Source organism: Pseudomonas sp. Q1, from assembly GCF_009935975.1.
Lineage (GTDB): Bacteria > Pseudomonadota > Gammaproteobacteria > Pseudomonadales > Pseudomonadaceae > Aquipseudomonas > Aquipseudomonas palleroniana.
The window spans coordinates 1-55,965 of record NZ_QODI01000006.1 but is presented as its reverse complement, the minus strand read 5'-3'; the positions used below and the strand labels follow the sequence as shown (position 1 = coordinate 55,965).

General features: G+C 60.9%; 55 protein-coding genes and 1 pseudogene (1 of these 56 only partly in view). 17 read left to right on the top strand and 39 right to left on the bottom strand.

Features of this window, described 5'->3' with window-relative positions:
* Positions 1-248: the 3' portion of a DUF2868 domain-containing protein gene (locus tag DK870_RS11015; RefSeq protein ID WP_161548640.1), read on the top strand. 1,132 nt of this gene lie to the left of the window's left edge; the window shows 248 of its 1,380 coding nt (coding positions 1,133-1,380); its start codon lies off the left edge, out of view; its stop codon occupies positions 246-248.
* Positions 241-1,608, top strand: coding sequence for a DUF3482 domain-containing protein (locus tag DK870_RS11010; protein WP_090368175.1), 1,368 nt, complete (start codon positions 241-243; stop codon positions 1,606-1,608). The genes DK870_RS11015 and DK870_RS11010 overlap by 8 nt, the downstream gene beginning before the upstream one ends.
* On the opposite strand, the gene DK870_RS11005 is transcribed toward DK870_RS11010, so the two are convergent.
* The 7 genes from DK870_RS11005 to DK870_RS10970 form a co-directional block, all read right to left on the bottom strand.
* Positions 1,605-2,159 (bottom strand): phosphonate degradation HD-domain oxygenase, encoded by a 555-nt coding sequence (locus DK870_RS11005; RefSeq protein ID WP_090368173.1) that lies wholly within the window; start codon positions 2,157-2,159, stop codon positions 1,605-1,607. The genes DK870_RS11010 and DK870_RS11005 overlap by 4 nt on opposite strands.
* Positions 2,156-3,286 carry a TIGR03364 family FAD-dependent oxidoreductase gene (locus tag DK870_RS11000; protein WP_161548639.1) on the bottom strand — a complete coding sequence of 377 codons (1,131 nt, stop codon included), beginning with the start codon at positions 3,284-3,286 and terminating at the stop codon, positions 2,156-2,158. The genes DK870_RS11005 and DK870_RS11000 overlap by 4 nt, the downstream gene beginning before the upstream one ends.
* Positions 3,287-3,408: 122 nt before the next feature.
* On the bottom strand, positions 3,409-4,422 hold the full coding sequence (locus tag DK870_RS10990) for a putative 2-aminoethylphosphonate ABC transporter substrate-binding protein (RefSeq protein WP_161548637.1): 1,014 nt from the start codon (positions 4,420-4,422) through the stop codon (positions 3,409-3,411).
* Between the two features lie 21 nt (positions 4,423-4,443).
* Positions 4,444-6,156: a putative 2-aminoethylphosphonate ABC transporter permease subunit gene (locus tag DK870_RS10985; protein WP_161548636.1), complete on the bottom strand. Its 1,713-nt coding sequence runs from the start codon at positions 6,154-6,156 to the stop codon at positions 4,444-4,446.
* 1 nt (position 6,157) lies between these two features.
* Positions 6,158-7,222, bottom strand: a complete 1,065-nt coding sequence (locus DK870_RS10980) for a putative 2-aminoethylphosphonate ABC transporter ATP-binding protein (RefSeq protein ID WP_104994952.1) — start codon at positions 7,220-7,222, stop codon at positions 6,158-6,160.
* 233 nt (positions 7,223-7,455) lie between these two features.
* Positions 7,456-8,319 carry a LysR family transcriptional regulator gene (locus DK870_RS10975; protein ID WP_090368163.1) on the bottom strand — a complete coding sequence of 288 codons (864 nt, stop codon included), beginning with the start codon at positions 8,317-8,319 and terminating at the stop codon, positions 7,456-7,458.
* A gap of 16 nt (positions 8,320-8,335) precedes the next feature.
* A complete protein-coding gene (locus DK870_RS10970) occupies positions 8,336-10,636 on the bottom strand; it encodes a heavy metal translocating P-type ATPase (protein WP_161548635.1) in 2,301 nt (766 codons plus the stop codon).
* A gap of 85 nt (positions 10,637-10,721) precedes the next feature.
* Between DK870_RS10970 and cadR the strand changes: the two genes are divergently transcribed.
* Complete coding sequence (gene cadR / locus DK870_RS10965; RefSeq protein WP_060753506.1) at positions 10,722-11,171, top strand: Cd(II)/Pb(II)-responsive transcriptional regulator; 450 nt, start codon at positions 10,722-10,724, stop codon at positions 11,169-11,171.
* A gap of 42 nt (positions 11,172-11,213) precedes the next feature.
* On the opposite strand, the gene DK870_RS10960 is transcribed toward cadR, so the two are convergent.
* On the bottom strand, positions 11,214-12,047 hold the full coding sequence (locus DK870_RS10960) for a thymidylate synthase (RefSeq protein ID WP_060753507.1): 834 nt from the start codon (positions 12,045-12,047) through the stop codon (positions 11,214-11,216).
* A 52-nt stretch (positions 12,048-12,099) separates the two neighbouring features.
* Positions 12,100-12,912 carry a prolipoprotein diacylglyceryl transferase gene (gene lgt / locus DK870_RS10955; protein WP_060753508.1) on the bottom strand — a complete coding sequence of 271 codons (813 nt, stop codon included), beginning with the start codon at positions 12,910-12,912 and terminating at the stop codon, positions 12,100-12,102.
* A gap of 215 nt (positions 12,913-13,127) precedes the next feature.
* Between lgt and DK870_RS10950 the strand changes: the two genes are divergently transcribed.
* Positions 13,128-13,874: an NRDE family protein gene (locus DK870_RS10950; protein ID WP_161548634.1), complete on the top strand. Its 747-nt coding sequence runs from the start codon at positions 13,128-13,130 to the stop codon at positions 13,872-13,874.
* A 66-nt stretch (positions 13,875-13,940) separates the two neighbouring features.
* Here DK870_RS10950 and ptsP read toward each other — a convergent pair whose 3' ends face one another.
* Positions 13,941-16,220, bottom strand: coding sequence for a phosphoenolpyruvate--protein phosphotransferase (ptsP, locus tag DK870_RS10945; protein WP_161548633.1), 2,280 nt, complete (start codon positions 16,218-16,220; stop codon positions 13,941-13,943).
* A 22-nt stretch (positions 16,221-16,242) separates the two neighbouring features.
* A complete protein-coding gene (locus DK870_RS10940) occupies positions 16,243-16,722 on the bottom strand; it encodes an RNA pyrophosphohydrolase (RefSeq protein ID WP_003176750.1) in 480 nt (159 codons plus the stop codon).
* Between the two features lie 143 nt (positions 16,723-16,865).
* Between DK870_RS10940 and DK870_RS10935 the strand changes: the two genes are divergently transcribed.
* The gene (locus DK870_RS10935) at positions 16,866-17,522 is read left to right on the top strand and encodes an HAD family phosphatase (RefSeq protein ID WP_161548632.1); all 657 of its coding nucleotides are present in this window, start codon (positions 16,866-16,868) and stop codon (positions 17,520-17,522) included.
* A gap of 102 nt (positions 17,523-17,624) precedes the next feature.
* Here DK870_RS10935 and DK870_RS10930 read toward each other — a convergent pair whose 3' ends face one another.
* Together DK870_RS10930 and ilvA are read right to left on the bottom strand one after the other, a co-directional pair.
* Entirely contained in the window at positions 17,625-18,038 is a 414-nt protein-coding gene (locus tag DK870_RS10930) for a DUF2269 family protein (protein WP_090368149.1), read from the bottom strand.
* A 40-nt stretch (positions 18,039-18,078) separates the two neighbouring features.
* On the bottom strand, positions 18,079-19,593 hold the full coding sequence (ilvA, locus tag DK870_RS10925; RefSeq protein WP_090368147.1) for a threonine ammonia-lyase, biosynthetic: 1,515 nt from the start codon (positions 19,591-19,593) through the stop codon (positions 18,079-18,081).
* 138 nt (positions 19,594-19,731) lie between these two features.
* Between ilvA and rpiA the strand changes: the two genes are divergently transcribed.
* Positions 19,732-20,403 (top strand): ribose-5-phosphate isomerase RpiA, encoded by a 672-nt coding sequence (rpiA, locus tag DK870_RS10920; protein ID WP_060753514.1) that lies wholly within the window; start codon positions 19,732-19,734, stop codon positions 20,401-20,403.
* A gap of 182 nt (positions 20,404-20,585) precedes the next feature.
* Here rpiA and DK870_RS10915 read toward each other — a convergent pair whose 3' ends face one another.
* From DK870_RS10915 to DK870_RS10900, 4 genes are all read right to left on the bottom strand, one after another.
* Positions 20,586-21,494: an SdiA-regulated domain-containing protein gene (locus DK870_RS10915; RefSeq protein ID WP_161548631.1), complete on the bottom strand. Its 909-nt coding sequence runs from the start codon at positions 21,492-21,494 to the stop codon at positions 20,586-20,588.
* Between the two features lie 8 nt (positions 21,495-21,502).
* Entirely contained in the window at positions 21,503-22,426 is a 924-nt protein-coding gene (locus DK870_RS10910; protein WP_104994958.1) for an SdiA-regulated domain-containing protein, read from the bottom strand.
* Between the two features lie 185 nt (positions 22,427-22,611).
* Complete coding sequence (locus DK870_RS10905; RefSeq protein ID WP_090368141.1) at positions 22,612-23,277, bottom strand: fumarylacetoacetate hydrolase family protein; 666 nt, start codon at positions 23,275-23,277, stop codon at positions 22,612-22,614.
* A 21-nt stretch (positions 23,278-23,298) separates the two neighbouring features.
* Complete coding sequence (locus tag DK870_RS10900) at positions 23,299-24,693, bottom strand: FAD-binding oxidoreductase (RefSeq protein WP_090368139.1); 1,395 nt, start codon at positions 24,691-24,693, stop codon at positions 23,299-23,301.
* 204 nt (positions 24,694-24,897) lie between these two features.
* On the opposite strand from DK870_RS10900, the gene serA reads away from it, so the two are divergent.
* Positions 24,898-26,127, top strand: a complete 1,230-nt coding sequence (serA, locus tag DK870_RS10895) for a phosphoglycerate dehydrogenase (protein ID WP_060753519.1) — start codon at positions 24,898-24,900, stop codon at positions 26,125-26,127.
* Positions 26,128-26,194: 67 nt separating this feature from the next.
* On the opposite strand, the gene DK870_RS10890 is transcribed toward serA, so the two are convergent.
* Positions 26,195-26,650, bottom strand: a complete 456-nt coding sequence (locus DK870_RS10890; protein WP_060753520.1) for a DUF4399 domain-containing protein — start codon at positions 26,648-26,650, stop codon at positions 26,195-26,197.
* Between the two features lie 134 nt (positions 26,651-26,784).
* Here DK870_RS10890 and DK870_RS10885 point away from each other — a divergent pair, with 134 nt between their 5' ends.
* Positions 26,785-27,309: a transporter substrate-binding domain-containing protein gene (locus tag DK870_RS10885; protein ID WP_060753521.1), complete on the top strand. Its 525-nt coding sequence runs from the start codon at positions 26,785-26,787 to the stop codon at positions 27,307-27,309.
* On the opposite strand, the gene DK870_RS10880 is transcribed toward DK870_RS10885, so the two are convergent.
* Both DK870_RS10880 and DK870_RS10875 read right to left on the bottom strand, forming a co-directional pair.
* Positions 27,245-27,742 (bottom strand): DUF523 domain-containing protein, encoded by a 498-nt coding sequence (locus DK870_RS10880; protein ID WP_161548630.1) that lies wholly within the window; start codon positions 27,740-27,742, stop codon positions 27,245-27,247. The genes DK870_RS10885 and DK870_RS10880 overlap by 65 nt on opposite strands.
* A gap of 2 nt (positions 27,743-27,744) precedes the next feature.
* A complete protein-coding gene (locus DK870_RS10875) occupies positions 27,745-28,377 on the bottom strand; it encodes a 2OG-Fe(II) oxygenase (protein WP_161548629.1) in 633 nt (210 codons plus the stop codon).
* A 131-nt stretch (positions 28,378-28,508) separates the two neighbouring features.
* Between DK870_RS10875 and DK870_RS10870 the strand changes: the two genes are divergently transcribed.
* On the top strand, positions 28,509-29,261 hold the full coding sequence (locus tag DK870_RS10870) for a DUF2059 domain-containing protein (RefSeq protein ID WP_090368135.1): 753 nt from the start codon (positions 28,509-28,511) through the stop codon (positions 29,259-29,261).
* Between the two features lie 43 nt (positions 29,262-29,304).
* On the opposite strand, the gene DK870_RS10865 is transcribed toward DK870_RS10870, so the two are convergent.
* Positions 29,305-30,246: an alpha/beta hydrolase gene (locus tag DK870_RS10865; RefSeq protein WP_104994961.1), complete on the bottom strand. Its 942-nt coding sequence runs from the start codon at positions 30,244-30,246 to the stop codon at positions 29,305-29,307.
* A gap of 99 nt (positions 30,247-30,345) precedes the next feature.
* Here DK870_RS10865 and DK870_RS10860 point away from each other — a divergent pair, with 99 nt between their 5' ends.
* From DK870_RS10860 to DK870_RS10845, 4 genes are all read left to right on the top strand, one after another.
* Entirely contained in the window at positions 30,346-30,924 is a 579-nt protein-coding gene (locus tag DK870_RS10860; RefSeq protein ID WP_104994962.1) for a DUF6436 domain-containing protein, read from the top strand.
* A gap of 90 nt (positions 30,925-31,014) precedes the next feature.
* The gene (locus DK870_RS10855) at positions 31,015-31,371 is read left to right on the top strand and encodes an EamA family transporter (RefSeq protein WP_060753527.1); all 357 of its coding nucleotides are present in this window, start codon (positions 31,015-31,017) and stop codon (positions 31,369-31,371) included.
* Entirely contained in the window at positions 31,371-31,781 is a 411-nt protein-coding gene (locus DK870_RS10850; RefSeq protein WP_090368126.1) for a multidrug efflux SMR transporter, read from the top strand. The genes DK870_RS10855 and DK870_RS10850 overlap by 1 nt, the downstream gene beginning before the upstream one ends.
* Positions 31,781-33,001 (top strand): DegT/DnrJ/EryC1/StrS family aminotransferase, encoded by a 1,221-nt coding sequence (locus DK870_RS10845; RefSeq protein WP_161548628.1) that lies wholly within the window; start codon positions 31,781-31,783, stop codon positions 32,999-33,001. The genes DK870_RS10850 and DK870_RS10845 overlap by 1 nt, the downstream gene beginning before the upstream one ends.
* On the opposite strand, the gene DK870_RS10840 is transcribed toward DK870_RS10845, so the two are convergent.
* Complete coding sequence (locus DK870_RS10840; RefSeq protein WP_161548627.1) at positions 32,979-33,857, bottom strand: hypothetical protein; 879 nt, start codon at positions 33,855-33,857, stop codon at positions 32,979-32,981. The genes DK870_RS10845 and DK870_RS10840 overlap by 23 nt on opposite strands.
* Positions 33,854-34,960, bottom strand: a complete 1,107-nt coding sequence (locus DK870_RS10835; RefSeq protein WP_161548626.1) for a GNAT family N-acetyltransferase — start codon at positions 34,958-34,960, stop codon at positions 33,854-33,856. The genes DK870_RS10840 and DK870_RS10835 overlap by 4 nt, the downstream gene beginning before the upstream one ends.
* Positions 34,961-35,118: 158 nt before the next feature.
* On the opposite strand from DK870_RS10835, the gene DK870_RS10830 reads away from it, so the two are divergent.
* Entirely contained in the window at positions 35,119-37,473 is a 2,355-nt protein-coding gene (locus tag DK870_RS10830; RefSeq protein WP_161548625.1) for a penicillin acylase family protein, read from the top strand.
* A gap of 122 nt (positions 37,474-37,595) precedes the next feature.
* Here DK870_RS10830 and DK870_RS10825 read toward each other — a convergent pair.
* Both DK870_RS10825 and DK870_RS10820 read right to left on the bottom strand, forming a co-directional pair.
* A pseudogene (locus tag DK870_RS10825) lies at positions 37,596-37,802 on the bottom strand (helix-turn-helix domain-containing protein); the annotation flags it as partial.
* Positions 37,774-38,739 carry a GlxA family transcriptional regulator gene (locus tag DK870_RS10820; RefSeq protein WP_161548624.1) on the bottom strand — a complete coding sequence of 322 codons (966 nt, stop codon included), beginning with the start codon at positions 38,737-38,739 and terminating at the stop codon, positions 37,774-37,776. The gene DK870_RS10820 and the pseudogene DK870_RS10825, both read right to left, overlap by 29 nt.
* 225 nt (positions 38,740-38,964) lie before the next feature.
* Between DK870_RS10820 and DK870_RS10815 the strand changes: the two genes are divergently transcribed.
* Positions 38,965-39,603 (top strand): HD domain-containing protein, encoded by a 639-nt coding sequence (locus tag DK870_RS10815; RefSeq protein ID WP_161548623.1) that lies wholly within the window; start codon positions 38,965-38,967, stop codon positions 39,601-39,603.
* Between the two features lie 70 nt (positions 39,604-39,673).
* Here the strand turns inward: DK870_RS10815 and DK870_RS10810 are convergent, their stop codons facing one another.
* From DK870_RS10810 to DK870_RS10775, 8 genes are all read right to left on the bottom strand, one after another.
* Positions 39,674-40,558 (bottom strand): ABC transporter permease subunit, encoded by an 885-nt coding sequence (locus DK870_RS10810; RefSeq protein ID WP_090368110.1) that lies wholly within the window; start codon positions 40,556-40,558, stop codon positions 39,674-39,676.
* Positions 40,555-41,475, bottom strand: a complete 921-nt coding sequence (locus DK870_RS10805; protein WP_060753535.1) for an ABC transporter permease subunit — start codon at positions 41,473-41,475, stop codon at positions 40,555-40,557. Before DK870_RS10805 ends, DK870_RS10810 begins: the two co-directional genes overlap by 4 nt.
* The gene (locus DK870_RS10800) at positions 41,472-42,614 is read right to left on the bottom strand and encodes an ABC transporter ATP-binding protein (protein ID WP_028618367.1); all 1,143 of its coding nucleotides are present in this window, start codon (positions 42,612-42,614) and stop codon (positions 41,472-41,474) included. The genes DK870_RS10805 and DK870_RS10800 overlap by 4 nt, the downstream gene beginning before the upstream one ends.
* A 65-nt stretch (positions 42,615-42,679) precedes the next feature.
* Complete coding sequence (locus DK870_RS10795; RefSeq protein WP_060753537.1) at positions 42,680-43,774, bottom strand: polyamine ABC transporter substrate-binding protein; 1,095 nt, start codon at positions 43,772-43,774, stop codon at positions 42,680-42,682.
* Positions 43,775-44,007: 233 nt separating this feature from the next.
* A complete protein-coding gene (locus tag DK870_RS10790; protein ID WP_161548734.1) occupies positions 44,008-45,102 on the bottom strand; it encodes a polyamine ABC transporter substrate-binding protein in 1,095 nt (364 codons plus the stop codon).
* A 181-nt stretch (positions 45,103-45,283) separates the two neighbouring features.
* Positions 45,284-46,648, bottom strand: a complete 1,365-nt coding sequence (locus DK870_RS10785) for an aspartate aminotransferase family protein (RefSeq protein WP_090368105.1) — start codon at positions 46,646-46,648, stop codon at positions 45,284-45,286.
* A gap of 58 nt (positions 46,649-46,706) precedes the next feature.
* Complete coding sequence (locus DK870_RS10780) at positions 46,707-48,065, bottom strand: glutamine synthetase family protein (RefSeq protein WP_060753539.1); 1,359 nt, start codon at positions 48,063-48,065, stop codon at positions 46,707-46,709.
* 79 nt (positions 48,066-48,144) lie between these two features.
* Complete coding sequence (locus tag DK870_RS10775) at positions 48,145-48,384, bottom strand: hypothetical protein (RefSeq protein ID WP_090368103.1); 240 nt, start codon at positions 48,382-48,384, stop codon at positions 48,145-48,147.
* Between the two features lie 278 nt (positions 48,385-48,662).
* On the opposite strand from DK870_RS10775, the gene DK870_RS10770 reads away from it, so the two are divergent.
* Together DK870_RS10770 and DK870_RS10765 are read left to right on the top strand one after the other, a co-directional pair.
* Entirely contained in the window at positions 48,663-50,039 is a 1,377-nt protein-coding gene (locus DK870_RS10770) for a glutamine synthetase family protein (protein WP_010207341.1), read from the top strand.
* Positions 50,040-50,261: 222 nt separating this feature from the next.
* The gene (locus DK870_RS10765) at positions 50,262-50,891 is read left to right on the top strand and encodes a TetR/AcrR family transcriptional regulator (protein WP_161548622.1); all 630 of its coding nucleotides are present in this window, start codon (positions 50,262-50,264) and stop codon (positions 50,889-50,891) included.
* Between the two features lie 112 nt (positions 50,892-51,003).
* Here the strand turns inward: DK870_RS10765 and DK870_RS10760 are convergent, their stop codons facing one another.
* The 6 genes from DK870_RS10760 to ssuE all read right to left on the bottom strand — a co-directional run bounded on the left by DK870_RS10760 (position 51,004) and on the right by ssuE (position 55,677).
* Positions 51,004-51,219: a molybdopterin-binding protein gene (locus DK870_RS10760; protein WP_003213899.1), complete on the bottom strand. Its 216-nt coding sequence runs from the start codon at positions 51,217-51,219 to the stop codon at positions 51,004-51,006.
* Between the two features lie 28 nt (positions 51,220-51,247).
* Positions 51,248-52,054, bottom strand: a complete 807-nt coding sequence (gene ssuB, locus DK870_RS10755) for an aliphatic sulfonates ABC transporter ATP-binding protein (RefSeq protein WP_060753543.1) — start codon at positions 52,052-52,054, stop codon at positions 51,248-51,250.
* Positions 52,051-52,839, bottom strand: a complete 789-nt coding sequence (gene ssuC, locus DK870_RS10750) for an aliphatic sulfonate ABC transporter permease SsuC (protein ID WP_060753544.1) — start codon at positions 52,837-52,839, stop codon at positions 52,051-52,053. Before ssuC ends, ssuB begins: the two co-directional genes overlap by 4 nt.
* 9 nt (positions 52,840-52,848) lie before the next feature.
* A complete protein-coding gene (ssuD, locus tag DK870_RS10745) occupies positions 52,849-53,997 on the bottom strand; it encodes an FMNH2-dependent alkanesulfonate monooxygenase (RefSeq protein ID WP_060753545.1) in 1,149 nt (382 codons plus the stop codon).
* Between the two features lie 25 nt (positions 53,998-54,022).
* Positions 54,023-54,991, bottom strand: coding sequence for a sulfonate ABC transporter substrate-binding protein (locus tag DK870_RS10740; protein ID WP_161548621.1), 969 nt, complete (start codon positions 54,989-54,991; stop codon positions 54,023-54,025).
* Between the two features lie 92 nt (positions 54,992-55,083).
* Positions 55,084-55,677, bottom strand: coding sequence for an NADPH-dependent FMN reductase (gene ssuE / locus DK870_RS10735; RefSeq protein WP_060753547.1), 594 nt, complete (start codon positions 55,675-55,677; stop codon positions 55,084-55,086).
* Positions 55,678-55,965 lie beyond the last annotated feature (288 nt).

The window sequence follows — 55,965 nt, the reverse complement described above, 5'->3', positions numbered from 1 at the left end:
GCCGCTTCCCGCCGGCACGCCTGGCCATCGCCTGCGACCCACGCCGCTCACCCGACCGTGGCAGCCTGGCATTGATCGCAGAACTTGCGCGCAGCGCCGCCGCCACCCGCGTCTGGCTGCTGCAAGCGCCTCCCGGCCAAGCCCTGGATGCCGAACGCCTGGGTGACTGGCACGCCGCACTGCAACAACTGGAGCTGCCTTTCGCCGACTGCGCACCGCTGAACTGGCTGGAGACCGGTCATGACTAAACCGCTGAAACTCGCTGTGGTCGGCCACACCAATGTCGGCAAGACCTCACTGCTGCGCACGCTGACCCGGGATGTGGGCTTCGGTGAAGTCTCCCATCGCCCCAGCACCACACGGCATGTCGAAGGTGCGCGGTTGTCGGTGGACGGCGAAGCCTTGCTGGAGCTGTACGACACACCTGGCCTGGAAGATGCCATCGCCCTGCTCGACTACCTGGAGCGCCTGGATCGCCCCGGCGAACGCCTCGATGGCCCGGCGCGCCTGGCGCGCTTCCTGGACGGCAGCGAAGCGCGCCAACGTTTCGAACAGGAAGCCAAGGTGCTGCGCCAATTGTTGGCCTCGGACGCCGGCCTGTATGTGATCGATGCCCGCGAGCCGGTGCTGGCCAAGTATCGCGATGAGCTGCAAGTGCTGGCCAGTTGCGGCAAGCCGTTGCTGCCGGTGCTCAACTTCGTCAGCAGCAGCGACCACCGCGAGCCGGACTGGCGCGAAGCCCTGGCCCGCCTGGGCCTGCATGCACTGGTGCGCTTCGACAGCGTAGCGCCACCGGAAGACGGCGAGCGGCGCTTGTATGAAAGCCTGGCACTGCTACTGGAAAACGCCCGGCCGCAACTGGAACGGTTGATCCTCGACCAGCAAGCCCAGCGCCAGGCCCGCCAGCAAAGTGCCGCACGCTTGATCGCCGAGCTGTTGATCGACTGCGCCGCTTGCCGTCGCAGCGTGGTTACCGAAGATGAGCAGCAAGCCATCAGCGATTTGCGCAAGGCCGTGCGCCAGCGCGAACAGAAATGTGTGGAAGCCCTGCTCAAGCAGTTCGGCTTCCGCGCGCAGGATGCCGCCGCCAGTGACCTGCCACTGCTGGACGGCCGCTGGGGCGACGACCTGTTCAACCCGGAGACGCTCAAGCAATTGGGCGTGCGCGTCGGGGGCGGGATCGCCGCGGGGGCGGCGGCCGGTGCCGGTGTCGACCTGCTGGTCGGCGGCCTGACCCTGGGCGCCGCCGCCCTGGCCGGTGCGATTGCCGGTGGCGCACTGCAGACCGCGCGCAGTTATGGCAGCCGCCTGCTGGGCAAGATCAAAGGCCAGCGCGAACTGACTGTGGACGACAGCGTGTTGCGCCTGCTCGCCCTGCGCCAGCGCCAGTTGCTCAAAGCCCTCAACCTGCGCGGTCATGCGGCCATGCACAGCATCAAGGTCGATACGCCGCAGGACAAAACCTGGCGCGAAGGCAAGTTGCCGGACGCACTGCATAAAGCCCGCGCCCATCCGCAATGGTCGTCCCTCAACCCCCACGCCAAGCTCAGCCAGGCTGAGCGCCAGGAGCAAGTTGAAGCGCTGGCTCTGCGCCTCGACGAAACCTAAGTCGCCAATGCCTGCCGGGCCTTGCCCTTGAGCACCTCGAGGTCGAGCACCGGCACGTGCATCTGCTTGGCCTGCTCGTCCCAATAGCGCAGGCGCAGGCTGACCTGGCAGAGCGGGTCTTGCTCGAAAGCCCGCGCTTCTTCTGCCGTCATCACGCCCCCTTGGTACTCCAGGGTACGGCGGCTGGCTTCGCTCAGGCGGGTGTAATAGTCGGGCTGGCTGAAGGTCAGGTAGCGCTTGGCTTGCACGTGATATTCCACCAGCCTGGCCATGCGTTCGCTGAACCCGGCCCGGCGCAAATAATCCGCGCCCAGCCGCTCATGGCTGACCACACCATAACCGCCCATATTTTCACCACCCTGGCCGCACAGATGCCCGATGTCGTGAAAAAACGCCGCCAGCACCACTTCATCGTCAAAACCCTCAGCCATTGCCCACTGCGCGGCCTGGGACATGTGCTCGATCTGCGACACCGGTTCGCCGATGTAATCCGCCGCGCCATGCCTTTCGTATAAACCGAAGACGTCGGCAATCACCTGCTCCGCGGTCATGACGCCGCGCCCCACAACGCACTGATATTGCGTTCGGCCAGCGCCGGCCCCACGCTCATGCCCACGCCGGTATGCATCAGCGCTGCGCTCACCCCCGGCGCCACGCGCAGGAATGAGAACGGCCCGGGACCGCGTGAGCCGTAGACACCTTGCCAGCGCTCCACCACCTGGATCTTGCACCCCAAGGTCTGCTCAGCCAGTTCGATCATCCAGTCATCGACCTGTTCGGCGTTGAACGGCGATGCATCGCGGCCGTAGTCGTGGGAATCGCCGATGATCAGTTCGCCATGGGGCGTCGGGCTGATCAGCAAGTGAATACCCTGTGCCGCCAGGTGAGGCGCTTCACGCAGGATCTGCGCCCGCACCGATGCAGCTTGCGGCAAGTCGGCGAAGGCGCCGTAGTGCACACAGCTGAGGCCGGTGAGCAACGCATGTTGCAGGTTCAGATTGACCGCCGGTCGCGCCCGCAGCATTTGCAAGCGGCAGATCTGCGGGTTGAGTTCGGCCATCGCCTCGGCCAGCAGCGTCTGGTAGTCATGGCCGGAGCACACGATGACCTGCTCGCCACGAAAGCTGCCTGCCGTGGTGTGCACATGGCCCGGTTCGACGTCGCGTACCAAGGTGGAAAAGTGAAACTCGACCTTGAGCGTTTGGGCCAGATAGGCGATCAGTGCCGGAATCGCTTCGCGGGAATATAACTGCTGATCGTCCTTGCCGTGCAGCGCGGCGCGATGATGGCGGAACTGGCCGCCGTACAGATCCTTCATCGCCGAGCCTTGCAGCAGCTCGACGTTGTAGCCGTGTTCCCGCGCGCGGCCGGCACAGAAGGCTTCGAGCAGATGCTCTTCGGCTTCGGTGCGAGCGAACAAGTATGAGCCGTTGCGCTTGAGTTGCAGGCCCGCTACTTGGGCCCAATGGCCCCAGATGTCACGGCTTTGCCGCGCCAGGTCGAGCATCGGCCCTGGCGGCTGGCCGGTGACCAGCGCCTGGCCGAAGTTGCGCACCGAGGCGCCGAGCGGTGTGGCGCTACGCTCGAAGACCGTGACCTTGAGCCCGCGCCTGGCAGCGGCGTAGGCGTGGGACAGGCCGAGGATGCCGGCGCCAACAATCAACAGATCACTACTCATGCATTCCTCTCGTTCCCACGCTCCGCGTGGGAATGCATCCTGTGACGCTCTGCGTCACAAATTCGGGAACGGACGCGGAACGTCCAGGGTGGCGTTCCCACGCAGAGCGTGGGAACGATCGGTTATTGTTTTTCGGACTTGCCGTCATAGCGCTTGCGCCATTCGCTGAGGATGCTGTCGCGATTCTTCGAGGCCCAGGCAAAGTCGTTCTTGATCAGGCGCTGCTCGTAGTCGGCCGGCAGCTCGGTCTGCGGCTTGGCGATGCCCGGCTGGGCGAGGACAGCGAAATTGTCCTTGTACAGCTCCATCGCGGCGGGGCTGGCGGAGAAGTCGGCAAGTTTTTTCGCCGCATCGGCGTGAGCAGTACCCTTCATCACGGCCGTTGCTTCAATGTCCCAACCCAGACCCTCTTTCGGCAGGATGATGTCCAATGGCGCCCCCTGGCGCTTGAGCTGCACCGCCGGGTACTCGAACGAAATACCAATCGGGAACTCCCCCGAGGCGGCCAGCTTGCACGGCTTGGAACCGGAGTGGACGTACTGGCCGATGTTCTGATGCAGTTCGTCCATGTACTGCCAACCCTGCTTTTCACCGAAGGTCTGCAACCAGGCGCTCACATCGAGGAAGCCGGTGCCGGACGACGCCGGGTTGGGCATCACGATCTTGCCCTTGTACTCAGGCTTGGTCAGGTCCTGCCAGCTCACCGGCTTGGTCAGGCCCTGTTTCTCGGCCTCGACGGTGTTGAAGCAGAGGGTCGCCGCCCATACGTCCATGCCGACCCAGGCCGGTGGGTTGGCGGGGTCGCGGTAATTTTTGCCGATCTTGCCCAGGTCCTTGGGCGCGTAGTTCTCCAGCATGCCCTGCTGGTCGAGGATCGCCAGGCTCGAAGCTGCCAGGCCCCACACTGCATCGGCTTGCGGGCGATCTTTCTCGGCCAGCAGCTTGGCCGTGATGATGCCGGTGGAGTCGCGCACCCACTTGATCTCAACGTCAGGGTTGGCCTTTTCGAAAGCCTGCTTGTAGGTCTTCAACTGCTCGGCTTCGAGCGCCGTGTACACCGTCAGTTCGGTCTTGGCGAAGGCATTCAGGCTGAATGCCGTGAGTACCGCAGCGACCAGCGCCAGGGGCTTGAACATGGAGCACCTCCTTCAGGGTTGTCATTGGCCGGGAGCGGACTGGCGCCAGGCTTGGGAGCGACGCAGCGCGCCACGTGAGGCCCACGCCAGCAGCAGCGAAACGCCGGCCGAAGTGAACAGGATCAGGCTCGACATGGCCGCCGCACCGCCCACGTTGCCGGCGTCGTCCATGTTCAACACGGCGACGGCGGCGAGGATAGTGTCGGGGCTGTAGAGAAAAATCGCGGCGGACACGGTGGTCATCGCCGATACAAACAGGTAGCGCACGATGTCCAGCAGCGCCGGCAGGCAGATCGGCACCGTGACGCGCAGGTAGTGGCGGTACAGCGGCGCCTTGAGCGACAGCGCGGCGGCTTCGAACTCGGCATCCAACTGGCGCAGGGCGGTGGTCGCGGTCATTTGTGCGGTGGTCAGATAGTGGGCAATGGTGCACACCACCAGCAACGTCATGCTCCCGTAGAACACATGCAACGGGTTGCCGTTGAGGTTGAAAAAGAACACGTAGCCCAGGCCCAGCACCAGGCCCGGCACCGCCATCGGTACGAAGCTGAGCATGCGCAGGGCCAGGTTCAGGCCTTTCTGGCTTTGGGTTTTTTCCATCAGGTAGGCACCGGTGAAGATCAGCACACTGCCGAGCAATGCCGTGCACAGGGCCATGGTCAAGCTGTTGCGATAGGCCAGCCAGCCACCGCCCGCCGTGTCTTCGAACTGGTAGTGGTTGAGCGACAACGACAGGTTGTAGGGCCAGAACTTCACCAGCGAGGAATACACCGCCATGCCGAACACCAGCAGCAATGCCGTGCAGATCAGCACTACGATGGCCAGGTAACAGCCGTCTCTTGCGCGCGATGGCGCGGGTCGAAATACCTGCGCGCGACCGCTCATGGCGTCGCCATGCCGCCGGCGCAACCAGGCATCCACGCCAAAACTGAACAGCGCCGGCAGCAGCAACACCATGCCGATCAATGCGCCACGACCAAACTGTTGCTGGCCGACCACCGCCTTGTAGGCTTCCAGCGCCAGCACCTGATAATCCCCTCCCACCACCACGGGCACCCCGAAGTCGGTAATGGTCAGGGTAAACACCAGGCAGGACGCAGCAAATACGGCCTGGCGCGTGGCCGGCCAGGTGATGCTGCGAAACGCCCGGGCCGGGCTCGCACCCATGCTGGAAGCGGCATCGAACAAACGCGCATCCGCCAGGGACAGCGCTGACAGCAGAATCATCAAGGCGTGTGGGAAGGTGTAGATCACCTCACCCAACACGATGCCCCAGAAGCCGTAAATGTTCTCAGACAGCAAACCGCGCAACAGGCCCTGGTTACCGAACAGGTACACCAGCGCAATCCCCGGCAACATCGACGGGGCCATTAATGGCAGCAATGACAGGCCGCGCCAAACGGCCTTGCCGGGAATCAATGTGCGTTGCAGGCCGTAGGCAAACAGGTAAGCCAGCGGTACGACAATGGCAGCCACACTGACTGACACTTTCAGGCTGTTACCCAGCAGCCAGTGAAAATTGTCGCTGGCTACCAGCTCTCGCGCCGCGATCCACCCGCCGCCCTGCCCGGCTTCGCTACTGAAACCTCGCCAGAAGATCGCCAGCAGTGGCAGCAGCACCGCGATAACCAGCAAAAACAGCCACAGCAGTTTGCCGCCGAGCACAAAAATACGATCGCCCATTTGTGTACGGGACACCTGGCGGGCTATCGGCAGCGCCATCACCGCAGCCATCTCAGGCAAACACCTGCAGGCTGCGCGGCGGCAGCGCCACCCAGATGTCCTGGGCACCCAGGCGCGGCATGGCTTCCGGCGCCAGCTCGGCAAGCAGTGGATAACCGGGCAATTGCGCCAGCTCAAAGCTCATGCGGCAGCGGTTGCCGAGAAAGGTGATCTCGCGGACCTTGGCCGGGAACAGGTTTTCTTCATGCACCGGCGGGTTGACGCTGATGGCTTCCGGGCGGCAGAACAAACGCCCGGACTGGGCCACGCCGGCATCATCGGCCAGGCGCAGGTTCATACCGCCAACCTGAGCGTGGCTGACACTGTTGCGGCTGAACGGCAACCAGTTGCCCTGGCCGACAAACTCCGCCACAAACGGTGTGGCCGGACGGTCGTAGATCGCCTGGGGCGTCGCGTATTGCTCGACCTTGCCGTTGTTCATCACGGCAATGCGGTCGGCCATCAACATGGCCTCGTCCTGATTGTGGGTGACCATCAAGGTGGTGATGCCCAGGCGTCGTTGCAACTGGCGCAACTCGGTGCACAGGTGCTCGCGGACACGGGCGTCGAGGGCCGACATCGGTTCATCCAGCAACAGCAGCGAAGGGGCCGGTGCCAGCGCTCGCGCCAGGGCGACACGTTGCTGCTGGCCGCCGGACAACTGGCCGGGGTACTTCTTTTCGCTGCCCACCAGGCCCACCAGTTCCAGCATCTGGCCGACGCGCTTGCGCACCTCATCGCGGCCGCTGCCGGTGAGACCGTAGCCGATATTGGCTTCGACGGTCAGGTTGGGAAACAGCGCGTAGGACTGGAACAAAATCCCGTAGTCCCGCGCCTGAGGCGGAAGCAGGGAAACGTCGCGATGGCCCAGGCGCAGTTCACCGCTATCCTGGCGTTCCAGGCCGGCGATGCAGCGCAACAAGGTGGTCTTGCCGCAACCGGACGGGCCCAGCAGGCACACCAGCTCGCCGGCGGCGACGTCCAGGGACACATTATCTAGCGCGGTAAACGCACCAAAGCGTTTCTGGATGCCCCGCACCGTCATGGGCGCACCGGGGTGGGTCAGGGCTGTGTTCATGCAAGGCACCTCATCGAACGGATGAAGGCCATGCTAGGCGGGCAATGCGTCGCTCATGTGGCAGGAAGGCAAAACGCGGTGATAGTGGTATTGGTGGATTTGGGTGTGGCTCATGGAGGTGCGGTGGCTGGACTGCCGCTATCGGGAGCAAGCCCCCTCCCACAGTTTGATCTGTGAATACATTCAGATGTGGGGGCTTGCTCCCGATGAGGCCCTCAAAGCCGCCTACCTACTCAGAGGGGCGACATTTCCTGCGCCAACCCCAGAAACGCCGCCGGCAACCGTGCGCCCTTGCGCTCCTTGAGGCAGTACAGATACTCGGCAATCTGCGGCGCATTTTCGATGGTCAACACGCGTAATTGCGGGTCGTGGGGCACTTCCTGGCGGGCAATGATGCTGATGCCGATGTTGCGCAGCACCGCCTCGCGGATCGATTCGCGGCTGCCGATTTCCAGCAGCGGGCCATGGCTCACGCCAGCGCCTTGCAACAGGTCCTCCGTCAGGCGCCGTGTGGTCGAGCCCGCTTCGCGCATCAACAAGGTATGCCCGGCCAGCGCCGTCAGCGGCACATGCTCCAGCGCTGCCAGCGGGTGATTGCGATGGACCGCCAACACCAACGGGTCGGTGCCGAGCACACGGCGGATCAGCCGCGGGTCTTCGAGCAATTGCGAGGATGCTGCGACGTCAACGCGGTAATCATCCAGCGCTTCAAGCACCTGTTGGGAGTTGCCGATTTCCACCGACACCTCCACCTGGGGCAGGCGCTCACGAAAGGCTTTGACCAGGTCGAGGATGTAATACGGCGCCGTCGCGGCGATGCGCAGAGCGCCCTGGACCTGACCGTTGTTGCGCAAGAAGAACTCGATGTCCGCTTCCTGCTGCAACAGCGCCTTGACCATCGGCAGCAGGCGCGCACCTTCGTCGCTGACGGTGAGGCGGCGCCCGCCACGGTAAAACAGCTCGACCCCGTACTGGCTTTCCAGGTTGCGGATCTGGGTGGTGACGGTGGGCTGGCTCAGGCCGAGCTTCTTCGCCGCCTGGGTAATGCTGCCCAGGCGGGCGACCATGAAAAACGCCTTCAATTCGGCACTCAGCACACCACCCTCTCATCCTCTATTTGCGCAACAGGCGCAGGCCATTGAACACTACCAGCAGGCTTACGCCCATATCGGCGAACACCGCCATCCACATGGTGGCCATGCCCAGGAAAGTCACGGCAAGAAAGATCGCCTTGATCACCAGCGCCAGGACGATGTTCTGCTTGAGGATACTCGACGTTTGCCGCGATAAACGAATGAATGCCGGGATCTTGCGCAAATCATCGTCCATCAAGGCCACGTCGGCGGTCTCGATCGCCGTGTCGGTGCCGGCGGCGGCCATGGCAAACCCGATCTCGGCGCGGGCCAGGGCCGGCGCGTCGTTGATGCCGTCGCCGACCATGCCGACACGGTGGCCTTGGCCATAGAGGGTTTCGATGGCTTGCAGCTTGTCGGTGGGCAGCAGGTCGCCTTGGGCTTGATCGATACCGACCTGGGCGCCAATGGCTTGGGCGGTGTGAGTATTGTCGCCGGTGAGCATCAGGGTCTTGATACCCAGGTCGTGCAGTTGCTGGATGGCTTCACGGCTGCTGTCTTTGACAGTGTCGGCGACGGCGAACAACGCCAAGGGGCCGGACTTGTCGAGCAACAACACCACGGACTTGCCTTGTTTCTCCAGGGCGAACAGCTTTTCTTCCAGTGCCGGCGAGCACAGGCCCAGGTCTTCCACCAGCCGGTGGTTGCCCAAGTGATAGGTTTCGCCGTTGATATCACCGCGCACGCCTCGACCGGCCAGGGCCGCGAAGTTATCCACAGCGTGTAGGGGCAGCTTTTTATCCACAGCAGCATTGGCAATCGCCAGCGACACCGGGTGGTCGGAGCGCCCGGCCAGGCTGGCAGCCAGGGCGGGCGCGCTGTCCGCGACATTGGGGAACAACGCCAGGTAGTCGGTTTGCACCGGCTTGCCGTGGGTAATGGTGCCGGTCTTGTCGAGCGCCAGGTAGTCGAGTTTGTAGCCACCCTCCAGGTACACGCCGCCCTTGATCAGGATGCCTTTGCGCGCCGCCGCCGCCAGGCCGCTGACGATGGTCACGGGCGTCGAGATCACCAAGGCGCAAGGGCAAGCCACCACCAGCAACACCAGGGCACGGTAGATCCAGTCGAACCAGGCGCCAGCCATGAACAACGGCGGGATGATCGCCACACCCAGCGCGAACAGGAACACCGCCGGGGTATAGACCTTCGAGAAGCTGTCCACAAAACGCTGGGTTGGTGCCCGCGCGCCTTGGGCTTGTTCCACCGCATGAATGATGCGCGCCAGCGTAGAGTTGTTCGCCGCGGCGGTGACCTTGTACTCCAGGGAGCCGGCCTGGTTGATGGTGCCGGCGAAGACTTTATCGCCCACGGTCTTTTCAATCGGCAGGCTTTCACCGGTAATCGGCGCCTGGTCGATAGTGGACTGGCCCGCAGTAACTTCGCCGTCGAGGCCGATGCGCTCACCGGGTTTTACCCGAACGATCGCGCCCAGTTCAATGCTTTTGACCTCCTGTTCCACCCATGAACCGTCGGCTTGCCGCACCGTGGCCTGTTCCGGCGTCATTTGCATCAAGCCGCTAATGGCGTTACGGGCACGATCCAGGGATTTGGCTTCGATCAACTCGGCCACGGTGAACAGGAACATCACCATCGCCGCTTCGGGCCACTGGCCAATCAGCACGGCACCGGTAACAGCGATGCTCATCAGCGCATTGATGTTCAGGTTCAGGTTCTTGAGCGCGATCCAGCCCTTCTTATAGGTTGTCAGCCCGCCGCTGAGGATCGACACCAACGCCACCAAGGCGATCACCCAGGTCGGCGCGACGCCGGTGAAGTGCAGCACTTCGGCGCCCAACGCTCCTACGCCAGACACAGCCAAAGGCCACCAGTGTTTCTTGGCGGGAGGCTCGGCGGCAGGGGCACCCTCTTCAATCGGGTCGGCCTGCATGCCCAAGGATTTGATGGCATCGATGATCGGCGCGGTGCTCGGCAGGTCATGGGTCACGCCGAGGATGCGGTTGATCAGGTTGAATTCCAGCCGCTGCACGCCGGCGAGCTTGCCCAGTTTGTTCTGGATCAGCGTCTGCTCGGTGGGGCAGTCCATGGCTTCGATGCGAAAAGTGCTCAAGCGCGAGCCCGCCGTCGGCGCTTGGCTGAGCGTCACCACGGCAGGCGCAGCCTTGCTCGAACAGCAAGAGCCCGCATGGCTGGCATGATCATGCGGCTTGACCGGCGTCAGTTTGGCGCCGTGGTCGTGGCTATGTGCATGATCGTGGTCATGATCGTGGTCATGATCGTGTTTGTGATCATGCTTATTCGGGGTGTGGATGGAATCGCTCATTCGGTCGCGTCCGTGAAGGTGCCTGTTGCCAAGTAAAGACCCTGTAGCCACTATAGGGTCAAGCACCCATTTGGAGATTGCAGCAATGAAGATCGGCGAACTGGCCAAACTGACCGACTGCCAAGTGGAAACTATCCGTTATTACGAGAAAGAAGGCCTGCTGCCGCCCCCGGCGCGCACCGACGCCAACTACCGCGTATACACCCAGGCCCATACCGAACGGCTGATCTTCATCCGCAATTGCCGCAGCCTGGACATGACCCTGGAAGAAATCCGCAGCCTGCTCGGGCTACGCGACAGCCCCCAGGACCAATGCGAAAGCGTGAATGCCTTGATCGACGAGCATATCCAACACGTGAAAGCGCGGATCGATGGGCTGTTGGTGCTACAGGAACAACTGCTGGACCTGCGCCAACGCTGCGGCGGTGGGGCGGGCCTGGATCAGTGCGGGATTTTGCAGCGCCTGGAAGTCAGTGGCAGCGTGGCGGCCAGCGAGGCTGAGCCTTCGCATGTGGGCAGAAGCCATGGTCACTGATTCTAGTGACCACAGCCCCTCCCACAATGACCGGTGCAGGCCTCAGATGGCCACGTCGGCCTTGATGCTTGGATCGGCGTCATAGCCGACAATTTCGAAGTCTTCGAACTTGTAGTCATAGATCGACGCAGGTTTGCGCTTGATCACCAACTCCGGCAGCTTTTTCGGCGTACGCGCCAGCTGGGTGCGGATCTGTTCCATGTGGTTGCTGTAGGCATGGGTGTCGCCGGTGGTGACGATGATCTCGTGCGGGATCAGGTCGCACTGCTGGGCCAGCATGTGGGTGAGCAACGCCAGCGCGGCGGTGTTGTACGGCAGGCCCAGGAATACATCGGAGCTGCGGATATACAACTGCATCGACAGATGACCGTCATGCACGAACGCCTGGTACAGCAGGTGGCACGGCGGCAAAGCCTGCTTGCCGTTGCGCGCGTTTTCCTGGGGGCTCTTGGTTTCGTCCGGCAGGTACTCGACGTTCCAGCCGTGGAACAGGATGCGGCGGCTGTTCGGGTTGGTCTTGAGCGTGTGGACCATGTAGTCGATCTGGTTGATCTTGCCGCCATCCTTGGTCGGCCAGGCGGTCCACTGCTCGCCGTACACCGGGCCCAGGTCGCCGTCTTCGGTGGCCCATTCATCCCAGATGCGTACGCCGTTTTCGTTCAGCCACTTGATGTTGGTGTTGCCGCTCAACATCCAGATCAATTCGTTGGCGATGCTTTTGAAATGAAGCTTCTTGGTGGTCAGCAGCGGGAAGCCGTCGGCCAAGTTATGCCGATACTGACGGGCAAACACGGCCTTGGTGCCGGTGCCGGTGCGATCGCCCTTGGTCAATCCATTGGTCACGACGTCGTTCAGTAGTTCGAGATATTGCTTCATGTGAGTACCCGTATCGTTGAAGCCGAGGCCGGCAAAAGCCTCGGCGTCGAATTTAAAGCGCTGTGTTCTTGATGCCTTGCGGGCGATTGTAAGCCCACCACAACAGGCCCAGACCCGCGATGATCATCGGCAGGCTGAGAATCTGCCCCATGGTCAACCAGCCCCACGCCAGGTAGCCCAGCTGTGCATCCGGCACCCGCACGAACTCGACGATGAAACGGAAGATCCCGTAGAACAGCGCGAACATGCCGGAAACCGCCATGGTCGGACGCGGCTTGCGCGAGAAGATGTACAGAATCAGGAACAGTGCCACACCTTCCAGGGCGAATTGGTAGAGCTGCGACGGGTGGCGCGGCAATTGCGCCGGGTCGCTGAACGGCGGGAACACCATGGCCCACGGCACGTCAGTCGGCTTGCCCCACAATTCGGCGTTGATGAAGTTACCGATGCGCCCGGCGCCCAGGCCGATCGGCACGAACGGTGCGACGAAGTCCATCAGTTGGAAGAACGACTTGCCATTGCGCCGGCCGAACCACCACGCGGCGATCATCACGCCGACAAACCCGCCGTGGAACGCCATGCCGCCCTTCCACACTTCGAAGATCAGCGTCGGATGGGCGATATAGGCCGGCAGATCATAGAACAACACATACCCCAGGCGCCCGCCGACGATCACCCCCATCGACATCCAGAACACCATGTCGGAGAGCTTCTCCTTGGTCCAGGTCGGGTCGAAACGGTTCAGGCGCCGGGAAGCCAGCAGCCAGGCACCGCCGATGCCGATCAGGTACATCAACCCGTACCAGTGGATTTGCAGCGGACCGATGGCCACGGCCACCGGGTTGATCTGCGGGTAAGGCAGCATTGCGACTCCTCGTTAAATCATTAGTCATGGCGCACCGGACCATGCCGGTGTGCGATTAAGCCTGCGTTACAGCCGCTATTTCAAATTAAGAAGTTCACACGTACCGAACCGCCAGGCATGTTAACGGATGGAAGGCGTGCGACCCAACTTCGATGCGATGGAACACCCGCCGCGGTGTGAGTAGAGTGGCAAAAAACCCAAAAGGGATTTGCCTGATGTGCCTGATAGTTTTCGCCTGGCGGCCGGGCCACGCCCAACCGCTGATCGTCGCGGCCAACCGTGATGAGTTCTACGCCCGCCCCAGCCTGCCGCTGGCCCAGTGGCCGGATGCGCCCCAGGTATATGCCGGTCGCGATCAGGAAGCGGGCGGCACCTGGTTGGGCGTGAGCGCCGATGGGCGTTTTGCCGCCCTGACCAACATCCGTGACCCGCACCAGCCGCCGGCACGCAAGTCCCGGGGAGAGCTGGTGGCGCGCTTTCTCAGCGGAACATTAGCGATTGACGACTATTTAACCGACGTTAACGGACGATCGATCGAATATGCCGGCTTTAACCTGCTGGTGGGCACGCCCGATGAGCTGTGGCATTACAACGCCAAGCACACCGCGCCTACACGGCTGGAGCCTGGGGTTTATGGGCTCTCCAATGCCGGGCTGGATACGCCATGGCCCAAATTGCTCAAGGCCAAGGCGGCGTTGCGCGAACGGCTCGAAGATCCACAGCCGCAAGCCTTGCTGGACATGTTGAGCGACCCACAAACCGCACCGTTTGCCGACTTGCCGGATACCGGCGTGGGATTGGCCACAGAGAGTTTATTGTCGAGCGTGTTCATTGCCAGCCCCAGCTATGGGACGCGGGCGAGTACGGCGCTGATCGTGAATGCCGACGGGACGCGGCGGATGGTGGAACGCAGTTTCGGCCCACTGGGAGGCAGGTTGGGCGAAGTAGAACTCAGCCTCTGAGCAACACCACAAAACTACTGTGGGAGGGGGCTTGCCCCCTCCCACATTTTTGATGTGCACCAAGCTTTAGAGAGTTTTGGCGGAGGCCGGGTTGATCATCCGCGTCAGCCCCAGGTTCTTCAGCGCCAGCTGCAGCGAGCTGTGGATAACTTGCGGGTTGTCGATGGTCATCAACTCGGCCAGCAGGTCCTTGGCCATGCTCAGTTCGACCTGGCGCAGCATCCACTTCACCTTCGGCAAGTTGGTGGCGTTCATCGACAAGCTGTCAAAGCCCATCGCCATCAGCAGCACCGCCGCTGCCGGGTCGCCGGCCATTTCACCACAGATGCTCACCGGCTTGCCTTCGGCATGGGCTTCACGCACCACATGTTGCAGGGCTTGCAGCACGGCCGGGTGCAGGTAGTCGTAAAGGTCGGCCACCCGTGGGTTATTGCGGTCCACGGCCAGCAGATATTGGGTGAGGTCGTTGGAACCCACCGACAGGAAGTCCACCTGCCGCGCCAACTCCTTGGCCTGGTACACCGCAGCCGGAATTTCGATCATCACGCCAATCGGCGGCATCGGCACGTCGGCACCTTCGTCGCGGACTTCGCCCCAGGCACGATGGATCAGGTGCAGCGCCTCTTCCAGCTCATGGGTACCGGAAATCATCGGCAGCAGGATGCGCAGGTTGTTCAAGCCCTCGCTGGCCTTGAGCATGGCGCGGGTCTGCACGAGGAAAATCTCAGGGTGGTCGAGCGTCACGCGAATGCCGCGCCAGCCGAGGAATGGGTTGTCTTCCTTGATCGGGAAATACGACAGTGACTTGTCGCCGCCGATATCCAGGCTGCGCATGGTCACCGGCAGCGGGTGGAAGGCTTGCAGTTGCTCGCGATAGATCGCCAACTGCTCCTTCTCGCTCGGGAACCGCTGGTTGATCATGAACGGCACTTCGGTACGGTACAGGCCGACCCCTTCGGCGCCACGCTGCTGCGCGCGAGCTACATCAGCCAGCAGGCCGGTGTTGACCAGCAACGGCATACGGCGCCCATCCAGGGTGACACACGGCAGTTCGCGCAATGAGTCCAGGCCCAGCGCCAGTTGTTTCTCTTCCTGCACCACTTCGGTGTACTGCTTGCGCAGCACTACGCTGGGGTTGGTGTAGACCTCGCCGCGATGACCATCGACGATCATGTCGATGCCATCGACCTTGGAATACGGCAGGTCCACCAGGCCCATTACCGTCGGGATGCCCATGGCCCGGGCCAGGATTGCGACGTGGGAGTTGCCCGAGCCGAGTACCGAGACCAGACCCACCAGTTTTCCCTGAGGCACTTCGCCGAGCATGGTGGCGGTCAGTTCTTGACTGACGAGGATGGTGTTATCGGGATAAACCAGGTTGTTGGTGCGATCTTCCTGCAGGTAAGCCAGCAGGCGACGGCCCAGGTCGCGCACATCCGAGGCGCGCTCCCGCAGGTAGGCGTCGTCCATCAGTTCAAAACGGTTGACGTGATCAGTGACCACCTGGCGCAACGCGCCCTGGGCCCACTGGCCGGTCTTGATCACGTTCTTGACTTCGCTGCCCAGGGACGCGTCGTCAAGCATCATCTGGTACACATCGAACAACGCCCGTTCTTCGGGACGTAGCTGGGTGGCCAGCTTGGTCGACAGGTTGCGCATGTCGGCGCGCACGCCTTCCAGTGCGGTCTTGAACAGTTTGATTTCTGCGTCGATGTCATCGACGGTCTTGTCCGGCACCACGTCGAGGTCGGCTGGCGGCAGCATGACCACTGCCGTACCCACCGCCGCACCCGGCGAGCCCGGAACACCGACGAACTTGGCTTCCTGGATGCCCTTGCCCTGGCGGCCCAGGCCGCGAATCGAACCCGTCGCCTCGGCGTGAGCAATAACCCCGGCAAGCTGTGCGCTCATGGTCACGAGGAAGGCTTCTTCACCCTCGTCGAACTGGCGGCGCTCTTTCTGCTGGATGACCAACACGCCGACGACGCGGCGGTGGTGAATGATCGGGGCACCGAGGAACGAGGCATAGCGCTCTTCGCCGGTTTCGGCAAAGTAGCGATAACGCGGGTGATCGGCCGCGTTTTCAAGGTTCAGGGGTTCTTCACGCGTCCCCACCAGGCCAACCAGACCTTCATTGGGCGCCATGCTGACCTTGCCAATGGAGCGCTTGTTCAAGCCCTCGGTGGCCATCAGCACAAAACGGTTGGTCTCTGGGTCCAGCAGGTAAACCGAGCAGACCTGGCTGCCCATGGCTTCCTTGACGCGCAACACAATAATCCCCAACGCCGCCTTGAGATCCTTGGCGGAGTTAACTTCCTGGACGATCTTGCGCAGCGTATTGAGCATGGCTCGGGGTCGAACTCCGTCGTCAGTCGCGCGCTAAAAGGCGCGGGGCAAGCTCTTTAAGAGCGCGACGATAAACCTCGCGCTTGAATGTCACCACCTGGCCCAACGGGTACCAATAGCTGACCCAACGCCAGCCATCGAACTCCGGTTTACCGGTCAAATCCATCCGCACCCGCTGCTCATTGGAGATCAGGCGCAGGAGAAACCATTTCTGTTTCTGGCCGATGCACAGCGGTTGGCTGTGGGTACGCACCAGGCGTTGCGGCAAACGATAGCGCAACCAGCCACGGGTGCAGGCCAGAATTTGCACATCTTCACGCTCAAGGCCGACTTCTTCATTCAACTCACGGTACAAGGCGTCTTCAGGGGTTTCGTCGGGGTTGATCCCACCTTGAGGAAACTGCCAGGCATCTTGGTTGATTCGGCGAGCCCATAGCACCTGTCCGGCATCATTCGTAAGAATAATCCCGACATTAGGACGGAAACCATCGGGGTCGATCACGGCAACAACCTCGCAAACGCATGTCGCCGCATTGTTCCACAAAGGTTGATGAAGCGGCAACGAGGCTTCTTACCTTATGTGCACTCTTGTGAAAAGACCGTATTCTGGACGCCTTTTTACAGACTTTTCAGCGAGTAACTGCAATGCGCCTGGCTTTATTCGACTTGGACAACACCCTTCTCGGCGGTGACAGCGATCACGCGTGGGGCGATTACCTGTGCGCCCGTGGGATTCTCGACCCGGTGGCCTACAAGGCCCGCAACGACGCGTTCTACCAGGACTACCTGGCCGGCAAGCTGGACAATGCCGCCTACCTGAACTTCAGCCTGGAAATCCTCGGCCGTACCGAAATGGCCCAGCTGGAGCAGTGGCACCAAGACTTTATGCGCGACTGCATCGACCCGCTGATGCTGCCGCTGGCCGAGGAACTGCTGGCCAAACACCGCGCCGCCGGCGACAAGCTGGTGATCATCACCGCCACCAACCGTTTCGTCACCGCGCCGATTGCCGCACGCCTGGGCGTTGAAACCCTGATCGCCACCGAGTGCGAGATCGACAATGGCCGCTACACCGGGCGCAGCACCGACGTGCCGTGCTTTCGTGAAGGCAAGGTGACGCGCTTGAACCGTTGGCTGGAAGAAACCGGATATAGCCTGCAAGACAGCTACTTCTACAGCGACTCGATGAATGATTTGCCGCTGCTGGAGCAAGTGACCCATCCGGTGGCGGTGGACCCGGACCCGAATCTTCGTGCCGAGGCCGAGAAGCGCGGCTGGCCAGTAATCACACTCCGCAGCTGAGAATGCTATCGGGGGCAAGCCCCCTCCCACATTTGGACCGTGTTCACAAATCAAGGGTGGGAGGGGGCTTGCTCCCGATGCAGGCAGCTCGGTCTAAAAGCCCTAAATGGGTTTGGCGCCCATCAGCCCGGCAATCGCCACAAACCCCACCAGGCTGATCACCGCCAGCACCAGGGTGAAATTCAGGCTGCCGCCCTCGCCTTTGCGCAGACGATTAAGCCGCGCCACCAGCCAGAACCAGGCCAGCGCCGCCACGGTATAGAGGATGCTGGAGCCCAGAATCCAGGTCTGCCCCAACGGCCAGCCGATCAGGTGCACCAGCCACCAGCCGCTGAACGGCATGCTCACCAGGCAAATCCCCATCAGCAGCCAGACAAACGCCCACGGGCGTTGCACGGTCACCGCCGGGCCGGCGCTGCGCTTGCGCCAGGCCAATACCGCCAACCCGAGGCCGCTGAGCAGCAGCAACACGGTAGCGGTGATGTGGATAACCTTGAGAGTGGTCAGCGTTTCCATGGTCTCGATTCCTTAAAGGCCGCTCTGTCAGCGTAGTCGCTCAACCGAGGAACAGTTGGTAGGCCGGGTTTTCGCTTTCATCCCAGTACGGATAACCGATCTCAGCCAACGCCGCAGGCACCAGGTGGCGCTCATCCGCCGGCACTTGCAGGCCGGCGACCACGCGGCCGTCAGCCGCGCCGTGGTTGCGGTAGTGGAACATCGAGATATTCCAGCGCCCGCCCAGCTTGTTGAGAAAGTTGAACAACGCTCCCGGACGCTCCGGGAACTCGAAGCGAAACACCAGCTCATCGCTGACTTTGGCGGCGTGCCCGCCGACCATGTGGCGTATGTGCAACTTGGCCAGTTCGTTTTCAGTCAGGTCCAGCACCGGGAAACCCTGCTCGGTGAGGCTGGCGATCAACGCGCTGCGCGGGTCGTTGTCCGGGTGGGTCTGCACACCGACGAAGATGTGCGCCTCGCTGCCGGAATGGTAGCGGTAGTTGAATTCGGTGATCTGGCGCTTGCCCACGGCTTCGCAGAACGCCTTGAAGCTGCCCGGTTGCTCGGGAATGGTCACGGCGATGATGGCTTCGCGGCCTTCACCCAGTTCGGCGCGCTCGGCCACATGGCGCAGGCGGTCGAAGTTGACGTTGGCGCCGGAGTCGATGGCCACCAGGGTCTGCCCGCTGACACCTCGGGTTTCCACATATTTCTTGATGCCCGCCACGCCCAATGCGCCCGCCGGCTCGGTAATGGAGCGAGTGTCGTCGTAGATATCCTTGATCGCCGCGCAGATTTCATCGGTGCTGACGGTGATCACTTCATCCACATAGTCTTTGCAGATATCGAAGGTGTGCTGGCCGATCTGCGCCACCGCCACGCCATCGGCAAAGATGCCGACGGTTGGCAGCACCACGCGCTCCCCTGCGGCCATGGCCGCCTGCAGGCAGTTTGAATCGTCCGGCTCGACGCCGATGATCTTGATTTCGGGGCGCAGGTATTTCACGTACGCCGCGATACCCGCGATCAACCCGCCGCCGCCCACCGGGACGAAAATCGCATCCAAAGGCCCCGGGTGCTGGCGCAGGATCTCCATCGCCACGGTGCCCTGCCCGGCAATGGTGTGGGGATCATCATAGGGGTGAATGTAGACGTAGCCTTTTTCGTCGACCAGCTTGAGCGAATAAGCCAGCGCTTCCGGGAAGGAGTCACCATGCAGCACCACCTTGCCGCCACGGGAGCGCACGCCTTCGACCTTGATCTCCGGGGTGGTCTTGGGCATCACGATGGTGGCCTTGACCCCCAGCACCTTGGCCGCCAGCGCCAGGCCCTGGGCGTGGTTGCCGGCAGACGCGGTGACTACGCCACGCGCACGCTCCTCGGCCGATAGCTGGGTCAGCTTGTTGTAGGCGCCGCGAATCTTGAACGAGAACACCGGCTGCAAGTCTTCACGCTTGAGCCAGACCTTGTTGCCCAACCGCTCGGAGAGCTGGCGGGCGGTCTGCAAGGGGGTTTCTACGGCAACGTCGTAAACGCGCGAGGTGAGAATTTTTTTGACGTAGTGTTCAAGCATCGGCGGGTATCTACTTCGCGAATTGGGCAGGGTCAAGGAGTCTAACCCAGCGTTTGGCCGGGCGACCACACGAATACCGAGGTTTTGTTGGGTTATACTCGCGCCCCTCGATAACTCCCCGCCCGTTCCGGAGCCCGCATGACCCAGGATCAACTCAAACAGGCAGTGGCCCAGGCCGCCGTCGATTTAATCCTTCCTAAACTCGACGATAAAAGCATCGTCGGTGTCGGCACCGGCTCCACTGCCAACTGCTTCATCGACGCGCTGGCCCTGCACAAGGGCGCGTTCGACGGCGCCGTCGCCAGCTCCGAAGCCACCGCCGCGCGCCTCAAGGGCCATGGCATTCCGGTGTACGAGCTCAACACCGTGAGCGACCTGGAGTTCTATGTCGACGGTGCCGATGAAAGCGACGCACACCTGAACCTGATCAAGGGCGGCGGCGCAGCCCTGACCCGCGAGAAGATCGTCGCGGCCGTGGCCAAGACCTTTATCTGCATCGCCGACGCCAGCAAGCTGGTACCGGTACTCGGCGCGTTCCCGCTGCCGGTGGAAGTGATTCCGATGGCGCGCAGCCACGTGGCTCGCGAGCTGGTGAAGCTGGGCGGCGACCCGGTGTACCGTGAAGGTGTGTTGACCGACAACGGCAATATCATCCTCGACGTGTTCAACCTGCAGATCACCAACCCGGTGGAGCTTGAGACTCAGATCAACGCCATCGTCGGCGTAGTCACCAACGGCCTGTTCGCTGCGCGCCCGGCGGACGTGCTGCTGCTGGGCACTGCCGAAGGCGTCCAGACCCTCAAGGCCTGACAACACCGCAACTCCAATGTGGGAGGGGGCTTGCTCCCGATAGCGGTGGGTCAGTCGATAAACTGCTGACTGGCACACCCTCATCGGGAGCAAGCCCCCTCCCACAAGTTATTCATCGTCCGTTCTATCGCTTAACTGACTGGCATTAGGGCTTGCCCCCCTCCCACATGGAGTGTCAGAAGTTAGGTTTTTTTGAACACGTAGAACAGGTTCGGCTCGCTGACCAGGTACAACGTACCCGTGTCATCCATGGCGATCCCTTCGGCCTGCGGCACCCGCTTTGTCAGGCCATGGCGCCCGCTGAGCAATGACAGACTGCTCAACGGGCGACCGTCGATATCCAGCTCCAACACCAGGAACGACTCATCCGACAGCGCCAGCAGATGGCCGCTGCGCTCGTCGTATTGCAGGCTCGACAGGTCGCGCACAAACATCCCCGCATCACGCTTGGGGTTATTGATCACGTGTACCGAGTAGGTTTTTTCCGGTTGAAAATGGGGAAAGCCGCGCACCTCGTAGATCAGCATCGGGTCGCGCTCTTTGGCCACGAACAGGCGCTTGCCCACCGAATCGTAGGCCAGCCCTTCAAACCCTTTGTTACTGCCGCTGTGCACGCCCAACGTCATCTGCTCCGCATCGGCGGCGTCGAGAAACTGGGTGTCGTCGTTCACATGTACTTTGATCAGCCGCTGTTGGCGCTCATCGCTGATCACGTAGATGTTGTCGCTGATGAACTCCACCGCCTCGGCATCGCCAAATCCGATCAGCGGGATACGCCGCACAATCACGCCGTCCAGGGACAGTTCGATCAACTCGGGGTTTTTATTGGTCACCGTGAACAGGCTTTTACGCACCGGATCATAGGTGAGCGCCGAGACATCATCATCGAGCCCTTCGATGACCTTGGCCTCAAGGGTGACGCGGTAATCGGCCAGGCCAATGGAGCGCTCGTCAGCCGGATGACGCCACGTCTGGAGGTTGAACCAGGCCCGCTCTAACAAGCGAAAGTGCTGCGCGACCAGCCCGGTACAAACCAGGCCGGCCAGCAAGAGCAAGAACAACGCGGGTCTGGGACGGGCAAGTCGACGCATCAGGGAGTCTATTTCTGCTTTTCGAAGCGATAGAACAGGTTCGGCTCACTGACGATATACACCGTACCGTCCTCATCCATCGTGACACCTTCCGCACGCGGGATGGTGTGCTTGAGGCCGTTGAAGCCACCGAGCAGGGTCATGAAGCTGACTTGTTTGCCCTTTTCATCCAACTCCAGGAGCAGGTGGGAGTCCGCCGACAGCACCAGCATGTGGCCGGTACGCGGGTCAATCGCCAGGGCGGACAGGTTGCGCATGTCCAACTCGGTGCTGGCAAGCTTTTGCTTGTCGCCCGTCAAGGTGTTGCCATCGGATTTCCAGGTAAACAACGCCGGTGGGCGCTCTTCGCCGAGTACGATCTGCTGGTTGCGCTTGTCCCAGGTGACACCCTCAAAGGCTTTGTTCTGATCCTTGGACGGCCCCAGGTCATAGCTGGTGAAATCTGCTTTGTTCAGTTGGGTGGTGACGGCATCGACCTTGACGACGGTCAGGCTGTGGTCGCGTTCGTCAACCACCGCCATCAGGCCATTTTCCATCACCGTCACGCCTTCCGGGTTGCTCCAGCCATTGAGCGGCATCTTGCGCAGCACATCGCCCTGCAGGCTTAACTCGACGAGGAAGGCGTTCTTGCCCATGACCGAGAACAGGGTTTTGGTCTGCGGATTGTAGGAGACATCCGAAGCCTCATCTTTTTCCATGCCGGGCAGCAACTTGGCGTCAATCACCGCACGGTAGTCAGGCAGCCATACGCTGGCCTGACGCTCGAACGGCGTCTCGAAGCGTTCGGCAACCCACAACACGCCCCGATCATCCCAATGCATCGCCCAGGCGACGCCATAGATGATCGTGCCGGCCAAAAACAGCCAGGAATACCAGCGCAGGGCAAAGCGTGAGCGAAGCTTGGGTTTCGACGAGGGGAGAGACACGGCCATTGAGCGCTTTCCAGAAAGACAGCTAAAGGGGATAGCACAGGATCAGAAAACCCGCGCGCAGGAAGCTACGGATTATCCGGATGGCGTGTGAAAAAAATGCAAAACCTTTACTGCTGCGGCGAGTGAGAGGGCCGGATGTGTCGCCAAGAAGCGAGCTCGCTCCTTGGCGGCACATCCGCAGGCAATCAGCGAACGCTGCTTTCGAACTGGCTCACGCCCGGCAACTCCAGCACCAACTCATCACCCACGTTCAGTGGCCCCACGCCGGCCGGGGTGCCGGTGAGGATCACGTCGCCGGCCTGCAGCGAGAAACAGCCGGCCATGTGCTGGATCATCGGAATGATCGGGTTGAGCATTTGCGAACTGTTGCCGTCCTGACGCACTTCACCGTTGATGGTCAGGCGGATACCGATATCGGTCACGTCCGGGAAGGTGCTGCCGACCACGAATGGTGCAATCACCGCCGCGCCGTCAAAGGACTTGGCGATTTCCCACGGCAGGCCCTTGGCTTTCAGCTCGGCTTGCTTGTCGCGCAAGGTCAGGTCCAGGGCCGGGGCGAAGCCGGAGATCGCGTCGAGCACTTCTTCGCGGCTGGGCTTGTTCGACAGCGGTTTGCCGATCAGCACCGCGATCTCCGCTTCGTAATGCACCGAACCGCGTTCGGTCGGAATGCTGAAACCGCCTTCCAGCGGCACCACGCAGCTGCCCGGCTTGATGAACAGCAACGGCTCGGTCGGCACCGGGTTATCCAGCTCCTTGGCATGTTCAGCGTAGTTGCGCCCAATACACACCACTTTACCCAGCGGAAAGTGGATGTTGGTGCCGTCGACATACTTGTGCTGATAGCTCATGAAACGACTCCTTCGGGGCGGTTAAACAGCGAAGATTTTGCCAGGGTTCATGATCCCGTTCGGGTCGAACACCGCCTTCACTGCTTTCATGTATTCGATCTCAACCGGCGAGCGGCTGTAAGTCAGGTAATCACGCTTGGTCATGCCCACGCCGTGCTCGGCGGAGATCGAGCCGTTGTATTTCTGGACGGTTTCGAACACCCACTTGTTCACGGTAGCGCACTTGGCAAAGAACTCATCCTTGCTCAGGTTTTCCGGCTTGAGGATATTCAGGTGCAGGTTGCCGTCGCCGATGTGGCCAAACCAGACAATTTCGAAATCCGGATAATGTTCGCCGACGATTGCGTCAATTTCCTGCAGGAACGCCGGTACTTTGGAGACAGTGACCGAAATATCGTTTTTGTACGGCGTCCAGTGGGAAATGGTTTCGGAGATGTACTCGCGCAGTTTCCACAGGTTGTGCAGCTGGGTTTCGCTCTGGCTCATCACGCCGTCCAGCACCCAGCCCTGCTCGACGCAGTGCTCGAAGGTTTCCAGGGCGTGGTTGGCGACTTCTTCGGTCGTCGCTTCGAACTCCAGCAGCGCGTAGAACGGGCACTCGGTTTCGAACGGCGCCGGCACGTCGCCGCGCCCCAGGACTTTGGCCAGGGCCTTGTCGGAGAAGAACTCGAACGCGGTCAGGTCCAGCTTGCTCTGGAACGCATGCAATACCGGCATGATCGAGTCGAAATCGGTGGTACCCAGCACCATCGCGGTGAGGTTCTTCGGCGCACGGTCCAGGCGCATGGTGGCTTCGACCACGAAGCCCAGGGTGCCTTCAGCGCCGATGAACAGCTGACGCATGTCGTAGCCGGTGGCGTTCTTGATCAGGTCGCGGTTCAGTTCCAGCACATCACCCTTGCCGGTGACCACTTTCATGCCGGCGACCCAGTTGCGGGTCATGCCGTAGCGAATTACCTTGATCCCGCCGGCATTGGTGCCGATATTGCCGCCAATCTGGCTGGAACCGGATGAAGCGAAGTCCACCGGATAGTACAGGCCCTGTTCTTCGGCTGCGTTCTGCAACTGCTTGGTAACCACGCCCGGCTGGCACACGGCGGTACGGTCGGTGAGGTTCACGTCGAGGATCTGGTTCATATAGTCGAACGACACCACCACTTCGCCATTTGCCGCCACCGCTGCCGCCGACAGGCCGGTACGACCGCCGGACGGCACCAGCGCCACCTTGTGCGTGTTGGCCCAGCGGACGATGGCTTGCACCTGCTCGATGGTCTTGGGGAAGACGATGGCGGTAGGCGCAGGGGCGAAGTGCTTGGTCCAATCCTTGCCGTAAGCCTCCAGGGAGTCTGCATCGGTCAGCACTTTGCCGGGCTCAACCAGGGTCTTCAGCTCATCAATCAGGGCAGGATGGGTCATCGACAGAACTCTCGAACAATTCATGGTCATCCTGAGAACGCTTCACGTCGCAGGAATGAGTGTTAGCGGGGCGCGTATGCTAGCATACCGCCCCCGCAGGACAGAGCCCAAGGGCGTTTCTGCGGTGACGGCTTTCCTGCCGTCCGGGTCAGCTTGCGCTGCTCGACTCCCTGCCATTTTTCTCCGGGATACAGGTTTACGCAGATGAGCAAGACTTCTCTCGATAAGAGCAAGATCAAGTTCCTTCTTCTGGAAGGCGTCCACCCATCGGCTGTCGACGTTCTGAAAGCCGCCGGGTACACCAGCATTGAGTACATCACCAGTTCTCTGCCGGAAGCCCAGCTCAAGGAAAAGATCGCCGACGCGCACTTTATCGGCATTCGCTCCCGCACTCAGCTGACCGAAGAGATCTTCGATCACGCCAAGAAACTCGTGGCGGTCGGCTGTTTCTGCATCGGCACCAACCAGGTCGACCTCAACGCAGCGCGCGAGCGCGGCATCGCGGTGTTCAACGCACCGTACTCCAATACCCGTTCCGTGGCGGAACTGGTGCTGGCCGAGGCCATCCTGCTGTTGCGCGGTATTCCTGAGAAGAACGCATCCTGCCACCGTGGCGGCTGGATCAAGAGCGCGGCCAACTCCTTCGAAATCCGCGGCAAGAAGCTGGGTATCGTCGGTTACGGCTCGATCGGCACTCAGCTGTCGGTCCTGGCTGAAGGCTTGGGGATGCAGGTGTTCTTCTACGACACCCTGACCAAGCTGCCGTTGGGCAATGCCACCCAAGTGGGCAGCCTGACCGAGTTGCTGGGCATGTCCGACATCGTGACCCTGCATGTTCCGGAAACCGCCGAAACCCAGTGGATGATCGGCGAGAAGGAAATCCGTGCCATCAAGAAAGGCGGCATCCTGATCAACGCCGCACGCGGCACCGTGGTCGAACTGGATGCCCTGGCTGCTGCGATCAAGGACAAGCACCTGATCGGCGCCGCCATCGATGTGTTCCCGGTAGAGCCTCGCTCCAACGATGACATCTTCGAAAGCCCGCTGCGCGGCCTGGACAACGTGATCCTGACCCCGCACATCGGTGGTTCCACCGCTGAAGCCCAAGCCAACATCGGCCTGGAAGTGTCGGAGAAGCTGGTCAAGTACAGCGACAACGGTACATCCGTATCGTCGGTGAACTTCCCGGAAGTGGCCCTGCCGGCTCACCCTGGCAAGCACCGTCTGCTGCACATCCACCAGAACATCCCTGGCGTGCTGATGGAGATCAACAAGGTCTTCGCAGAGAACGGCATCAACATCTCCGGTCAGTTCCTGCAGACCAACGAGAAGGTCGGTTACGTGGTGATCGACGTCGACGCCGAGTACTCGGACCTGGCGCAAGAGAAGTTGCAGCACATCAAGGGCACGATTCGTAGCCGCGTTCTGTTCTAAGAACCCGCGCCTACCAATAAAAATGGGAGACCCGCAGGGGTCTCCCATTTTTTTGTCTGAACAAATCTTATTTGACGTTAACCGTGATCACTTTCGAGGCTACAGTCGGGTTGAACTGCATATGCAGTTTGTCGCCGGCCACCAATTGCAAGGTGTGCTTGCCTGGGGTGAGGGTCAATTCGGTCTCGGTCTGGGCCTTGCCGTAGTGGATCACGGTGTCGGTGGCCGGGATCGGTACGCTGGCGTCAGGCAGCTCTTTCTGGTCAACCAGCAGATGGTGGTGGCCGGTGCCCGGGGTCTGGTCAGTGGCCGGCGCGAGCTTCAAGCCTTCCATGCCGAATTTGACGGTAAAGGTTTTATCCACAGTGGCGCCATCTTTGGGCGACACGATAAACACTTTGGCACCTTCAGGTGGCGCGCTACGCGGGATGCCATCGGCGGCGGTGGCCAACATCGAGGCACCCAGCAACAGGCTGGCAATCGTTGCACGGGCGGATGTTGCTCGGACTGATAGGGCTTTCATTCGCTTCTCCAGTTTCTGCAGGAAATCTGTTGGGTTATGACAACTTCGCGACAAATTGCTGTCCAAGGCACTCAACACAATAGCAAAGCGATGCTGGACGGTGCCTCGTACAGCTCAATTCCTTAGGAGCGACCATGCGCTTTTCGCCTGGCCTTGTACTTTTACTGCCTCTTTTGAGCCCCTTGGCTCATGCCGAACTGATCGACGATGTGTTTGATCGCGGCGAACTGCGCATCGCAGTGCAAGCCAACACCCCGCCATTCAACTTCAAGGACGACAATAAGCTAACCGGCTTTGAAGTGGAGTTGGGTGAAGAATTGGCCAAGGAACTGGACGTGCGCCCCTCCTTTATCACCACCGATGACAGCGACCTGCTACCAGGCGTTGAAACCGGCAAATATGACGTGGCCATCAACCATATCGCTATGACTGCGCAGTTGCAGGATCGGTTCGATTTCAGCGAGGCTTACCTGGAAAAGCCGGAGCTGGCGATTCCGTTTCAGAAGGGCAACCCGGCGTTCAAGACCAGCCTGGACAGGGCGCTGCAGCAGATCAAGGCCGATGGCCGCTTGAAAGCGCTCTCGCATAAGTGGTTCAAGGACCAACCGCCTGCAATTGCGCCAATGCCTGAGCCGCTTCAGGCAACTCCTGCTCACTGAACACCAACACCCCATGGCGCTTGAGCAGCGCCGCAGTCACGCCCTCGCCGCTCACCTTGACGGCACTGAAGGTGCCGTCATAGATCAGCCGGTTGCCACAGGATGGGCTGTTGGCCTTGAGGATGGCAATGCGGATACCGTGGCGCTGCGCCAATGCCAACGCCTGGCGGGCGCCCTCGACGAAGGCGCCGCTGAAGTCTTCGCCCTCGGCGGTCAGCACTCGGGCACGCCCATCCCATACATCGATGCCCTGCCCACCCGCAATCTCGGCGGGTGGGCGTGGCGTCGGCAAGCCACCCGCCACCTCCGGGCAGATCGCGACCACACGCCCCTCGGCCTGCCACTGCGTCAATAGGTCGAACGTGCCACTGGCGCCACCGTCGTAGCGCACCTTGTGCCCAAGCAGGCAACGGCTGACGAGAATTTTTTCCATGTTTAAAACGGCTCGTTGCCCCGTCGACGAAACCAGCCGGTCAAGGACAAGCGCTCACGCGTGGCGGGCAGCACTTCGTGAGGGACTTCACCCGAGAGGAACACTACCAGGCAACCGCCGGTGGGCTGCACATCGTATTCCACGCCATCCTTGAGGTACATGCGCAGCTGGCCGCCATGCTCAGGCAACCAGGCGTCGTTCAAATAGACCACTGCCGACACCGTTCGCCGGTCATCATCGCGAAAACGGTCCAGATGCTTGAGATAAAACGCACCCGGCGGGTACATCGCGAAGTGGCTTTCGAAGTCTTCAAGGCCCAGGAACAGATGGCGGTTCATGGCCAGCCGCAGGCTGTCCATCAACCCCATGTAGGTCTCGCACACCGGCGCGTCGCCCTCTTCCAGCCACTGGATATGGTCACCGCGAATCCCCTCGCGGATTTCCTGGGCCGGCCCGCGCCCGACAGCGGCAGGCGCCAGCTCACCTTCGGCCGCACGTTTACGGCACTCGGCCGCCAGCTCCAGGGTCAGAGCCTGGGGCAGGAAGCCATTTTGCTGCGACCAGCCTTTTTCGGCCAGGTCGTCGACGATACGTTGCAGCAGCGGGTGATCGAGGGATATTTGCATGGCGCGCATAGTATCCATACGCCTGTGAATTCGACAGAGCCGCCGAGCGTCTGAATACACTTTAGTCAGGTGACTGATAGGACTTCTCGACAAATCCTACGCCTGACACGGACAATAGTGGCCGACTGACAGGAGTCCCTATGCGTCGTTTGTTTTTTTCCGTGCTGATGTTCTGCGTTTTGCCCGCCTGGGCAGACAGCCATGACCAGTTGTACAAGGTCGCCGGCTGGGCCGAACAACGTGCGCACTTCAATGACGCCCTCAGTGCCGCCCAACAACGCTACCGCAATAGCCTGCCGCCGGCGGTGTACCAGGCGCTGGTGGACAACAGCAACAAACGCTTTGCCGCCCAGGCCATGGACCAGCGCGCCGAAGCGCAATTGCGCCAGCACCTGGCAGACCCGAAGCCCGCGCTGGCGTTTTTTCAGTCGCCCCTGGGCCGCAAGATTGTCGACGCCGAACTGCTCGCCACCCGCCGCGACCAGTTGGCGAAAAACGCCCAGGGCTTGCCGCACATGGAAGCCGATGCAACCCGCAGCCTGATCATCGGCCACCTGGCCCAGGCCCTGCCGGCGCGCGAAGCTGGCGCGGAAGTCAGCCTGGCGATTGCCGGTGTCGCGGCTGACAGTTTGAGCCAGATGATTCCCGGCCTGCTGGGCGGAGGCCAGGCCCAGGGCATGTTGAATGGGCAGCGCGAGCGCCTGATGCGGCAGATTGGCAATGACTTGAACAACACGCTGTTGTACGTCTATCGGAACCTGTCCGACCCAGAGTTGGAAGAGTTCGCGACATTTGCCGAGTCGCCGGAGGGTAAGGCGTATTACCAGGCTGCCCTTGCCGCCATCCGCGCAGGGCTTGCAGTCGGGCAAAGCACCTCCAGCCTGTCGCAATAACCCATGTGGGAGGGAGCAAGCCCCCTCCCACTGTTGGATTGTGCTACTTCAGATGCTCCGTGAGGAAACTGAAGTATTGCCGGCGAATCTCTGGAATTTCATTGGCCAGATGATGCCGGCCACGCGGCAGCATCAACACCTCAGGCTGATCGAACTTGCCCCGCAGCACCTGCAAGTTGTGCTGCCAGTCCACCGTCATATCCTCCTCGCCTTGCACGATCACTGGCCGCCGTGGGCTGCGCGGCGCGGCTTCGATGCGCTTGATCCAGCTCGCCAACGCGCCGACCCACGCCGTGGGCAGTTGGCGGGGTTGCAACGGGTCGGCTTCCAGGAACGGTTTGAAATCCGGGTCGTGGGTGTTCTCGCTGAACCGGCGGGCGATGCCTTTTACAAACGGGCGCAGCAGGTAATAGCTGACCTGCGACCAGCCCCAGGCGCGCGGCCGCACCAAGGGCGACAGCAGGAAGGTCTTGCCTTGGGCCGGGCTGTCGACGCCCTGGTTGAGCAAGTGGTCGACCACCACTGCACCGCCGGTGCTTTGCCCGAACAGGTGCCAGGGTTGCGGCAGTTGCAGGGTTTGAGCCTGGGCGAACAGCGCCTGCACCACCGCCTGGTACACCGCAAAATCATCGATGCTGGCACGGGCGCCACTGGACAAGCCATGGCCCGGCAAATCGCAGGCGATCACCACAAACCCCTGGTCCAGCGCCCAATCCACAACGTGGCGGTACAGTCCCATATGGTCGTAGAAGCCATGGAACATGAACATCGTCGCCACCGGCTGTGCCGGCCACCACACCTGCGCCACCACTTGGAAGCCTTGCACCTCGAAGCGCCCCAGGCGACTCACCGCCGGCACTTTGCGCGCAGGCAGGTCCAGCCCGTAGAAACGCTGGTAGACCCGGGCCTCCACAGAAAGCGGCTGCGCATCCACCAGGGGCCGCAAGCTTTCGCGTAGATGATCGGGGTCAAAAGTGACGGGCATAAAGGCTTCCAGACTGAGGGTGAAGATGAATATCGACCTGCGATATTCATCTGTCAGAGCAAGCATGGCAAGCTACGCGACCTCCGAGGATAGATCCGAATGCGACAGCACCTGCGCACTGCCCTGTTCGCCAGCCTGATTCTGGCCATTTGCACCGGTGTGCTGTGGACGGCCTATGACTGGTTCCAGGGCCGCTACCTGCGCGCCTTCAGCGAACACACGGCGGTGTTCTCCGGCGACACTCTGCGCCTGCCCGCCGAACTCGCGGGCCCGGGGCCGATCCGCCTGGTGCACTTCTGGGACCCGGCGTGCCCGTGCAACGTGGGTAACCAGCAGCATCTGGGCGAGCTGATCGAGCAGTACGCGCCTCAGGGCGTGGAGTTTTATGCCCTGCAAAAGGCCGGCAGCCACGGTCAACTGCCCGACAACCTGAACAGGATGAAAACGCTTGCCGCCCTGCCCGGCGCCGATCAGGTGCCGGCGACACCTGCCGTGGGTATCTGGGACCGCACGGGCAAGCTCGCGTATTTCGGCCCCTACAGTGAAGGGCTGACCTGTAATTCCAGTAACAGCTTTATCGAACCGATCTTGAAAGCCCTCGAGGCCGGGCGCGAAGTTGACGCCACCCACACCCTGGCGGTGGGCTGCTATTGCCAGTGGAGCAAGACATCAAACTGAACACAGGCTGTTCGACCGGCAAACTCCAGTCACCCCGGCGACAGGCTACTGTATCGTACGTTTTCGGCAGGATTGTAAGCATAGGAACACATGAGCCAATTAACCATTATCCTCTGGATACTCAACGTCATCGTCGATACATCCGGCCAGTTGGCGTTCAAGGCAGCGGCTTCAGCCAGCGCCGAGCATGACGGCCTGGCCCACTGGAAACACATGCTCAAGCGGCCATGGATCTGGATTGGCGTTCTCTGCTATGTCTTCGAATTCGTGTTGTGGCTGGCGTTCCTGACATTGGTGCCGTTGTCGGTCGGCGTGATGCTGGGTTCCATCAACATTGTGGTGATCATGATTGCCGGTCGCTTCCTGTTCAAGGAAAGCCTGAGCAAATGGCGGTTGATCGGCATCATGCTGATCGCCTGTGGCGTGACCGTCGTGGGGTTTGAATAATGAAACGCTTTTATATCCTGGGTTTTCTCGCGCTGATCATTTTCGACACCTTGGCGCAGGTCAGCTTCAAGTTCGCCTCGGTGCATGCAGAACCCCTGACGATGGACACCGCCTGGCTGATACGCGTATTTGGCGCCCCATGGATCTACGGCGCCTTCGTGGGTTATATCGGCGCGTTCTTCACCTGGATGACCTTGCTCAAATACGCCCCGGTGGGCCCGGCTTTTGCGGCCTCTCACCTGGAACTGATCAGCGTCACGCTGATTTCCGTGTGGCTGTTCGATGACAGCCTGACCCTGCCGAAAATCGTCGGCGGCGCGTTGATCATTGCCGGCATTCTGTGCCTGGCACGCAGTGAAGACGAAGCCGGAAAAGTCATCGGTGCCGGTCGCTCCGAGACGCTTGCCTGATGATGCCTCGCGAGATTCCGCCCACCGCAGGGCTGCCCCTGCGCTGGCGGGACCTGCTCGGCCTCTCGGGCGACCTGGCCCCTGCCCTGGCCCGTCAACTGTCGATTCCGCTGCCGGCGCTGACGTGCTCCGGGACCGCTGCACTGGTGATCGCCCTAAGGGTTTTGCAACGGCGCATGCCGGGCCGTACCCGGCTCATCGTGCCGGCCTATACCTGCCCGCTGGTCGCCTTGGCCGCCCATTACTGCCCACCGTTGCAGGTGGTGCCCTGTGATTTGCAACCCGACAGCATCGACCTGGACGAACAGCACCTGGTGCAGTTGTGCGACGAAACTACCCTGGCGGTGGTGGTCACCCATCTGGCCGGACGCGTGGCTGATGTCGGAACCGCCAAGCGCATTGCCGGCGCCATCGGCGCAGCGGTCATCGAAGATGCCGCGCAAGCCATGGGTGCGCTGGACGATGGGCAGAGCGTCGGGCTCAAAGGCGACGTGGGCTTTTTCAGCATGGCGCTGGGTAAAGGCCTGACGACGGCAGAAGGCGGAGTATTGTTCAGCCGCGACCCGGTGTTGCATCAAGCGCTGCATCGCCAATCTCGCCAGGACCTGCCCTTCAGCCTGCGCTGGGAGTTGCAGCGCAGCGCCGAGCTGTGGGGATACGCCCTGCTTTATCGGCCGTACGGCTTGTATTACGTGTATGGCAAGGCCTTGCGCAAGGCGCTGGCGCAAGGCGATGAAGTCGCCGCCGTGGGTGATGATTTTTCGGTCAACGACATTCCGCTGCATGCCCTGGGTGGCTATCGCCGCAGGGTCGGCGCGGCGGCGCTGGCTCGCTTGCCCGATCACCTGCAACAAGGCCGCACCCGCGCGCTGCGCCGTGCCGCACGCTTGAATGCCTTGCCCGGTGTCTCGGTCATCCTGGACCGGCCCGGGCAGCAAGGCACCTGGCCTTTTCTGATGGTGGTGATGCCCTCGGCACAGGCCCGGGATACGGCGATGGCGCAGCTCTGGACCGCGGGGCTGGGCGTGACGCGCCTGTTCATTCACACCTTGCCGGATTACCCCGACGTGGCCCCCTTGCTGGTGCCTGGCAGCCCGCTCCCCCAAGCCCAGGCTTTCGCCCGCCGCACCCTGTCGATCAGCAACAGCCATTGGCTGACCGACGAACACTTCGAACAGGTCCTCGCCCAGCTGAAGGTTATCGTTTCCAACCCTGATTGATGCGCGCGACCAAGCGACCATTCAACGCGTTCTGCTGCTGTTGCCAGATCTGCACCTGCGCCTCAGGCAGTTCTTCCTGACCATCGGACGCACTCAACCAGCGCTTGAATTTGCTTTCATAGTGGTAGGCCGAGACGTCACCCGTGACGTCCGCGCCAATGATCTGGCCTTGGCAGGCGTCGATCAGGTCATTCAAATGCTGCTCCAGGAACTCACCCTGGTCCCAGTTGGTGTTCACCACCTGGGGGCTCAGCACATCTTTGTCGATGGACAGATAAACCGGCAGCGAACGATCAAGCTGCGCCAGGAACGTACGCATCAACTCATCCGGATGGCCGAACGCACGATTGCTCGGTCCGGCGCCGATCCAGTTCATCCAGCGCGTATCGACGTTGACGTTCCAGTAGGTCAACTTGCGCTTGAGCAGTGGCGACCAGTGATTCTCCCAGGCGTGGCCCAAGGCAATGTCCTGCGAACCGATCCCCAGCACATGCACATGCTCGACCTGAGGCAGACGGCTGGCCCAATACACCCACGAACCGCAGTGGATGCCGAACGGGTAGCGCATGTTGTCGGGGTGGTTGTCGCAGATGATCAGTTGGTACTTCTGCTGCGCGGGCAGGCGGTTCAACAGGAGCTGGCTGAGATGGTGATAGTCGCCGCTGCCGGTAAACACGCAACCGTAATCGCTGGGCATCTGCGCGTGCAGGGCGGTTTCCAGTTCCTTGAACTGGGCCCAACGGCAGCCGAAGCGGATTTTCTCCTGCCAGGCCTGCAGCGGTAAGGTGATCGCGCCAGCAATGTCACTGACGGCACCATCGAAATCGAGAATCAGCGGTGCTCGGTCCAGGCTCATGCGGTGTGCTCCTGGTGCCATTGGTTGTCGCTTTCAAAATGATGACGCAAGCGGTTGCCCAGCTTGCGCAACAACGGGTTGCGCACCCAGACCAAGTGGCGCGTGAAGGTGAAGTCGGCACCGAGGTTGGCCTTGACCTGCGGGTCGGTCCAGCCCGCCACATAAAACTTCAGCCCATTCGCCACTGCGTACTCCAGGTTCACGAACCAGCTGACGAAGTACAGGTTGAACTCCAGCGCCTGCGGGTAATTGAGCCCGATGTACTTGTCGAGCAGCTTGTCGCCCTCCACGTAGCACAGGTTGTAGCCGATCAGTTCGTCGCAGTGCCAGTAGCAGAACACGCGCCCGTCAGTACCGGCGTCCCTGAGCAAGCCGGTGAAGAACTCCGGCGTGAGCAGGTCAAAATGGATCTCGCTCTGGTCGTACACCGCCTTGTACAACCCGTACAACTGCGTCAGCCAGGCATCATCGTTGAAGCGCTCATCGCCGGTGTCGAGGATTTCTACGCGCAACGCTTCGCGGCTGCGCAGTTTGCGTCGGATATTACGCCGACGGCTGTGGGACAAGCGCCCAAGGTATTCGTCGAGGGTGGTGAAGTTGATCGGCACATAAGCCAGTGCCTGGCCCTCGAGGCTGATGAAACCACGCCGCGTGCACTCATCGATCAAGGCTTGCGCGTAGCGGTTGTCGGCCTCGCTGAGCAGCGGGGAGTCGTGAGGCACGTCTTTGACGATGGTGAGTTTGCGCTGCGGGACGCATTCCTCTTGCAGCCACTGCGCAAGCTCCTGGGGCGATACGCCCTGGGGGAACGGCGCATATTCACTGACCGTGGTGCCCACAAAGCAGCTGTCGATACGCAACCATGAATGCCACAAGGCATAGCCTGGCCAGCCGCGCACACGCTTCACGAAGTCCTCGTCGGCAGTGGTCAACAGGTCGAATGGCGTGAAGAAGTACGGCAACCCCTGGTCGGACAGCCGGGCGTCAAAGCCTGCCGGCGGATGCTGCAAAAAGCGGCTGATCAGCGATTGCGCTTCCAGGCTGCAGGCGTAGGTCACGTCTGAAGGGCTGGGAACTGGCTTGGGTTGCGTGGCGCAGGTCATGAAAAAAGGCTCAAGGACGACGGGCGCAATAGTAGCTCATCGGCAGCGCTGGCCGCTTGAACCTTGGCTGTCACAACGGCGCGTCAGCATTTCCCTCAGTCGCCACCAAACCGATTAGACTCCGTTGACCTCCCAGGTGACTGACTCAAGGACCGTCCATGAAACGCAGCCTGACCGTGCTTGCCCTACTGATTACCGCCCTCCTGGCCGGCGCCGGCTGGTATGTCTACAGCAAGCAACCCACGCGTCAGGGCACGGTCATGCTCAACCATCTGCAAGGCTCCGTCACGGTGCGTTACGACGACCGTGGCGTGCCGCACATTCGCGCCGAGAACGAGGCCGACCTGTATCGCGCCCTGGGCTATGTGCATGCCCAGGACCGCCTGTTCCAGATGGAGATCATGCGGCGCCTGGCCCGTGGCGAGCTGGCCGAGGTGCTGGGCCCCAAGTTGCTGGAAACCGATAAACTGTTCCGCAGCCTGCGTATTCGTGAACGGGCCTTGAGCTACGTGGAACACATCGACCACGACTCGAGCGCCTGGAAAGCCCTTCAAGCTTATCTGGACGGGATCAACCAATATCAGGACAGCCACGCCAGCCCCATGGAGTTCGATGTGCTGGGCATCACCAAGCGGCCCTTTACACCCGAAGACACCATCAGCGTCGCCGGGTACATGGCCTACAGTTTTGCCGTCGCGTTTCGTACCGAACCTGTGCTGACTTATGTACGCGACCAGCTGGGTAGCGATTACCTGAAAGTCTTCGACCTGGACTGGCAACCCAAGGGCGCGCTCAACCTGGCCGCCGGCGACTGGAAAAGCCTCGGCGCCCTCGCCGCCCTGAGTGACAGGGCCTTGGCCGATAACGGCCTGCCGCAGTTCGAGGGCAGCAACGCCTGGGCCATCAGCGGCAGCCGCACCCAAAGCGGCAAACCGTTGCTGGCAGGTGACCCGCATATCCGCTTCTCGGTGCCGTCGGTGTGGTACGAGGCGCAACTGTCGGCGCCGGGCTTTGAGCTGTACGGCTACCACAACGCGCTGGTGCCGGTGGCGTTCCTGGGGCACAACCTGGATTTCGGCTGGAGCCTGACCATGTTCCAGAACGACGATCTCGACCTGATCGCCGAAAAGGTCAACCCGGATAACCCCAACCAGGTCTGGTACCACGGCCAATGGACCGACCTGACCAGCAGCGAACAGCAGATTGCCGTCAAAGGCCAGGAGCCGGTCATCCTGACGCTGCGCAGCTCGCCCCACGGTCCGATCATCAATGATGTACTCGGCGAAAATGCCGGCAAGACGCCGATTGCCATGTGGTGGGCGTTCCTCGACACCGAAAACCCGATCCTCGAAGGCTTCTACGAACTCAACCGTGCCGACACCCTGACCAAGGCCCGTGCGGCAGCCGCCAAGGTGTCGGCCCCCGGGCTGAATATCGTGTGGGCAAATGCCAAGGGCGATATCGGTTGGTGGGCCGCAGCGCAATTGCCGATCCGCCCGGCTGGGGTCAACCCGGCATTCATCCTCGACGGTAGCACCGCCCAGGCCGACAAGCTGGGCTTCTACCCGTTCAGCGCCAACCCTCAGGAAGAGAATCCGGCGCGTGGTTATGTGGTGTCGGCCAATGCCCAGCCGGCCTCACCCACCGGCATGGAAATCCCCGGCTATTACAACCTGGCCGACCGTGGGCAGCAGTTGAATACACAATTGAGCGACAACAGCGTGAAGTGGGACGTGAACAACAGCCAGGCCTTGCAGCTGGGCACCACCACCGCCTACGGCCCACGGTTGCTGGCGCCGTTGCTGCCGGTGTTGCGTGACGTCGTCAAGGATCCGGCCCAGTTGAAACTGGTGGAACAGCTTGCAAACTGGAAGGGTGACTACCCGCTGGGCTCCACCAGCGCCACGCTGTTCAACCAGTTCCTGTTCAACCTCACCGACGCCACCTTCCACCCGAAGCTGGGCGACGCCCTGTTCAAGACCCTGCTCACCACCCGGATGATCGACGCCGCATTGCCCCGCCTGGCCGCTTCAGCGGATTCGCCGTGGTGGAACGGCACGCGTGCCGACACCGTCAAGCTCGCCTGGGACAATAGCCTGGCGCACCTCAAGGCCACGCTCGGCGATGACCCCGGCCAGTGGCAGTGGGGCAAAGCGCACACCTTGACCCACGGGCACCCGCTGGGCATGCAGAAGCCATTGGACAAGCTCTTCAACGTCGGCCCGTTCCCCGCCCCCGGCACCCACGAGGTACCGAACAACCAATCGGCGATGATCGGCCCCGCGCCCTGGCCGGTGACCTACGGCCCGTCGACCCGCCGCCTGATCGACTTCGCCGACCCGGCCCACGCCTTGACCATCAACCCGGTGGGGCAAAGCGGCGTGCCGTTTGATCGACACTATAGTGATCAGGCGCAAACCTACATCGAAGGAGGGTATGAACAGGCACATTTCAGTGATGAGGAAGTCACGGCCAATACCCGTGGCACCCTGAAACTATTGCCCGCCCGATAACTCGATCAATATGGGAGGGGGCTTGCTCCCGATAGCAGTGTCTCAGTAGCAGATGAGCTGACTGACACACGGCTATCGGGAGCAAGCCCCCTCCCACACTTGGATCTGCGTTGTATCAGCGACTACTGTGCCCGCATCCGCCCTGGCGCTTCGCCGTAGGTTTCCTTGGATTTCTTGCTGAACGCCGCCTGGAACTGGTAGCCCACTTGCGCGGCGATATCCATCAGGCTCAGGCGCGACTGGCGCAGCAGGTTGAATGCCAGCTCCATACGCTGCGCGCCCTGGAAGCCTACGACACGCTCAAACCGGCGCCGCAAAGTTAAGCCGGAACTGTTGCGGGGTCACGCCCAGCCGGCGATTGAATACACTGCGCATGTGCTGGGCATCGCGAAAGCCACACTGGTAGGCCACGGTCTTGAGCGGTGCGCAGCTGCTTTCGAGCATCACCCGCGCCGCATCCACCCGGGCTCGCTCGACAAACTCAGCCGGCGTTATCCGTGCTTCACGGGCAAATACCCGGGAGAAATTGCGTGCACTCATATTGGCCGCCTTGGCCAGATCGGCGATGGTCAAATCCCCCGTCAGGTTCGCCAACACGTACAACTGCACCAGCGCCACCGCCGAGGTGTCTTCGGCGTGGGGCGTGAGGAACGGGCTGAACTGCGACTGCCCACCGGAACGCTGGGTGAACACCACCAGACGCTTGGCCACGCTCAGCGCGACTTCCGGGCCATGGTCCTGGGCCAACAGGTACAGCGACAAGTCGATGCCTGCGGTCACACCCGCCGACGTGTAGAGGTTGCCGTCCTGTGCGTAGAGGCGATCGGCATCGACCTGGGCTGTAGGGCACAGACGCACCAGATCTGCGGCGTCGTTCCAGTGGGTGGTGACGGTTTTTCCATCCAGCAGGCCAGCGCGGGCCAGCAGGAAGGCGCCGTTGCAGATCGAACCGAAGCGTTGTGCTCTCTGTGTTGCACCGCGTAGCCAGTCATCGAAGGGGGCACCGAAATCCTCGAAGGGCAATTGCGGGCCGCCAGCGACCAGCAGTAAGTCGTAGGGTTCAAGGGCTTCGCGGTAATGCCGATGGGCCTGTAGTGACAAGCCGTTGGAGGCCGCCATCGTGCCGTGGCCAAGGCCGATGACTTCCAGCTGATAATGGTCCTGCGGCGGCAAAAAGCGGTTGGCCTCGCAAAACACATCCATCGGCCCCGTCACATCCAGCGACTGGACGCCGGGAAAGATCAGAATGGCAACGGTTTTTTGCATGAGTAAACCTTATCTCTGGACTGGCGCGAAACCCTGTGGGAGCCGGGCTTGCCTGCGATGCAGGCGACTCGGTCTGTCAGGTATACCCAAGTGATGCTATCGCACATTTGATCGCGTACAGCCTTGGCACGATGTGCAACCACATTGGCCGGGATCACTCCCTCGCCGCGATGGCCCCTTTGCAGGCACACGACCAAACTGGAATCTTTCCAGAGGAGAGCCATCATGACCACCACCATCGCCGGTATCCAGATCCCCGACAGCGCACTGGCCAAGGCCACCACCGAATACATTCGCGACGTCGAATCCGACCTGCTTTATCACCACTCCCGCCGCGTGTTCCTGTTCGGCGCCTTAAGCGGTGAACGCAAACAACTCGCTTACAACCCGGAGTTGCTCTACGTCGGCGCGATGTTCCATGACCTGGGCCTGGTCGAAGGTCATCGCAGTGACAACGAGCGTTTCGAAGTGGACGGAGCCAATGCGGCGGCCACGTTTCTCAAGCCTTACGGGCTGAGTGACGACGACATCGAACAGGTGTGGCTGTCCATCGCCCTGCATACCACGCCGGGCGTGCCGCAGCATCTACGCCCAACCGTTGCGCTGGTGACGGCCGGCGTCGAGATGGATGTCCTGGGTATGGATTACGCAGCGTTTTCCAGCGTGCAGCGCGAGGCGGTGGTGCATGCGCATCCACGGGGTGAAGGGTTCAAGGAGTGCATCATCTGCGCCTTTGCCGACGGCTTGCGCCATCGCCCACAGACCACGTTCGGCAACGTGAAGACGGATGTACTGGTGGATCAGGAGCCGGGGTTCAAGCCGATGAATTTTGTTGAAGTCATCCGCAAATCGCCCTGGGCTTGAAATGCAATCAACTGTGGGAGCGGGCTTGGCCGCTCCCACAGTTTGATCCAGTTTCTTCAGGTAGACCTGATTAGACCGGTGCAGTCGCGCGGCGCTTGTCCGGCTGCTGCCAGCCATCCGCCGCCGCTTCTTCGATGGCTTGCTGGATGGCTTTCTTGCGGTGCTCTTCGGCACGACGGCTGAAGAACCACACCAGGAAGGTCACCAGCGACACCGCCAACAGAATCAGGCTGGCCACGGCATTGATCTCGGGTTTGACCCCAAGGCGCACCGCCGAGAACACTTCCATCGGCAAGGTCGTCGAGCCCGGGCCCGATACGAAGCTGGCCAGTACCAGATCATCCAGCGACAAGGCGAACGACATCATGCCGCCCGCCGCCAACGATGGCGCGATCATCGGGATCGTGATCAGGAAGAACACCTTCCACGGTCGCGCCCCCAGGTCCATTGCCGCTTCTTCAATCGACAGGTCCAGCTCACGCAGGCGTGCCGACACCACCACCGCCACATACGCCGCACAGAAAGTGGTGTGGGCGATCCAGATGGTGACGATGCCACGCTCCTGGGGCCAGCCGATCATTTGCGCCATGGCCACAAACAGCAGCAACAGCGACAGACCGGTGATCACTTCCGGCATCACCAACGGCGCGGTCACCAGGCCGCCGAACAGCGTGCGGCCCTTGAACTGGCTGATGCGCGTCAGCACGAAGGCTGCCAAGGTGCCCAGGGCCACCGCAGCCACCGCCGTATAGCAGGCGATTTCCAGCGAGCGGGCCACCGAGCCCATCAACTGGGTGTTGTCCAACAGGCCCACGTACCACTTGATCGACCAACCGCCCCAGACGGTCACCAGCTTGGATTCGTTGAACGAGTAGATCACCAGGATCAGCATCGGCAGGTAGATGAACAGCAACCCCGCCACCAGCATGAAGCTTGAGAAACTGACGCGCTTCATATCTTGCCCTCCATCTCTTTGGCTTGGCTGCGGTTGAACAGGATGATCGGCACGATCAGGATCGCCAGCATCACCACCGCCAGGGCAGAGGCCACCGGCCAGTCACGGTTATTGAAGAACTCTTGCCACAACACTTTACCGATCATCAGGGTTTCCGGACCGCCCAGCAGTTCCGGGATCACGAACTCGCCCACTACCGGGATAAACACCAGCATGCAACCGGCGATGATGCCGTTCTTGGACAGCGGCACGGTGATCTTCCAGAAGCTGTTGAAGGTGCTCGACCCCAGGTCGGACGCGGCCTCCAGCAAGCTCTGATCATGTTTGACCAGGTTGGCATACAGCGGCAGGATCATGAACGGCAGGTACGAATAGACCACGCCGATATACACCGCAATATTGGTATTGAGGATCTGCAGCGGCTCGTTGATCAACCCGATGGACATCAGGAAGCCGTTGAGCAAACCGTTGTTGCTGAGGATGCCCATCCACGCATACACACGGATCAGGATCGCGGTCCAGGTCGGCATCATGATCAGCAACACCAGCACGGTCTGCATCTCTTTGCGCGCGCTGGCGATGGCGTAGGCCATCGGATAGCCGATCAACAGACACAGGAGCGTGCTGAAAAACGCCATCTTCAACGAGCCCAGGTATGCGGCGATGTACAACTCGTCGTCACCCAGCATCGAGTAGTTGGCCAGGTTGAGCACCACCTGCAGTTTCTGCTCAACGAAGGTGTAGATCTCGGTGTAAGGCGGGATCGCAACGTCGGCTTCGGCAAAGCTGATCTTCAAGACGATGAAGAACGGCAGCATGAAGAACAGGAACAACCAAAGGAATGGAATCCCGATAACCACGTGTCGACCATCGGGAGTTATTCGTTGCAACTGGCGCTTGAGCTTCTTCATGTTCATGAGCGAAGTACCACGCCGCTGTCGTCTTCCCACCACACGTAGACCTGGTCGCCCCAGGTCGGACGCTGGCCACGGCGTTCGGCGTTAGCCACGAAGGACTGCACCAGTTTGCCGCTCGGCAGTTCCACGTAGAACACCGAATGGCCACCCAGGTAGGCAATGTCGTGCACTTTGCCGCTGGACCAGTTGTGCTCACAGGTCGGCATTTCGGTGGTGACCAGCAGTTTTTCCGGGCGAATGGCGTAAGTCACGGATTTGTCTTCCACCGAGGTGGCAATGCCGTAGCCCACGTAGATGTCGCGGTCCAGGTCCGGGCACTTGAGCACCGCGTGGCCTTCGGCGTCATCCACCACCTGGGTGTCGAAGATGTTGACGTTGCCGATGAACTCGCACACCAGGCGGCTGGTCGGGGTTTCGTAGATATCGATCGGGCTGCCGATCTGGGCGATCCAGCCCAGGTGCATGATCGCGATGCGTTCAGCCATGGTCATGGCCTCTTCCTGGTCGTGGGTCACCATGACGCAGGTCACACCCACGCGCTCGATGATCTCAACCAGTTCAAGCTGCATCTGCGAACGCAGTTTCTTGTCCAGCGCGCCCATCGGCTCATCGAGCAGCAGCAGTTTCGGGCGCTTGGCCAGGGAACGGGCCAGGGCCACACGCTGACGCTGACCACCGGACAACTGGTGCGGCTTGCGCTTGGCGTACTGGCTCATCTGTACCAGCTTGAGCATCTCGGCCACCCGGGCGTCGATTTCGGCCTTGGGGATCTTGTCCTGTTGCAGGCCGAAGGCGATGTTCTGCGCCACGGTCATGTGTGGGAACAAGGCGTAGGACTGGAACATCATGTTGATCGGCCGCTCGTAGGGCGGCATGTCGGTGATGTCCACACCGTCGAGGTAGATGCGACCTTCCGTTGGGCGCTCGAAGCCTGCGAGCATGCGCAGCAAGGTGGATTTGCCTGAGCCCGAACCGCCGAGCAAGGCGAAGATCTCGCCTTTCTTGATTTCCAGGGACACATCGTCCACGGCAATCGTCTCGTCGAACTTCTTCGTGACCCGGTCGATTTTGACCAACACCTTTTTCGGTGTCTGGTCGCCCTCGAGGGCTTTCTTATAGGCGCCGGAGGCAACTGCCATTTGCGAAACTCCCAACAAAGTTTTCTGTTCGACCAACACGGACGAAACCTTGGATAGTTTGAGCCTTACTTGCCCGTCTTGACCTTGGTCCAGCTACGGGTCATCAAACGCTGCACTTTCGGGGGTAACTCGAAGTTGACGAATGTCCGGTCGAGAACCGCCTGCGGTGGGTAAACCGCTGCGTCAGTGCGTATCGATTGATCCATCAGTTTGTCCGCCCCTGGGTTAGGGTTGGCATAACCGACGACATCACTGACCTGAGCGATCACCTCAGGTTGCAGTAAATAGTTGATGAAGGCGTGGGCCTCTTTGACGTTGGTGGCGTCCTTGGGGATCGCCAGCACGTCAAACCACAGGTTGCCGCCTTCTTTCGGAATCACGTAGGCAATGTTCACGCCCTTGCCCGCTTCAGCCGCGCGAGACCTGGCCTGGAACACATCGCCGGAGAAGCCTGCCGCCACGCAGATGTTGCCGTTGGCCAGGTCGGAAATGTATTTGGAAGAATGGAAATAGGTCACGTAGGGCCGCACTTTGAGCAGCTTTTCTTCGGCCTTCTTGTAGTCTTCGGGGTTGGTGCTGTTAGGGTTCAAGCCCATGTAGTTGAGCACCGCCGGCAGCATTTCATCCGCCGAGTCCATGAACGATACGCCGCAAGTGGCCAGCTTCTTCATGTTTTCCGGTTCGAACAGCACGGCCCAGGAGTCAATATGATCGACGCCGAGCACTTCCTTGACCTTGTCGACGTTGTAACCGATGCCATTGGTGCCCCACAGATACGGCACTGCGTACTGGTTACCCGGATCGTTCTTTTCCAGACGCTTGAGCAGCGCCGGGTCAAGGTTGGAATAGTTCGTCAGTAAAGACTTGTCGAGTTTCTGGAACGCCCCGGCCTTGATCTGCTTGCCGAGGAAGTGGTTGGACGGCACGACCACGTCGTAGCCGGTACGCCCGGCAAGCAACTTGCCTTCCAGGGTTTCGTTGGAATCGAACACGTCATACACGGGCTTGATGCCGGTAGCCTTTTCGAAATTGGCCAGCGTGTCGGTGCCGATGTAGTCCGACCAGTTATAAATATGCACAGTCGGGGCGGCCTGCACGCTGACAGCCAGCGTGATACCTGCACCCACCAGCAAGGCTTTGCGAAATAAAGAAATTGGCAAGTGGAGGTCCTCTTAAATAGTTGGGCCCAAAAGTTGTTGCCCGGCAACAAAACCGGCGCGCAACTTACCCTCGATAAACCGATCCGGCAAAACTTTCTGTCATTTAAATGTGTGGGAGCGGGTCATGTGGGAGGGGGCTTGCTCCCGATAGCGGTCAATCGGATACCCATATGTTGGTTGATACACCGCTATCGGGAGCAAGCCCCCTCCCACACTCCCCTCCGGTTTAAGGCTTATTTACCGGATTTGATCTTGGTCCAGCTGCGTGTCATTTCACGCTGGGTCGCAGCCGGCAAGTCAGCAATGGCGTAGAGCTTGGCCTGCACATCGGCTGGTGGATAGATGCCTGGGTCGCTGGTGATTTCCTTGTCGACCAGTGCGGTAGCCTTCTCGTTACCGTTCGGGAAACGTACGCTGTCGGTGATCGCAGCCATGACCTCCGGCTTGAGCAGGTAGTTCATGAACTTGTAGGCGGCGTCGACGTTTTCGGCATCTTTAGGGATGGCGACCATGTCATAGAAACTGCCTGCACCTTCTTTCGGAATATCGTAGGCCACCTTGACCTTGCCGCCGGCTTCGGCCGCACGGGACTTGGCCTGCTGGATATCACCCGAGTAACCCACGGCGACGCAGATGTTGCCGTTGGCCAGGTCCGAGATGTACTTGGACGAGTGGAAGTAGCTGATCGACGGACGGATTTTCAGGAACAGGTCTTCGGCTTGCTTGAGCTGTTTTTTATCCTGAGTGTCGGTTGGCAGGCCCAGGTAGTGCAGCGCCACCGGCAGCATTTCGGTCGGCGAGTCGAGGAAGCTCACGCCGCAGCTCTTGAGCTTGGCAATGTTTTCAGGCTTGAGCAGCACGTCCCACGAATCGATCTTGTCCACGCCCAGCGCGGCCTTGACCTTCTCCGGGTTGTAGCCGATGCCGATCGAGCCCCACATGTAAGGGAAGGCGTGCTTGTTGTCCGGGTCGCTGACCGACACGGCTTTAAGCAGGGATTTGTTCAGGTTGCCGTAGTTGGACAGCTTGGACTTGTCCAGCTCCTGGTAGACACCGGCCTTGATCTGCTTGGCGAGGAAGTTGTTCGACGGAACGACGATGTCGTAGCCGGACTTGCCTGCCAGCAACTTGGCTTCCAGGGTTTCGTTACTGTCGAAAACGTCGTACACCACTTTGATGCCCGACTCTTTTTCAAAGTTGGCGATGGTGTCCGGTGCAATGTAGTCAGACCAGTTGTAGACGTGCAGCACTTTATCGTCTGCCTGGGCCGCACCCGCCATTGCGCCCATCAGGGACAAGGCGAGGAGAGTCTTGCCAGCGTTCTTCAAACCTAATGCCTTCATTATGGTGATGCTCCAATTTTTCTTTTTTGGGCCACGTTCTTTTATGTTCGGCGCCCTTGCGCAGGGCAACAAAACAGGGGGACAGTCTGGCAAGTTCAGGGGCCGGCTTTCAACCAAGGCCCCTACATTTATAACTGCTCAGTGAACCGCGTACTGAGCCTAGCACTTAGCCCTGCAATGCCGCCAAAGTCAGGTCCAGGCACGTCCGCGCCTTGGTCACCAGTTCGTCGATTTCGGCCTTGCTGATCACCAGCGACGGCGAAATGATCATGGTGTCACCCACGGCGCGCATGATCAGCCCGTTGTTGAAGCAGAAGTTGCGGCAAATCATGCCCACGCCTTTGCCTTCATAGCGCTTGCGGGTGGCCTTGTCCTGGACCAGCTCGATCGCACCCAGCATGCCTGCACCGCGAACTTCACCCACCAACGGGTGGTCAGCCAGTTCCCTCAGACGTTTCTGCAAATACGGTGCCGTTTCTTCGTGCACGCGATCCACGATTTTTTCATCGCGCAGGATGCGGATGTTTTCCAGGGCCACCGCCGCTGCTACCGGGTGGCCGGAATAGGTGAAACCGTGGTTGAAATCACCCCCTTCGTTCAACACGGCAACTACATCGTCGTGCACGATCAGGCCGCCCATGGGCACGTAGCCCGAGGTCAGGCCCTTGGCGATGGTCATCATGTGCGGCTTGAGGTCATAGAAGTCGCTGCCGAACCACTCACCGGTACGGCCGAAGCCGCAGATCACTTCGTCGGCGACAAACAGGATGTCGTACTTGGCCAGGATTTCCTTGATGCGCGGCCAGTAGGTATCCGGCGGCACGATCACGCCACCAGCGCCCTGGATCGGCTCGGCAATAAAGGCACCGACGTTGTCCACGCCCAGTTCCAGAATCTTCTCTTCCAGTTGGTTGGCGGCCCAGACCCCGAACTCCTCGGGACTCATGTCGCCGCCTTCGCCGAACCAGTAAGGCTGGGCGATGTGGGTAATGCCCGGGATCGGCAAGTCGCCCTGTTCATGCATATACGTCATGCCGCCCAGGCTCGCGCCGGCCACGGTGGAACCGTGGTAGCCGTTCTTGCGGCTGATGATGACTTTTTTATTCGGTTGGCCCTTGATCGCCCAGTAGTGGCGGACCATGCGCAACATGGTGTCGTTGCCTTCGGAGCCGGAACCGGTGAAGAACACATGGTTCATGCCGGCCGGTGCAATGTCGGCAATCACCTTGGCCAGTTCCAGCACCGGCGGGTGAGCCGTCTGGAAGAACAGGTTGTAGTAGGGCAGCTCTTTCATCTGCTTGGCGGCGGCGTCGGCCAGCTCATCACGACCGTAACCGACCGCCACGCACCACAGGCCGGCCATGCCGTCGAGGATCTTGTTGCCTTCGCTGTCCCACAGGTAAACACCGTGGGCTTTGGTGATGATCCGTGGGCCCTTCTCTTTCAATTGCTTGAAATCGCTGAACGGCGCCAAGTGATGATCGCTGCTCAAGGCTTGCCATTCACGGGTTTGCGGGTTGTTGCTGGACATACCAATCTCCTAGACTTTTCAGTGAAGGGCGCGCTGTTCCCACAGTGCGCCCGGCGCGTCAGACGGCGAAGAGCAGGAATTCCCGCTCCCATGAACTGATCACGCGCTTGAAGTTTTCATGCTCGGCCCGCTTGACCGCGACGTAGCCTGTGATGAATTTGCGACCCAGGTATTTCTCGATGGTCTTGCTGTTTTCCATGCGTTCCAAGGCATCTTCGATGGTCAACGGCAGGCGCAGATTGCGTCGTTCGTAACCACGGCCCACCACGGGCGCGCTTGGGTTATGGCCTTCGACCATGCCGATGAAGCCACACAGCAAACTGGCGGCAATGGCCAGGTACGGGTTGGCGTCGGCGCCCGGCAGGCGGTTTTCCACGCGGCGGTTCTGCGGGCCGGCATCCGGCACACGCAAACCGACGGTGCGGTTTTCTTCGCCCCATTCCACGTTGACCGGCGCCGAGGTGTCGGGCAGGAAACGGCGGAACGAGTTCACGTTGGGGGCAAACAGCGGCAGCAATTCAGGGATGAATTTCTGCAGGCCGCCAATGTGGTTGAGGAACAGTTGGCTCATGGTCCCGTCTTCATTGGAGAAGACGTTCTTGCCGGTGGCGATGTCGATGATGCTCTGGTGCAAGTGCATCGCGCTGCCGGGCTCGCCGGTCATCGGCTTGGCCATGAAGGTGGCAGCCACGTCGTGCTTGAGCGCGGCTTCGCGCATGGTGCGCTTGAACACCAGGATCTGGTCGGCCAGGGACAGGGCATCGCCATGACGGAAGTTGATTTCCATCTGCGCAGTGCCGTCTTCGTGGATCAGGGTGTCGAGGTCCAGTTCCTGCAGTTCGCACCAGTCGTAGACGTCTTCGAACAGCGGGTCGAATTCGTTGGCCGCTTCTATAGAGAAGGACTGGCGACCGGTTTCCGGGCGGCCGGAACGGCCAATCGGCGGTTGCAGCGGGAAGTCCGGGTCTTCGCAGCGCTTGGTCAGGTAGAACTCCATCTCCGGCGCCACAATGGGCTGCCAGCCTTTATCGGCATAGAGCTTGAGGACTTTCTTGAGTACGTTGCGCGGCGACAGCTCGATCGGGTTGCCTTGCTTGTCGTAGGTGTCGTGGATCACCTGGGCGGTCGGCTCAATGGCCCAAGGCACCAGGAATACGGCGTTCTGGTCGGGGCGGCAGATCATGTCGATGTCGGCCGGGTCGAGCAATTCGTAATAGATGTCGTCTTCGACGTAGTCGCCGGTGACGGTCTGCAGCAGCACGCTCTCGGGCAGACGCATGCCTTTCTCGGCGATGAACTTGTTGGTCGGCGAGATCTTGCCCCGGGTGATGCCGGTGAGGTCGCCAATCATGCATTCGACTTCTGTGATCTTGTGGTCTTTCAACCAATCGGTGAGCTGGTCGAGGTTGTTACTCATAAATGCCTCTGGGCTGGGTTTCCTGACATCCATTAAAGGTCAGGCGTTGGTTGACGCAGCATCCGCGTCGCTTTTTCGTTCAGGGTAGGAGCTTACCCGTCATTTGCTGCTGCGTTGCATTCCTCAGGCCAAAGTTGTGCAGAATCATGATCGGCAGCGTGGACGGCAGCCGGTCAGTCACAGTTGAGAAGGCAAAAAGGAGGTCGGACAGGCCGTCAAGAATATTGGCCGGTACGCGGGCATTCACGCGGGGCGAACGGACTGCGGACAACGCCTGGCGCAAGCAGGCAAAGACGCCGAATGGCGGCAGGTGAAACATGAAACACCCCGGTATTATTGCTGTTATGGGTTTGAATCGAGCTTAGCCTTGTTCATTTTTTTACACAACACCCCCGTAAAAAATACAACACGGCCCGCTCAAGCCTGCGAGTCCCAAGCCCTTCAAACCCAAAAAACCGCCCCAAAAAGCCCCAAAAATGCCCTCGAGGCGCTTTTTTAGGGCGAAAAATGCCTCGCTTGACTTCGGCATGCCGTTCGGGTTGACTGAAACCAGAAAAGATCAATGATTGATATTTTTAACAACAAAGGTGTTGCATCATGTCGGTACCCCCGCGTGCCGTTCAGCTTAACGAAGCGAACGCGTTCCTTAAGGATCATCCTGAGGTTCTGTACGTAGACCTTCTAATTGCGGATATGAATGGTGTGGTGCGCGGCAAGCGCATCGAACGCACCAGCCTCCACAAGGTTTACGAGAAGGGCATCAACCTGCCTGCCTCTTTATTTGCCCTGGATATCAACGGCTCGACGGTGGAAAGCACCGGCCTGGGCCTGGACATCGGTGATGCTGACCGAATCTGTTATCCAATCCCCGATACCCTGTGCAATGAACCTTGGCAAAAGCGCCCAACCGCGCAACTGCTGATGACCATGCACGAACTTGAAGGTGAACCTTTCTTCGCCGATCCGCGCGAAGTGCTTCGCCAGGTTGTCAGCAAATTCGACGACCTCGGCCTGACGATCTGCGCCGCCTTCGAACTTGAGTTCTACCTGATCGACCAGGAGAACGTGAATGGCCGCCCACAACCGCCCCGCTCGCCGATCTCCGGCAAACGCCCGCACTCGACACAGGTCTACCTGATCGACGACCTCGACGAATACGTCGACTGCCTCCAGGACATTCTGGAAGGTGCCAAAGAGCAAGGCATCCCGGCCGACGCCATCGTCAAGGAAAGTGCCCCGGCGCAGTTCGAAGTGAACCTGCACCACGTGGCCGACCCGATCAAGGCTTGCGACTACGCCGTACTGCTCAAGCGCCTGATCAAGAACATCGCCTACGACCATGAGATGGACACCACCTTCATGGCCAAGCCTTACCCAGGCCAGGCAGGCAACGGTTTGCACGTACACATTTCGATCCTGGACAAGGACGGCAAGAACATCTTTGCCAGCGAGGATCCCGAGCAGAACGCCGCATTGCGTCACGCGATCGGCGGTGTGCTCGAGACCCTACCCGCCCAAATGGCGTTCCTGTGCCCCAACGTCAACTCCTACCGGCGTTTCGGCGCGCAGTTCTATGTGCCGAACTCGCCGTGCTGGGGCCTGGACAACCGCACCGTGGCGATTCGCGTACCGACCGGCTCGTCCGATGCCGTACGTATCGAACACCGTGTGGCCGGCGCCGACGCCAACCCCTACCTGCTGATGGCTTCGGTCCTGGCAGGCGTGCACCACGGCCTGACCAACAAGATCGAGCCTAACGCACCGGTGGAAGGCAACAGCTACGAGCAGAACGAGCAGAGCCTGCCGAACAACCTGCGCGATGCCCTGCGTGAGTTGGATGACAGCGAGGTGATGGCCAAGTACATCGATCCTAAATACATCGATATCTTCGTCGCCTGTAAGGAAAGTGAGCTGGAAGAGTTCGAACACTCCATCTCCGACCTTGAGTACAACTGGTACCTGCATACCGTATAAACGGTTGCTGCGCTGATAACGAACGCTGCCGACTTTGGTCGGCGGCGTTTTTTTATGCGTTTCTGCTAGGACACTGGGTTGGCCTCATCGGGAGCAAGCCCCCTCCCACACTTGAATGTATTCACAAATCAAACTGTGGGAGGGGGCTTGCTCCCGATGGCGGCCTGGAAGACAACACAGATTCCTGCTCATACAATGCCCGCTGCCTTGTAGGAGACGTCCATGACTACCCGCCCCACCGCCCCTCGCAAACCCCGCGCCCGCAGCCAGGCCCGGATTGATGCGATCCTCGACGCCGCCCGCACCTTGCTGGCCGCCGAAGGCGTGGCGAGTCTGTCGATCTACAGCGTGGCCGAGCGGGCACAGATCCCGCCGTCGTCGGTGTATCACTTCTTCGCCAGCGTGCCGGCGCTGCTGGAAGCGCTGACCGCCGATGTGCACGCCGCTTTCCGGGCCGCCATCCAGGCACCCATCGAGCATGAGTCACTCAAGCACTGGCGTGATCTGTCCTACATCGTCGAACAGCGCATGCTCGCCATCTACGACCAGGACGCCGCCGCTCGCCAGCTGATCCTGGCCCAGCACGGGCTGACCGAAGTGACCCAGGCCGACCGTCAGCATGATCTGGAATTGGGCGATTTGATGCTCACCGTGTTCAATCGGCATTTCGAGGTGCCGACCTTACCCGCCGATATGGATGTGTTTGCACTGGCACTGGAGCTGAGCGACCGCGTCTATGCGCGCTCGGTGCATCAGCATGGGCTGATTACGCCGCGCATGGCGGAAGAAGGAATGCGGGTGTTTGACGCGTATGTGGGGTTGTACCTGCCGGCTTACCTGCCCAAGCGTTGAGTTCCGGGGTGGTTGAAAGGGCCTCATCGGGGGCAAGCCCCCTCCCACACTTTGAATCTATTCACCGATCAAATGTGCGAGGGGGCTGCCCCGATGGCGGCCTCAAGAACGATCACAACTTGGCGATCGACACCTCGGTGGATTTCACAAAGGCAATCACTTCACTGCCAATCACCAGCTCCAGCTCTTTGACCGAACGGGTGGTGATCACGGACGTGACGATGCCCGATGCGGTCTGTACGTCAATTTCCGACAGCACATCGCCTTCGACGATTTCCTTGATGGTGCCTTTGAACTGGTTACGCACGTTGATAGCTTTAATAGTCATGGTCTTCTTCCTTCATGGGACAAGTGAGTTATTGAGCCCATCGCAATTGCGTAGGCAGCGGTGAAACAGGTTCCGGTTCCGGCGGCGAGCCAGGCAGCGACAGCACACGGTTGAGCACTTCGGCTTCGAGTGCGGCCAGGCGGTGCGAGCCTCGGGCTCGTGGGCGTGGCAGGTCGACAACGAGGTCCAGGCCGATTTCACCGTCTTCGATCAGGATCACCCGGTCGGCAATAGCCACGGCTTCGCTGACATCGTGGGTCACCAGCAACACGGTAAAGCCGTGCTTGCGCCAAAGGTTTTCGATCAGTTGCTGCATCTCAATGCGGGTCAGCGCGTCCAACGCGCCCAGCGGCTCGTCGAGCAGCAACAGGCGCGGCTGGTGAATCAATGCGCGAGCCAGGGCCACGCGCTGCTTCTGGCCACCGGACAAGGCCGCCGGCCACTCATTGGCACGTTCGGCCAGGCCCACTGCGTCCAACGCCTCCAGGGCCTGGGGACGCCAGTTGCCCTTGAGGCCGAGGCCCACGTTGTCGATGATCTTTTTCCACGGCAGCAAGCGCGCTTCCTGGAACATCAACCGCGTATCTTCAATCGCTTCATCAAGCGGCGCGGAACCCGCCAGCAGCTCACCGCCACTGGCTTTGTCCAGGCCCGCCAACAGGCGCAGCAAGGTGCTTTTACCGCATCCGCTGCGGCCAACCACGGCCACAAACTGGCCGGCCGGGATATGCAGGTCTATCTCTTTGAGCACTTCTCGCGCACCAAAGGCCTTGCGCAATTTGCGTACCGCCAGCGGGATGCCTTTAAGCAGGCGCGGAGGTTGTTGAGCCGTCATGCCGCACCTCCTTTATTGACTTGGTAAGCCGGGTGCCAACGCAGCCACACACGTTCCAGGCCACGGGCGGCAAGGTCGGCCAGTTTGCCGAGGACCGCGTAAAGCACGATGGCCAGCACCACCACGTCGGTCTGCAGGAATTCGCGGGCGTTCATGGCCAGATAACCGATGCCGGAGCTGGCCGAGATGGTTTCCGCCACGATCAGCGTCAGCCACATGAAGCCCAAGGCGAAGCGCACCCCCACCAGAATCGACGGCAGCGCCCCCGGCAGGATCACCTGACGGAACAGGCTGAACCCGGACAGGCCATAGCTGCGCGACATTTCCACCAGCGCCGGGTCGACGTTGCGGATGCCGTGGTAGGTGTTCAGGTAGATCGGGAACAACGTGCCGAGCGCCACCAGGAAAATCTTCGCCGTCTCGTCAATGCCGAACCACAGGATCACCAACGGAATCAGCGCCAGGTGCGGCACGTTGCGGATCATCTGTACCGAACTGTCCAGCAGGCGCTCGCCCCATTTCGACAAACCGGTGATAAAGCCCAGGGCCAGGCCGATGCTGCCACCGATCAAGAACCCAAGGCCCGCACGCCAGCCGCTGATCGCCAAATGCGTCCAGATTTCGCCGCTGCGCACCAGGTTGATCCCGGCTTCGATCACCGCACTCGGCGCCGGCAGAATGCGCGTGGACAACCAGCCCGCCGACACCGACAACTGCCAGATCGCCAACAACAGGATCGGCAGCAGCCACGGCGCGATGCGCTGGCTCAATTTTTCAAGATTCATGGCGCCGCCTCAGCTCTGTGATGCAGCTTTGGGAAGGATGTCGTTGGCGACCATCTCACCGAACGGGCTGACGTAACCGGCGCTTTTCGGCAATTCGGGACGTTCGATATCCAGGTGTGGGAACAACAGCTCGGCCACCCGATACGACTCTTCCAGGTGGGGATAACCCGAGAAGATAAACGTATCGATACCCAGGTCTGCGTATTCCTTGACCCGCGCCGCTACCGTCGGGCCATCACCCACCAGTGCCGTACCGGCACCGCCGCGCACCAGGCCGACGCCGGCCCACAGGTTGGGGCTGACTTCGAGGTTGTCGCGGCTGCCGCCATGCAGCGCGGCCATGCGTTGTTGCCCAACCGAATCAAAGCGCGCCAGGGAAGCCTGGGCACGGGCAATGGTGTCGTCGTCCAGATGGGAGATCAGCTTGTCGGCGGCTTTCCAGGCTTCCTCATTGGTTTCGCGCACGATCACATGCAGGCGGATACCGAAGCGCACGGTGCGCCCAAGCTTGGCGGCCTTGGCACGTACCTGTTCGATTTTCTCGGCGACGGCAGCAGGTGGCTCGCCCCAGGTGAGCACCATTTCCACCTGTTCGGCAGCCAGGTCCTGGGCCGCTTCGGAGGAGCCGCCAAAATACAGCGGCGGGCGCGGTTGCTGGATAGGTGGGTAGAGCAACTTGGCGCCTTTGACGCTGATGTGCTCGCCGTCGTAATCCACCGTTTCGCCTTCCAGCACGCGGCGCCAGATCCGAGTGAACTCCACCGAGGCCTGATAGCGCTCTTCGTGGCTGAGGAACAAGCCGTCACCGGCCAATTCTTCCGGATCGCCACCCGTGACCAGGTTGAACAGCGCACGACCACCAGACAGGCGATCCAGCGTCGCCGCCTGACGCGCGGCCACCGTCGGGGAAATGATCCCGGGGCGTAGCGCGACCAGGAATTTCAGACGCTGGGTCACGGGGATCAGCGAAGCGGCTACCAGCCAGGAATCTTCGCAGGAGCGACCAGTGGGAATCAGCACGCCGCCGAAGCCCAGGCGGTCGGCGGCCTGGGCCACTTGCTGCAAGTAACCGTGGTCGACGGCGCGAGCGCCTTCGGCGGTGCCAAGGTAATGGCCGTCGCCATGGGTAGGCAGAAACCAGAAAATATTGAGGCTCATGGAGTTGTCTCCTGAAGAAGTCGGATTACGGCGCTTTGGCGACGGCGGCGGGTGGAGTCCAGATCACGTCCTTGATGCTCAAGGGTTTGGGGATCAATTTGAGTTGGTAGAAGCTGTCGGCGATTTTCTGCTGAGCGGCGACCACCGCCGGCGTCAGGAACAGTGCGCCGTAGCCTTGGCGCTTGACTGAGGTCAGGGTGATGTCGGCCGGCAGGCCAAGCAGCGGTGCGACCTGTTCGGTGACCTCCTGCGGGTTGGCCTTGGACCACTCGCCCACCGCACGCACTTCTTCCACCAGCGCCTTGATGACGTCCGGGTGCTGTGTGGCATAAGGCTTGGTGGCGAGGTAGAACTGATGGTTGTCTGCAATGCCGGTGCCGTCACGCAGGGTGCGCGCTTGCAGTTGTTTCTCGGCGGCGGCCTGGTAAGGGTCCCAGATCACCCAGGCATCGACGCTGCCCCGCTCGAACGCAGCGCGGGCATCGGCGGGCGGCAGGAATACAGTTTGCACGTCGGTGTATTTGAGACCGGCATCCTCCAGTGCACGCACCAGCAGGTAGTGCACGTTGGAGCCTTTATTGAGCACAACTTTCTTGCCCTTGAGCTCGGCCACCGATTGGATCGACGAATCCTTCGGCACCAGGATCGCTTCGCTGGTGGGCGCCGGTGGCTCGTAGGCGACGTAGAGCAGATCGGCACCGGCCGCCTGGGCGAAGACCGGCGGGGTTTCACCGGTGACGCCGAAGTCGATCGAGCCGACGTTCAAGCCTTCCAGCAATTGCGGGCCACCGGGGAATTCAGTCCATTGCACTTGCACGCCCTGGGCGGCCAGGCGCTTTTCCAGGGTGCCCTTGGCCTTGAGCAACACCAAGGTGCCGTACTTCTGATAACCGATCCGCAAGGTCTCGGCCGCTTGAGCTTGAACAATGGCGCCGAAGGACACAGCCGCAGCAAACAGTGCGACCAGACCACGACGCAAGATGACAGTGCGCATGGCGCTCTCTCCAATTTGCGATGAGGGGGTTGGCTGCACCTGCTTGGCCGTTGGCGGCTGAGTAAGGTGAGTACTACAAAAAACGGTACGGCTTAAATGCTCCAGCGAGCACTCAACAAACGTTCATTCAACACGTGGGGGTCCAGCGGTTTCGGGCGACGGGCCATGGCGTCGTAAAGTGTCTCCAGGGCCTCATGCAAACGCTGTTCGAGCACGGGCACCAGTTGCGCCTGGGCACTGCCTTCGCCGTAGGCGATCTGACTGTCTTCGGCAAAGATGCCGTGCAGCAATTCCTGGGCTTTCAGGGCCGAGAGCACGGGCTTCAAGGCGTAATCCACCGCCAGCATGTGGGCGATGCTGCCACCGGTAGCCATGGGCAACACGATCTTGTGCGCCAGGGCGCGCTCGGGCAGCAGATCGAGCACGGTTTTCAGCGCGCCGGAAAATGAAGCCTTGTACACCGGCGTGGCGATGACCAGGCCGTCGGCGTTGGCCACTTGCTGCAACAGGTCGATGACTTTGGGGCTGTCGAAGCGGGCGTGCAGCAAGTCTTCGGCCGGGAAGTCCCGTACCTGATAACTCACCACTTCCACGCCTTTTTGCTGTAGCCACTGACGGGTTTTCTCCAGCAAGACCCCAGAGCGGGAACGCTGGCTGGGGCTGCCTCCAAGTGTTACGACCAGCATGCAGGTATTCCTTGAGCAAGTGTCGGCGGTTCGCTGGGTGGCGATTGCGCCAAGATGGTAGAGACCATATCAGCTGATTTATATATCTATAAATCTTATTTTTTTATTTATTTATTCCATAAATATATATGCAGTCCGTATTTCTCGAGGCGAAAAAAAAGGCCGTCGAAACGGCCTGAAATCCCCTGCTATGTGAGACTCGAAATGCGATTCAACTGTGGGAGGGGGCTTGCTCCCGATGGCGGTGTGTCAGTAGTGGATGTATTGACTGACACCCCGCCATCGGGA

Excerpts from the sequence above, each read along its gene's own strand:
- DK870_RS11010 (WP_090368175.1), top strand. The coding sequence starts at position 241 with ATGACTAAACCGCTGAAACTCGCTGTGGTCGGCCACACCAATGTCGGC.
- DK870_RS11005 (WP_090368173.1), bottom strand. The coding sequence starts at position 2,159 with ATGACCGCGGAGCAGGTGATTGCCGACGTCTTCGGTTTATACGAAAGG.
- DK870_RS11000 (WP_161548639.1), bottom strand. The coding sequence starts at position 3,286 with ATGAGTAGTGATCTGTTGATTGTTGGCGCCGGCATCCTCGGCCTGTCC.
- DK870_RS10990 (WP_161548637.1), bottom strand. The coding sequence starts at position 4,422 with ATGTTCAAGCCCCTGGCGCTGGTCGCTGCGGTACTCACGGCATTCAGC.
- DK870_RS10985 (WP_161548636.1), bottom strand. The coding sequence starts at position 6,156 with ATGGCTGCGGTGATGGCGCTGCCGATAGCCCGCCAGGTGTCCCGTACA.
- DK870_RS10980 (WP_104994952.1), bottom strand. The coding sequence starts at position 7,222 with ATGAACACAGCCCTGACCCACCCCGGTGCGCCCATGACGGTGCGGGGC.
- DK870_RS10970 (WP_161548635.1), bottom strand. The coding sequence starts at position 10,636 with ATGAGCGATTCCATCCACACCCCGAATAAGCATGATCACAAACACGAT.
- cadR (WP_060753506.1), top strand. The coding sequence starts at position 10,722 with ATGAAGATCGGCGAACTGGCCAAACTGACCGACTGCCAAGTGGAAACT.
- DK870_RS10960 (WP_060753507.1), bottom strand. The coding sequence starts at position 12,047 with ATGAAGCAATATCTCGAACTACTGAACGACGTCGTGACCAATGGATTG.
- lgt (WP_060753508.1), bottom strand. The coding sequence starts at position 12,912 with ATGCTGCCTTACCCGCAGATCAACCCGGTGGCCGTGGCCATCGGTCCG.
- DK870_RS10950 (WP_161548634.1), top strand. The coding sequence starts at position 13,128 with ATGTGCCTGATAGTTTTCGCCTGGCGGCCGGGCCACGCCCAACCGCTG.
- ptsP (WP_161548633.1), bottom strand. The coding sequence starts at position 16,220 with ATGCTCAATACGCTGCGCAAGATCGTCCAGGAAGTTAACTCCGCCAAG.
- DK870_RS10935 (WP_161548632.1), top strand. The coding sequence starts at position 16,866 with ATGCGCCTGGCTTTATTCGACTTGGACAACACCCTTCTCGGCGGTGAC.
- DK870_RS10930 (WP_090368149.1), bottom strand. The coding sequence starts at position 18,038 with ATGGAAACGCTGACCACTCTCAAGGTTATCCACATCACCGCTACCGTG.
- ilvA (WP_090368147.1), bottom strand. The coding sequence starts at position 19,593 with ATGCTTGAACACTACGTCAAAAAAATTCTCACCTCGCGCGTTTACGAC.
- rpiA (WP_060753514.1), top strand. The coding sequence starts at position 19,732 with ATGACCCAGGATCAACTCAAACAGGCAGTGGCCCAGGCCGCCGTCGAT.
- DK870_RS10915 (WP_161548631.1), bottom strand. The coding sequence starts at position 21,494 with ATGCGTCGACTTGCCCGTCCCAGACCCGCGTTGTTCTTGCTCTTGCTG.
- DK870_RS10910 (WP_104994958.1), bottom strand. The coding sequence starts at position 22,426 with ATGGCCGTGTCTCTCCCCTCGTCGAAACCCAAGCTTCGCTCACGCTTT.
- DK870_RS10905 (WP_090368141.1), bottom strand. The coding sequence starts at position 23,277 with ATGAGCTATCAGCACAAGTATGTCGACGGCACCAACATCCACTTTCCG.
- DK870_RS10900 (WP_090368139.1), bottom strand. The coding sequence starts at position 24,693 with ATGACCCATCCTGCCCTGATTGATGAGCTGAAGACCCTGGTTGAGCCC.
- serA (WP_060753519.1), top strand. The coding sequence starts at position 24,898 with ATGAGCAAGACTTCTCTCGATAAGAGCAAGATCAAGTTCCTTCTTCTG.
- DK870_RS10890 (WP_060753520.1), bottom strand. The coding sequence starts at position 26,650 with ATGAAAGCCCTATCAGTCCGAGCAACATCCGCCCGTGCAACGATTGCC.
- DK870_RS10885 (WP_060753521.1), top strand. The coding sequence starts at position 26,785 with ATGCGCTTTTCGCCTGGCCTTGTACTTTTACTGCCTCTTTTGAGCCCC.
- DK870_RS10880 (WP_161548630.1), bottom strand. The coding sequence starts at position 27,742 with ATGGAAAAAATTCTCGTCAGCCGTTGCCTGCTTGGGCACAAGGTGCGC.
- DK870_RS10875 (WP_161548629.1), bottom strand. The coding sequence starts at position 28,377 with ATGCGCGCCATGCAAATATCCCTCGATCACCCGCTGCTGCAACGTATC.
- DK870_RS10870 (WP_090368135.1), top strand. The coding sequence starts at position 28,509 with ATGCGTCGTTTGTTTTTTTCCGTGCTGATGTTCTGCGTTTTGCCCGCC.
- DK870_RS10865 (WP_104994961.1), bottom strand. The coding sequence starts at position 30,246 with ATGCCCGTCACTTTTGACCCCGATCATCTACGCGAAAGCTTGCGGCCC.
- DK870_RS10860 (WP_104994962.1), top strand. The coding sequence starts at position 30,346 with ATGCGACAGCACCTGCGCACTGCCCTGTTCGCCAGCCTGATTCTGGCC.
- DK870_RS10855 (WP_060753527.1), top strand. The coding sequence starts at position 31,015 with ATGAGCCAATTAACCATTATCCTCTGGATACTCAACGTCATCGTCGAT.
- DK870_RS10850 (WP_090368126.1), top strand. The coding sequence starts at position 31,371 with ATGAAACGCTTTTATATCCTGGGTTTTCTCGCGCTGATCATTTTCGAC.
- DK870_RS10845 (WP_161548628.1), top strand. The coding sequence starts at position 31,781 with ATGATGCCTCGCGAGATTCCGCCCACCGCAGGGCTGCCCCTGCGCTGG.
- DK870_RS10840 (WP_161548627.1), bottom strand. The coding sequence starts at position 33,857 with ATGAGCCTGGACCGAGCACCGCTGATTCTCGATTTCGATGGTGCCGTC.
- DK870_RS10835 (WP_161548626.1), bottom strand. The coding sequence starts at position 34,960 with ATGACCTGCGCCACGCAACCCAAGCCAGTTCCCAGCCCTTCAGACGTG.
- DK870_RS10830 (WP_161548625.1), top strand. The coding sequence starts at position 35,119 with ATGAAACGCAGCCTGACCGTGCTTGCCCTACTGATTACCGCCCTCCTG.
- DK870_RS10820 (WP_161548624.1), bottom strand. The coding sequence starts at position 38,739 with ATGCAAAAAACCGTTGCCATTCTGATCTTTCCCGGCGTCCAGTCGCTG.
- DK870_RS10815 (WP_161548623.1), top strand. The coding sequence starts at position 38,965 with ATGACCACCACCATCGCCGGTATCCAGATCCCCGACAGCGCACTGGCC.
- DK870_RS10810 (WP_090368110.1), bottom strand. The coding sequence starts at position 40,558 with ATGAAGCGCGTCAGTTTCTCAAGCTTCATGCTGGTGGCGGGGTTGCTG.
- DK870_RS10805 (WP_060753535.1), bottom strand. The coding sequence starts at position 41,475 with ATGAACATGAAGAAGCTCAAGCGCCAGTTGCAACGAATAACTCCCGAT.
- DK870_RS10800 (WP_028618367.1), bottom strand. The coding sequence starts at position 42,614 with ATGGCAGTTGCCTCCGGCGCCTATAAGAAAGCCCTCGAGGGCGACCAG.
- DK870_RS10785 (WP_090368105.1), bottom strand. The coding sequence starts at position 46,648 with ATGTCCAGCAACAACCCGCAAACCCGTGAATGGCAAGCCTTGAGCAGC.
- DK870_RS10780 (WP_060753539.1), bottom strand. The coding sequence starts at position 48,065 with ATGAGTAACAACCTCGACCAGCTCACCGATTGGTTGAAAGACCACAAG.
- DK870_RS10775 (WP_090368103.1), bottom strand. The coding sequence starts at position 48,384 with ATGTTTCACCTGCCGCCATTCGGCGTCTTTGCCTGCTTGCGCCAGGCG.
- DK870_RS10770 (WP_010207341.1), top strand. The coding sequence starts at position 48,663 with ATGTCGGTACCCCCGCGTGCCGTTCAGCTTAACGAAGCGAACGCGTTC.
- DK870_RS10765 (WP_161548622.1), top strand. The coding sequence starts at position 50,262 with ATGACTACCCGCCCCACCGCCCCTCGCAAACCCCGCGCCCGCAGCCAG.
- DK870_RS10760 (WP_003213899.1), bottom strand. The coding sequence starts at position 51,219 with ATGACTATTAAAGCTATCAACGTGCGTAACCAGTTCAAAGGCACCATC.
- ssuB (WP_060753543.1), bottom strand. The coding sequence starts at position 52,054 with ATGACGGCTCAACAACCTCCGCGCCTGCTTAAAGGCATCCCGCTGGCG.
- ssuC (WP_060753544.1), bottom strand. The coding sequence starts at position 52,839 with ATGAATCTTGAAAAATTGAGCCAGCGCATCGCGCCGTGGCTGCTGCCG.
- ssuD (WP_060753545.1), bottom strand. The coding sequence starts at position 53,997 with ATGAGCCTCAATATTTTCTGGTTTCTGCCTACCCATGGCGACGGCCAT.
- DK870_RS10740 (WP_161548621.1), bottom strand. The coding sequence starts at position 54,991 with ATGCGCACTGTCATCTTGCGTCGTGGTCTGGTCGCACTGTTTGCTGCG.
- ssuE (WP_060753547.1), bottom strand. The coding sequence starts at position 55,677 with ATGCTGGTCGTAACACTTGGAGGCAGCCCCAGCCAGCGTTCCCGCTCT.